General features: G+C 72.1%; 59 protein-coding genes, 2 tRNA genes, 1 other RNA gene and 2 pseudogenes (2 of these 64 only partly in view). 33 read left to right on the top strand and 31 right to left on the bottom strand.

All coding sequences use genetic code 11. From position 1 onward, the window contains the following. The 6 genes from Nocox_RS42360 to upp all read right to left on the bottom strand — a co-directional run. Window positions 1-276, bottom strand: partial view of a FadR/GntR family transcriptional regulator gene (locus Nocox_RS42360; protein WP_020543028.1) — the start only. Its footprint begins 408 nt before the window's first position; only the first 276 of its 684 coding nucleotides appear in the window; its start codon is at window positions 274-276; its stop codon lies beyond the left edge, outside the window. Window positions 277-378: 102 nt separating this feature from the next. Beyond that, window positions 379-1,665, bottom strand: coding sequence for a helix-turn-helix domain-containing protein (locus Nocox_RS42355; RefSeq protein ID WP_020543027.1), 1,287 nt, complete (start codon window positions 1,663-1,665; stop codon window positions 379-381). Between the two features lie 153 nt (window positions 1,666-1,818). Then, window positions 1,819-2,352 (bottom strand): PH domain-containing protein, encoded by a 534-nt coding sequence (locus tag Nocox_RS42350; RefSeq protein ID WP_026214310.1) that lies wholly within the window; start codon window positions 2,350-2,352, stop codon window positions 1,819-1,821. Continuing rightward, complete coding sequence (locus Nocox_RS42345) at window positions 2,349-2,507, bottom strand: hypothetical protein (protein ID WP_169577030.1); 159 nt, start codon at window positions 2,505-2,507, stop codon at window positions 2,349-2,351. Before Nocox_RS42345 ends, Nocox_RS42350 begins: the two co-directional genes overlap by 4 nt. Window positions 2,508-2,605: 98 nt before the next feature. Further along, window positions 2,606-2,830 carry a hypothetical protein gene (locus tag Nocox_RS42340; protein WP_020543025.1) on the bottom strand — a complete coding sequence of 75 codons (225 nt, stop codon included), beginning with the start codon at window positions 2,828-2,830 and terminating at the stop codon, window positions 2,606-2,608. 179 nt (window positions 2,831-3,009) lie between these two features. Next, window positions 3,010-3,648 (bottom strand): uracil phosphoribosyltransferase, encoded by a 639-nt coding sequence (upp, locus tag Nocox_RS42335; protein WP_020543024.1) that lies wholly within the window; start codon window positions 3,646-3,648, stop codon window positions 3,010-3,012. A 147-nt stretch (window positions 3,649-3,795) separates the two neighbouring features. On the opposite strand from upp, the gene Nocox_RS42330 reads away from it, so the two are divergent. From Nocox_RS42330 to Nocox_RS42315, 4 genes are all read left to right on the top strand, one after another. Continuing rightward, window positions 3,796-4,311: a tRNA adenosine deaminase-associated protein gene (locus Nocox_RS42330; RefSeq protein ID WP_020543023.1), complete on the top strand. Its 516-nt coding sequence runs from the start codon at window positions 3,796-3,798 to the stop codon at window positions 4,309-4,311. Window positions 4,312-4,359: 48 nt separating this feature from the next. Continuing rightward, entirely contained in the window at window positions 4,360-4,806 is a 447-nt protein-coding gene (locus Nocox_RS42325) for a tRNA adenosine deaminase-associated protein (RefSeq protein ID WP_246649701.1), read from the top strand. A 44-nt stretch (window positions 4,807-4,850) separates the two neighbouring features. Further along, the gene (gene tadA / locus Nocox_RS42320; RefSeq protein ID WP_026214308.1) at window positions 4,851-5,288 is read left to right on the top strand and encodes a tRNA adenosine(34) deaminase TadA; all 438 of its coding nucleotides are present in this window, start codon (window positions 4,851-4,853) and stop codon (window positions 5,286-5,288) included. Window positions 5,289-5,298: 10 nt separating this feature from the next. Further along, window positions 5,299-5,385, top strand: a tRNA-Ser gene (locus tag Nocox_RS42315). A gap of 63 nt (window positions 5,386-5,448) precedes the next feature. Here the strand turns inward: Nocox_RS42315 and Nocox_RS42310 are convergent. From Nocox_RS42310 to Nocox_RS42295, 4 genes are all read right to left on the bottom strand, one after another. Then, window positions 5,449-6,189 carry a DUF4352 domain-containing protein gene (locus tag Nocox_RS42310; RefSeq protein WP_020543020.1) on the bottom strand — a complete coding sequence of 247 codons (741 nt, stop codon included), beginning with the start codon at window positions 6,187-6,189 and terminating at the stop codon, window positions 5,449-5,451. Window positions 6,190-6,306: 117 nt separating this feature from the next. Continuing rightward, window positions 6,307-6,603: a type II toxin-antitoxin system VapB family antitoxin gene (locus tag Nocox_RS42305; RefSeq protein ID WP_020543019.1), complete on the bottom strand. Its 297-nt coding sequence runs from the start codon at window positions 6,601-6,603 to the stop codon at window positions 6,307-6,309. A 48-nt stretch (window positions 6,604-6,651) separates the two neighbouring features. Further along, window positions 6,652-7,503 carry a KPN_02809 family neutral zinc metallopeptidase gene (gene ypfJ, locus Nocox_RS42300; protein ID WP_020543018.1) on the bottom strand — a complete coding sequence of 284 codons (852 nt, stop codon included), beginning with the start codon at window positions 7,501-7,503 and terminating at the stop codon, window positions 6,652-6,654. A 96-nt stretch (window positions 7,504-7,599) separates the two neighbouring features. After that, entirely contained in the window at window positions 7,600-7,992 is a 393-nt protein-coding gene (locus tag Nocox_RS42295; RefSeq protein WP_020543017.1) for a hypothetical protein, read from the bottom strand. 280 nt (window positions 7,993-8,272) lie between these two features. On the opposite strand from Nocox_RS42295, the pseudogene Nocox_RS44370 reads away from it, so the two are divergent. Beyond that, a pseudogene (locus Nocox_RS44370) lies at window positions 8,273-8,476 on the top strand (alcohol dehydrogenase catalytic domain-containing protein); the annotation flags it as partial. Window positions 8,477-8,588: 112 nt separating this feature from the next. Beyond that, window positions 8,589-8,840, top strand: a complete 252-nt coding sequence (locus tag Nocox_RS42285) for a zinc-binding dehydrogenase (RefSeq protein WP_020543016.1) — start codon at window positions 8,589-8,591, stop codon at window positions 8,838-8,840. An 18-nt stretch (window positions 8,841-8,858) separates the two neighbouring features. Here the strand turns inward: Nocox_RS42285 and Nocox_RS42280 are convergent, their stop codons facing one another. After that, window positions 8,859-9,647, bottom strand: a complete 789-nt coding sequence (locus tag Nocox_RS42280; RefSeq protein ID WP_020543015.1) for an ArsR/SmtB family transcription factor — start codon at window positions 9,645-9,647, stop codon at window positions 8,859-8,861. Window positions 9,648-9,746: 99 nt separating this feature from the next. Between Nocox_RS42280 and Nocox_RS42275 the strand changes: the two genes are divergently transcribed. The 3 genes from Nocox_RS42275 (at window position 9,747) to Nocox_RS42265 (ending at window position 11,910) form a co-directional block, all read left to right on the top strand. Then, a complete protein-coding gene (locus tag Nocox_RS42275; RefSeq protein WP_026214307.1) occupies window positions 9,747-10,205 on the top strand; it encodes a GNAT family N-acetyltransferase in 459 nt (152 codons plus the stop codon). Between the two features lie 113 nt (window positions 10,206-10,318). Further along, complete coding sequence (locus Nocox_RS42270; RefSeq protein WP_033408941.1) at window positions 10,319-11,173, top strand: TrmH family RNA methyltransferase; 855 nt, start codon at window positions 10,319-10,321, stop codon at window positions 11,171-11,173. Continuing rightward, window positions 11,170-11,910, top strand: coding sequence for a hypothetical protein (locus tag Nocox_RS42265; protein ID WP_020543012.1), 741 nt, complete (start codon window positions 11,170-11,172; stop codon window positions 11,908-11,910). Before Nocox_RS42270 ends, Nocox_RS42265 begins: the two co-directional genes overlap by 4 nt. A gap of 118 nt (window positions 11,911-12,028) precedes the next feature. On the opposite strand, the gene Nocox_RS42260 is transcribed toward Nocox_RS42265, so the two are convergent. Further along, window positions 12,029-12,113, bottom strand: a tRNA-Ser gene (locus Nocox_RS42260). A gap of 96 nt (window positions 12,114-12,209) precedes the next feature. Between Nocox_RS42260 and ffs the strand changes: the two genes are divergently transcribed. Both ffs and Nocox_RS42250 read left to right on the top strand, forming a co-directional pair. Continuing rightward, an RNA gene (ffs, locus tag Nocox_RS42255) (signal recognition particle sRNA small type) lies at window positions 12,210-12,305 on the top strand. A 31-nt stretch (window positions 12,306-12,336) separates the two neighbouring features. Further along, the gene (locus Nocox_RS42250; RefSeq protein ID WP_020543011.1) at window positions 12,337-14,814 is read left to right on the top strand and encodes a DNA polymerase III subunit gamma and tau; all 2,478 of its coding nucleotides are present in this window, start codon (window positions 12,337-12,339) and stop codon (window positions 14,812-14,814) included. A gap of 16 nt (window positions 14,815-14,830) precedes the next feature. Here the strand turns inward: Nocox_RS42250 and Nocox_RS42245 are convergent, their stop codons facing one another. After that, a complete protein-coding gene (locus Nocox_RS42245; protein ID WP_020543010.1) occupies window positions 14,831-16,417 on the bottom strand; it encodes a GAF domain-containing protein in 1,587 nt (528 codons plus the stop codon). Window positions 16,418-16,834: 417 nt separating this feature from the next. Between Nocox_RS42245 and Nocox_RS42240 the strand changes: the two genes are divergently transcribed. The 5 genes from Nocox_RS42240 (at window position 16,835) to Nocox_RS42220 (ending at window position 20,771) form a co-directional block, all read left to right on the top strand. Next, on the top strand, window positions 16,835-17,185 hold the full coding sequence (locus tag Nocox_RS42240; protein ID WP_020543009.1) for a YbaB/EbfC family nucleoid-associated protein: 351 nt from the start codon (window positions 16,835-16,837) through the stop codon (window positions 17,183-17,185). Window positions 17,186-17,187: 2 nt separating this feature from the next. Beyond that, entirely contained in the window at window positions 17,188-17,787 is a 600-nt protein-coding gene (gene recR, locus Nocox_RS42235) for a recombination mediator RecR (RefSeq protein ID WP_020543008.1), read from the top strand. Continuing rightward, window positions 17,780-18,334 carry a DUF5063 domain-containing protein gene (locus tag Nocox_RS42230; RefSeq protein WP_020543007.1) on the top strand — a complete coding sequence of 185 codons (555 nt, stop codon included), beginning with the start codon at window positions 17,780-17,782 and terminating at the stop codon, window positions 18,332-18,334. The genes recR and Nocox_RS42230 overlap by 8 nt, the downstream gene beginning before the upstream one ends. A gap of 107 nt (window positions 18,335-18,441) precedes the next feature. After that, entirely contained in the window at window positions 18,442-19,716 is a 1,275-nt protein-coding gene (locus Nocox_RS42225; protein ID WP_020543006.1) for an aspartate kinase, read from the top strand. Next, window positions 19,713-20,771 carry an aspartate-semialdehyde dehydrogenase gene (locus Nocox_RS42220; protein ID WP_020543005.1) on the top strand — a complete coding sequence of 353 codons (1,059 nt, stop codon included), beginning with the start codon at window positions 19,713-19,715 and terminating at the stop codon, window positions 20,769-20,771. The genes Nocox_RS42225 and Nocox_RS42220 overlap by 4 nt, the downstream gene beginning before the upstream one ends. Window positions 20,772-20,879: 108 nt before the next feature. Here Nocox_RS42220 and Nocox_RS42215 read toward each other — a convergent pair whose 3' ends face one another. Beyond that, window positions 20,880-21,914: a hypothetical protein gene (locus Nocox_RS42215; protein WP_020543004.1), complete on the bottom strand. Its 1,035-nt coding sequence runs from the start codon at window positions 21,912-21,914 to the stop codon at window positions 20,880-20,882. Between the two features lie 226 nt (window positions 21,915-22,140). Here Nocox_RS42215 and Nocox_RS42210 point away from each other — a divergent pair, with 226 nt between their 5' ends. The 4 genes from Nocox_RS42210 (at window position 22,141) to Nocox_RS42195 (ending at window position 25,673) form a co-directional block, all read left to right on the top strand. After that, the gene (locus Nocox_RS42210; RefSeq protein ID WP_026214305.1) at window positions 22,141-22,809 is read left to right on the top strand and encodes a TetR/AcrR family transcriptional regulator; all 669 of its coding nucleotides are present in this window, start codon (window positions 22,141-22,143) and stop codon (window positions 22,807-22,809) included. A gap of 60 nt (window positions 22,810-22,869) precedes the next feature. Continuing rightward, entirely contained in the window at window positions 22,870-23,847 is a 978-nt protein-coding gene (locus Nocox_RS42205) for an LLM class F420-dependent oxidoreductase (protein ID WP_020543002.1), read from the top strand. Further along, window positions 23,840-25,258, top strand: a complete 1,419-nt coding sequence (locus Nocox_RS42200) for an amidase (RefSeq protein ID WP_020543001.1) — start codon at window positions 23,840-23,842, stop codon at window positions 25,256-25,258. Before Nocox_RS42205 ends, Nocox_RS42200 begins: the two co-directional genes overlap by 8 nt. 64 nt (window positions 25,259-25,322) lie before the next feature. Next, the gene (locus Nocox_RS42195; RefSeq protein WP_246649700.1) at window positions 25,323-25,673 is read left to right on the top strand and encodes a YkvA family protein; all 351 of its coding nucleotides are present in this window, start codon (window positions 25,323-25,325) and stop codon (window positions 25,671-25,673) included. On the opposite strand, the gene Nocox_RS42190 is transcribed toward Nocox_RS42195, so the two are convergent. The 4 genes from Nocox_RS42190 to Nocox_RS42175 all read right to left on the bottom strand — a co-directional run bounded on the left by Nocox_RS42190 (window position 25,670) and on the right by Nocox_RS42175 (window position 29,135). After that, window positions 25,670-26,866 (bottom strand): amidohydrolase family protein, encoded by a 1,197-nt coding sequence (locus Nocox_RS42190; protein WP_026214303.1) that lies wholly within the window; start codon window positions 26,864-26,866, stop codon window positions 25,670-25,672. The genes Nocox_RS42195 and Nocox_RS42190 overlap by 4 nt on opposite strands. A 192-nt stretch (window positions 26,867-27,058) precedes the next feature. Continuing rightward, entirely contained in the window at window positions 27,059-27,802 is a 744-nt protein-coding gene (locus Nocox_RS42185) for a tyrosine-protein phosphatase (RefSeq protein ID WP_020542998.1), read from the bottom strand. Between the two features lie 9 nt (window positions 27,803-27,811). Beyond that, the gene (locus tag Nocox_RS42180; RefSeq protein WP_020542997.1) at window positions 27,812-28,615 is read right to left on the bottom strand and encodes an SURF1 family cytochrome oxidase biogenesis protein; all 804 of its coding nucleotides are present in this window, start codon (window positions 28,613-28,615) and stop codon (window positions 27,812-27,814) included. 52 nt (window positions 28,616-28,667) lie between these two features. Further along, the gene (locus Nocox_RS42175) at window positions 28,668-29,135 is read right to left on the bottom strand and encodes a winged helix-turn-helix transcriptional regulator (RefSeq protein ID WP_020542996.1); all 468 of its coding nucleotides are present in this window, start codon (window positions 29,133-29,135) and stop codon (window positions 28,668-28,670) included. 59 nt (window positions 29,136-29,194) lie between these two features. Between Nocox_RS42175 and Nocox_RS42170 the strand changes: the two genes are divergently transcribed. From Nocox_RS42170 to Nocox_RS42160, 3 genes are all read left to right on the top strand, one after another. Next, window positions 29,195-29,710 (top strand): GNAT family N-acetyltransferase, encoded by a 516-nt coding sequence (locus tag Nocox_RS42170; RefSeq protein WP_020542995.1) that lies wholly within the window; start codon window positions 29,195-29,197, stop codon window positions 29,708-29,710. Beyond that, entirely contained in the window at window positions 29,707-30,303 is a 597-nt protein-coding gene (locus tag Nocox_RS42165) for a TetR/AcrR family transcriptional regulator (RefSeq protein WP_020542994.1), read from the top strand. Before Nocox_RS42170 ends, Nocox_RS42165 begins: the two co-directional genes overlap by 4 nt. 61 nt (window positions 30,304-30,364) lie before the next feature. Beyond that, entirely contained in the window at window positions 30,365-31,321 is a 957-nt protein-coding gene (locus tag Nocox_RS42160) for a 2-hydroxyacid dehydrogenase (protein ID WP_033408939.1), read from the top strand. A 7-nt stretch (window positions 31,322-31,328) separates the two neighbouring features. On the opposite strand, the gene Nocox_RS42155 is transcribed toward Nocox_RS42160, so the two are convergent. Next, entirely contained in the window at window positions 31,329-31,631 is a 303-nt protein-coding gene (locus tag Nocox_RS42155; RefSeq protein WP_026214301.1) for a hypothetical protein, read from the bottom strand. A 152-nt stretch (window positions 31,632-31,783) separates the two neighbouring features. On the opposite strand from Nocox_RS42155, the gene Nocox_RS42150 reads away from it, so the two are divergent. Next, window positions 31,784-33,190: a DUF7059 domain-containing protein gene (locus tag Nocox_RS42150; protein WP_020542991.1), complete on the top strand. Its 1,407-nt coding sequence runs from the start codon at window positions 31,784-31,786 to the stop codon at window positions 33,188-33,190. Window positions 33,191-33,467: 277 nt separating this feature from the next. Here the strand turns inward: Nocox_RS42150 and Nocox_RS42145 are convergent, their stop codons facing one another. The 3 genes from Nocox_RS42145 to Nocox_RS42135 all read right to left on the bottom strand — a co-directional run bounded on the left by Nocox_RS42145 (window position 33,468) and on the right by Nocox_RS42135 (window position 38,712). Beyond that, a complete protein-coding gene (locus Nocox_RS42145) occupies window positions 33,468-36,491 on the bottom strand; it encodes an AfsR/SARP family transcriptional regulator (protein ID WP_020542990.1) in 3,024 nt (1,007 codons plus the stop codon). A 159-nt stretch (window positions 36,492-36,650) separates the two neighbouring features. Then, the gene (locus Nocox_RS42140; protein ID WP_020542989.1) at window positions 36,651-37,295 is read right to left on the bottom strand and encodes a GNAT family N-acetyltransferase; all 645 of its coding nucleotides are present in this window, start codon (window positions 37,293-37,295) and stop codon (window positions 36,651-36,653) included. Between the two features lie 181 nt (window positions 37,296-37,476). After that, window positions 37,477-38,712 (bottom strand): pyridoxal phosphate-dependent aminotransferase, encoded by a 1,236-nt coding sequence (locus tag Nocox_RS42135; RefSeq protein ID WP_020542988.1) that lies wholly within the window; start codon window positions 38,710-38,712, stop codon window positions 37,477-37,479. A gap of 79 nt (window positions 38,713-38,791) precedes the next feature. Between Nocox_RS42135 and Nocox_RS42130 the strand changes: the two genes are divergently transcribed. From Nocox_RS42130 to Nocox_RS42120, 3 genes are read left to right on the top strand one after another with little or no spacing between them, the layout of a single operon-like run. Beyond that, window positions 38,792-39,793: a LysR family transcriptional regulator gene (locus Nocox_RS42130; protein WP_033408936.1), complete on the top strand. Its 1,002-nt coding sequence runs from the start codon at window positions 38,792-38,794 to the stop codon at window positions 39,791-39,793. Between the two features lie 18 nt (window positions 39,794-39,811). Next, entirely contained in the window at window positions 39,812-40,483 is a 672-nt protein-coding gene (locus Nocox_RS42125) for a ribonuclease HII (RefSeq protein WP_020542986.1), read from the top strand. 43 nt (window positions 40,484-40,526) lie between these two features. Then, window positions 40,527-41,609, top strand: a complete 1,083-nt coding sequence (locus Nocox_RS42120) for an LLM class flavin-dependent oxidoreductase (protein ID WP_020542985.1) — start codon at window positions 40,527-40,529, stop codon at window positions 41,607-41,609. Here the strand turns inward: Nocox_RS42120 and Nocox_RS42115 are convergent. The 7 genes from Nocox_RS42115 to Nocox_RS42085 all read right to left on the bottom strand — a co-directional run bounded on the left by Nocox_RS42115 (window position 41,578) and on the right by Nocox_RS42085 (window position 47,611). After that, complete coding sequence (locus Nocox_RS42115; protein WP_020542984.1) at window positions 41,578-41,964, bottom strand: SCO5389 family protein; 387 nt, start codon at window positions 41,962-41,964, stop codon at window positions 41,578-41,580. The genes Nocox_RS42120 and Nocox_RS42115 overlap by 32 nt on opposite strands. 91 nt (window positions 41,965-42,055) lie before the next feature. Further along, a complete protein-coding gene (locus tag Nocox_RS42110) occupies window positions 42,056-42,985 on the bottom strand; it encodes an ATP-binding protein (protein WP_026214300.1) in 930 nt (309 codons plus the stop codon). A 94-nt stretch (window positions 42,986-43,079) separates the two neighbouring features. Beyond that, window positions 43,080-43,466, bottom strand: coding sequence for an RrF2 family transcriptional regulator (locus Nocox_RS42105; RefSeq protein ID WP_020542982.1), 387 nt, complete (start codon window positions 43,464-43,466; stop codon window positions 43,080-43,082). Next, the gene (locus tag Nocox_RS42100) at window positions 43,466-44,323 is read right to left on the bottom strand and encodes an ABC transporter permease (RefSeq protein WP_020542981.1); all 858 of its coding nucleotides are present in this window, start codon (window positions 44,321-44,323) and stop codon (window positions 43,466-43,468) included. The genes Nocox_RS42105 and Nocox_RS42100 overlap by 1 nt, the downstream gene beginning before the upstream one ends. Next, entirely contained in the window at window positions 44,313-45,110 is a 798-nt protein-coding gene (locus Nocox_RS42095) for an ABC transporter ATP-binding protein (RefSeq protein ID WP_020542980.1), read from the bottom strand. Before Nocox_RS42095 ends, Nocox_RS42100 begins: the two co-directional genes overlap by 11 nt. A gap of 6 nt (window positions 45,111-45,116) precedes the next feature. Continuing rightward, a complete protein-coding gene (locus Nocox_RS42090; RefSeq protein ID WP_026214299.1) occupies window positions 45,117-46,160 on the bottom strand; it encodes an ABC transporter substrate-binding protein in 1,044 nt (347 codons plus the stop codon). 86 nt (window positions 46,161-46,246) lie between these two features. Further along, the gene (locus Nocox_RS42085; RefSeq protein WP_063711626.1) at window positions 46,247-47,611 is read right to left on the bottom strand and encodes an LCP family glycopolymer transferase; all 1,365 of its coding nucleotides are present in this window, start codon (window positions 47,609-47,611) and stop codon (window positions 46,247-46,249) included. Between the two features lie 100 nt (window positions 47,612-47,711). On the opposite strand from Nocox_RS42085, the gene Nocox_RS42080 reads away from it, so the two are divergent. From Nocox_RS42080 to Nocox_RS42070, 4 genes and pseudogenes are all read left to right on the top strand, one after another. Then, on the top strand, window positions 47,712-48,437 hold the full coding sequence (locus Nocox_RS42080; protein ID WP_020542977.1) for a class I SAM-dependent methyltransferase: 726 nt from the start codon (window positions 47,712-47,714) through the stop codon (window positions 48,435-48,437). Between the two features lie 111 nt (window positions 48,438-48,548). After that, window positions 48,549-48,935, top strand: a pseudogene (locus Nocox_RS43580) (MFS transporter); the annotation flags it as partial. 121 nt (window positions 48,936-49,056) lie between these two features. Next, window positions 49,057-49,752 carry an MFS transporter gene (locus Nocox_RS43575; RefSeq protein ID WP_020542974.1) on the top strand — a complete coding sequence of 232 codons (696 nt, stop codon included), beginning with the start codon at window positions 49,057-49,059 and terminating at the stop codon, window positions 49,750-49,752. A gap of 27 nt (window positions 49,753-49,779) precedes the next feature. Beyond that, window positions 49,780-50,286 carry a flavoprotein gene (locus Nocox_RS42070; protein WP_020542973.1) on the top strand — a complete coding sequence of 169 codons (507 nt, stop codon included), beginning with the start codon at window positions 49,780-49,782 and terminating at the stop codon, window positions 50,284-50,286. Here Nocox_RS42070 and Nocox_RS42065 read toward each other — a convergent pair. Then, window positions 50,283-51,719: an ATP-binding protein gene (locus tag Nocox_RS42065; protein WP_026214297.1), complete on the bottom strand. Its 1,437-nt coding sequence runs from the start codon at window positions 51,717-51,719 to the stop codon at window positions 50,283-50,285. The genes Nocox_RS42070 and Nocox_RS42065 overlap by 4 nt on opposite strands. A gap of 51 nt (window positions 51,720-51,770) precedes the next feature. Between Nocox_RS42065 and Nocox_RS42060 the strand changes: the two genes are divergently transcribed. Further along, entirely contained in the window at window positions 51,771-52,721 is a 951-nt protein-coding gene (locus tag Nocox_RS42060) for a serine hydrolase domain-containing protein (protein ID WP_020542971.1), read from the top strand. 9 nt (window positions 52,722-52,730) lie between these two features. On the opposite strand, the gene Nocox_RS42055 is transcribed toward Nocox_RS42060, so the two are convergent. Next, window positions 52,731-53,606, bottom strand: coding sequence for a LysR family transcriptional regulator (locus tag Nocox_RS42055; protein WP_020542970.1), 876 nt, complete (start codon window positions 53,604-53,606; stop codon window positions 52,731-52,733). Between the two features lie 72 nt (window positions 53,607-53,678). On the opposite strand from Nocox_RS42055, the gene Nocox_RS42050 reads away from it, so the two are divergent. After that, on the top strand, window positions 53,679-54,305 hold the 5' portion of the coding sequence (locus Nocox_RS42050; RefSeq protein ID WP_026214296.1) for a dihydrodipicolinate synthase family protein. Its footprint extends 228 nt past the window's final position; only the first 627 of its 855 coding nucleotides appear in the window; the start codon lies at window positions 53,679-53,681; its stop codon lies beyond the right edge, outside the window.

Genomic DNA, 54,305 nt, shown 5'->3' with positions numbered 1-54,305 from the left:
CTCGGCCTGCCGGAGCCGGCGCAGCATGGCGCCGGACAGCTCGCTGGTGGCCCGGACGTAGGTGCCGTCGCCCTGACGGCACTCCAGCAGCCCGGCGTGCGTGAGCGCGCGCACGGCCTCGCGAACGGTGTTGCGCCCGACCCCGAGCTGCTCGGCCAGCACGGTCTCGGTCGGAATCTTGCCGTTCATCGGCCACGACCCTGAGGTGATCTGCTCCTTGAGCTGATCGATCACCTGGTCGACGAGCGAAGCCCGCTGCGCCGTACGCAGACTCACAGTCCGCCTCCTCCGGGGAAACCAGTCATCCCATGAGTCAATGACTGGTAGACCCTAATTATTCCAGACTCGGAACGCCAAATCTGGAGCTCCCGGAGGAATTCAGCGGGCCACGGTCGACTCGGCCACCACCTCTGCCATGGCCGACCGCACTCCGGCGGCTTCGAGTGCCTTACGGTACGCGGCGCTCTGCTGCGCGACGGCACCCACCCGGCCGTGCAGGTCGCCCAGCTCCCGCCAGCACCGCGCGGCCTGCCGGTCGGTGCCGAACACCGGCCGGTCGAGCGCGCTCAGCAGCCGGTGAGCGGTGGCGAGGTCGGCCTCGGCGCTGCCGCCCAGCTCCAGCGCCACGGTGGCGAGCACCAGACGCGCCTCGGCGGCCGCCGTGCCGGACTCCTCGCCCGTCAGGCCCAGCGCCTGACCGGCCAGCTCCGCCGCGCGCACCGTGTCACCGGAACGCAGCCGCACCCGGGCGTGCACGACCAGGCTCTCGGCGTAGGCGGCGGTCGCCGACGGGAAGGCGGCGAAGACCGCGGACGCGGCCGACACCAGCCGCTCGGCCTCCTCCGGCGGAGCCGTGGCCATCCTGGCCCAGTGGGTGGCGGCCCGCGCCAGCTGCAGCGCCAGCCGCGTCTCGCGGCCGGCCATGATCGCGTCGTCGGCCAGCCGCACCGCCAGCGCGGAGTCCTCGCCCCCCGCCGCGGCCGTGCTCGCCTCCCACAGCGACCGGATCTCGCCGGAACGGTCCACAACCGGGGAAACGCCGGTCGCGTCGAGGACCTTCTTGACGTAGGCCAGCTCGGGGGAGTCGCTGTCGTTCTCGCCGCGCGCCTCGACCAGCGCCGCCGCCAGGTCGACCGCGATCTCGCCCTCGGCCACGTTGAGGCGCTCGGCCTGCTCAAGGGCGTGCGCGGCCAGGTCGCGGGCGCGCAGCCGGTCGCCGGCCCGCTGGTAGCAGCGGCTCAGCGCGATGGTCAGCGGCAGGTCGGCCAGCCGCTCGGGGTGCGCCGCGGCCTCCCTGCGCAGCCGCTCGAACGCCTCCACCGCCTGGCCGAGACGGCCCTGCGCCTCCAACGCCCGCGCCCGCCCGAACCGGGCCTGCGCCGTCAGCATGGCGTTCTCCTCGTCGGCCGCCTTCACGATCTCGGTGAAGCGGTCGGCGGCGACGGCGGGATCGCCGTGCTGGAGCTCAAGCTCGGCGTGCCGCAGCCCGAGCTCGGTGTCGATGCGCTGCCGAGGCTCGATCCCGTGAAGGAGGAACTCGGTGGTGCATCCGAGCCGCTCGGCCAGCAGCCGGGCCACGACAGGAGTCGGCGTGCGCTTGCCCGACTCGATGAGCGAGACATAACTGTCAGACAGGTCGGGTCCGGCCAGCTGGGCCTGCGACATCCGCCTGTTCAGCCGCAATCCACGGACGCGGTCACCGATGGTTCCCTGACTCGGCATCTCATCTCTCAAGGCGGGGAAGGGTCAACAACACGCAATGATTGCATGAAGTAGCCGAATCTGGTATCCCCGCGTGAAGAATTTGCCGTGCGGAGATTAATCGTCGCTGTCGTCCTTGCTGGGGAAAAGCATCTGGCAGACCTCGAGGTAGAGGGTCTCCGGATACGGAATGTACTCGACCGTTGACAGAGCCTGGTCCTGACCTGCGGACTCCAGGATGAACTCGCCGTAACCGAGCATGCGCCCGAGCAGCGAGCGCTGGAAGCTCATGTCGGTGACCTTGCCCAGCGGCATCATCGCGACCTTGCGGGTGATGAGCCCGGTGGTGAGCAGCATCCGCTTGGAGGTCACCACGAAGTAGTCGACCGACCACTCCGCGACCTTCCATACGAAACGGACCAGCAGCAGGAGCCACAGCCACCACACGACGACCAGCGCCGTGCCACCCGCCGAGGTGCCGCCGAAGAACTTGCTGAGCAACCCGGCGACGACCAGGCCGCCGAAGACCTCGGCGACCGGGCGGAGCAGGATGGCGGGGTGACGCCGCACCATGAGGACTTGCTGTTCCTGGGGGAGGAGGTAACGGTTGACCGACGCCGGGGCGGAGTCCCCGTGGGTCACCAGTCTCATGAGAGGCTGTTCACGAACTGCGCCAGTGAGTCGGCTGCGTTGAACACCGTGTCGAACGCCCCCTTCACCGCGTCAGCGGCATCAGCTGGTCGGGCCAACAGGTAGTAAGCGACAAAACCGATGCCGCTGTATGTGAGGACTTTTTTGACCTGCACCGTCGTCGCCTCCGAGCCACTTACCCACTCCCGCCGTATACATTACCCACCCGGGTGCCCGGGTAAAGGTGACTTGGCGGGTTAGTTTTGATCTTGGTTCAACCACGCTCGCTGGCCACCAGAGCCAGCACGTGAAGATGCTTGCGCGCGATGCGCTCGACGAGGCTGGGATGGGCGTAGCCGGTGACCTCCAGCGCGCCGTAGTGCGCCGCCTCGACGCAGCGCGTTACCGTGGCCGAGGAGTGGACGCCCGCGAACTCGTCGCGCAGCACCGCCTCGACCTCGGCGTACGGCATCGGATCGGCCTCGGTGTGCTCGTTCACGAGGACACCTCGCCGGCCAGCATGTCGCTCATCATGCTCCCCCACGCGCATGCGGAAGTTGCCTTCGCGTCTCTTCGTACCCACCTAACCACAGTATGTAACGAAGTGACGACCGGGCGTGACGAAAACCGGCCTCGCGAACGGGACGCGGGACCGGTCCAAAAGCGCGGCGGGAAGGGTCAGACGACGCCGTAGAGGCGGTCGCCCGCGTCCCCGAGGCCGGGCACGATGTAGCCGTTCTCGTTGAGCCGCTCGTCGAGGGCCGCGGTCACGACGCGGATGGGCTTGCCGGAGTTGGCGAACACCTTGTCCATGTAGGCGAGGCCCTCGGGGGCGGCCAGCAGGCAGATGGCGGTGACGTCGACGGCGCCCCGGTCGAAGAGGAACTGCACGGCCGCCGCCAGCGTGCCGCCGGTGGCGAGCATCGGGTCGACCACGAAGCACTGCCGGCCGGACAGGTCGTCGGGCAGGCGCGTGGCGTACGTCTCCGCCTGGAGGGTGGACTCGTTGCGGATCATCCCGAGGAACCCGACCTCGGCCGTCGGCAGCAGCCGGGTCATGCCGTCGAGCATGCCGAGCCCGGCCCGCAGGATCGGCACGACCAGGGGATAGGGCTTGGCCAGCCGCACGCCGTGGGCGGTGGCGACGGGGGTCCGGACGGTGACGTCGGTGATCCGCACGTCGCGCGTGGCCTCGTAGGCCAGCAGGGTCACCAGCTCGTCGGCGAGCCTGCGGAACGTCGGCGAGTCGGTGCCGGCATCGCGCAGCGCGGTGAGCTTGTGGGCCACGAGCGGATGGTCGACGACGAGGGTTTCCATGGGGCCCAACGGTATCCCCTGGGAGACGCCGCGGCACCTCGCGGTTTTGGTTTTGATCACAATTTGGTCGGAGAGGCACGCGCGGGGTGCCCGGTTCTGGAACGATTGGGTGCTGGTGAAATCTGTCGTGTCAGAAATCGGGTGGGGATGGCGATGACGGACGAAGATGCGCTCGACTTCGCCATCGTGGTCTATCGCGAGGACGAACGGTGGCATGCCGAGCTGCTGCCCGTCGCCCTCACCTCCGACCTGCACGGCCTGATCCAGGTGCTGAAGCAGCAGCCGAGCGAGAGCGGCACGATCGCGCTGGTCGCCGTGGGCGACGAGTTCTTCGTGGCGCTGCGGGGCCTCGGCGACCGGGTGGACGTCTTCCTGTCCGACATCGCCGCCTCCTGGGACTTCCCGCTGGCCCGCCAGGTGCTCGAATATCTGGACGTACCGGTGCCCGACGAGGAGGAGCTCGACGAGATCCTCCAGGACGAGGAGACCGTGCTCCCCGCCGGGGATCTGTCGATCTTCGCCGATCTCGGGTTGGACGAGATGGAGCTGGGCATCCTCTCCGGCGACATCGACCTGTTGCCCGAAGACGTGCTGTCCAGCATCGCCGCGCGGCTCGGCTTCTCCGAGCCGTTCGAGCGTGCCATCGAATCGGTCTTCGGCTGACCCCCCTGGAGCGCGGACATGGCGGCCAACACCTTCTCTGCGGCCTTTGTGCGGACCTCTGACGGCTGGAGCGGTGCCGAGGTCGATCTGAGCGAAGCCGAGATCGTCGACGACTTCGGCGACGCCGTGACGGAGAGCCTGGGGCTGACCGGCGACGAGCTGGCCCTCCTGTGCGTCGAGGTCGAGGACGAATGGTTCGCCCTCGTGCGCTACCGCGGGGACGACGAGCCGCGGGTCTTCCTGTCCGACGCGCACGCCATCGTCTCCGACCGGCTGGGCGAGCTGTTCGCCGAGTTCGCCGGCGTCGCGCCCGACAAGGAGGGCAACGGGCTCGGCGTGCGCCCGGCGGGCGACTTCGAGCTGCTGAGCGACCTCGGCGTGAGCTCGGAGGAACTGCTGGAGCTCAGCATGGAGGAGGGCCTGCTGCCGGCCGACATCCTGTCGGTGATCGCCGAGCGGCTGTCCTTCGCCGACGAGCTCGACCGGCTGCGCTGAGCCGCGCCGTCCCGGGGTCCTGGCGGGTGACGTACGAGGAGGCCATGCGCCTGGCCCTGGCCGAGGCCGCCGCGGCCGCGGACAGAGGCGAGATCCCCGTGGGCGCGGTCGTCCTCGACGAGCGCGGCGAGCCGCTGGCCGCGGCCGGCAACGACCGCGAGTCCGCCGCCGACCCCACCGCCCACGCCGAGGTGCTCGCGCTGCGCAGGGCCGCCGCGGCGCGCGGGGAGTGGCGGCTGACCGGCTGCACGCTCGTGGTGACCCTGGAGCCGTGCACGATGTGCGCGGGAGCCGCCGTGCTGGCCCGGGTCGAGCGTGTGGTGTACGGGGCCGTGGACGAGAAGGGCGGGGCCGTGGGCTCGCTCTGGGACGTCGTACGCGACCGCAGGCTCAACCATCGGCCCGAGGTCGTCATGGGCGTTCTGGCGGAGGAGTCTTCCGCCCTTCTCAAGAGGTTCTTTGCCACTCGCAGAATCCGGTAAGCTCTGTCGCGGTGGTGTCGCCTAGTGGCCGAGGGCGCACGCCTCGAAAGCGTGTGATGGGGCAACTCATCCGTGGGTTCAAATCCCACCACCACCGCGCATCGCCGAAGGGCCTCCGGACCACCGGGGGCCCTTCTGCGTTCCCCGGACCGCCCTGCCTTCAGCCGAGCCGCCACTCGCCCTTCTGCGGGGCGAGGCCGCCGTCCAGCGCGAACCTGAACGTCGCCGGAGTGGCCGTCTCCGGGATCTCGAACACGAGCGCGCCCCTCCTGCTCTCGCCCGCGCCGACCGTGACCGTCCCGGCGCCGTCGAACGGCTGGGCCTCGCGCACCCGCGCGGTCGCGTTCGCCCGGTACTCCTGGCCCGAGGCGTCCACGAGCAGCGCGCCGACGCCGAGCGTGTCGCTGTAGGCGGACTGGCCCTGGTTGACCAGGGCGAGCTGGACGGCCACGAAGCGGTTGCCCGTCGCCGGCTTGAACAGCTCGTCCGCCGGGGTGGCGGGGGAGACGAGCTGCTCGACGGTGACGGCGACGCTCACCCCGGGATCGGTGCCGGTCAGGGTGAGCGGCTGTCCGAGCGCGGCGGCGGCGGGGGACGTGCCCGACGGGACAGGCGACGACGACGGCGACGGTGACTGGCTCGGGTCCTGGTCGAACAGGACGTCCGGGGAGTCGTCGCCGCTCCCCGACTCCGTCGCCTGCCGGGCGGCCACGCTCGCCTCGCCGGCGGTGAGCACGAAGTAGACCGATCCCGCGCCGCTCAGCACGAGCAGCGGCAGCCCGATCGCGAGCAGCACGACCAGCGCGAGATTGCCCCGGTCGGGCGGCAGGGGCTCCTGTGGATGCCCGTAGCCGTACCCATGTCCGTACCCGTAGGTCGGCGGTGGCGGTGGGTAGGACACGGCGCTCCCTCAAATGATGGTGAAAGGCTCTGCTTCGACGCCCGGGACTCCCTCATGGTTGGCATAACAAAAGAGAGCCGCGTTTCGCGACTCCCTTTCTTCATTGCCCGCCGGTGCTCAGTCGGCCAGTTCGAAAACCCTCGCGTGCAGGATGGTCCGCTGGTGCAGGGCCGCCCGCAGGGCGCGGTGCAGACCGTCCTCCAGATAGAGCTCGCCCTGCCACTGCACCACGTGCGGGAAGAGGTCCCCGTAGAAAGTGGAGTCGGCGGCGAGCAGCGAGTGCAGGTCCAGCATGGCCTTCGTGGTGATCAACGAGTCGAGCCGGACCTGCCGTGGAGGGATCTGCGCCCACTCCCGGTTGGTCAGACCGTGGTCGGGATATGGGCGTCCGTCGCCGACTTGCTTGAAGATCACCCTGCTGATTTTAGGGTGAAATCCCATTCCTCGCGCTGGCGGCCGGCATCACCCCAGGCTGGACTGCGCGCAATCGCTGGGCCCGCCGTTCTGGTAACCGCGCTGGAAGGCCGCCACGCGCTGCTGCGAGGAGCCGTGCGTGAACGATTCAGGATCGACCCTGCCCTGCGAACGCTGCTGAATTCTGTCGTCGCCCACGGCCGCCGCCGCGTCGAGCGCCTCGGCGATGTCGGCGTCCGTGAACGGCTTCTCGTAGAAGCCGGTCTCGACCGCGTTGCGCGCCCAGACGCCGGCGTAGCAGTCGGCCTGCAGCTCGACGGGGACCGAGCTGTTGCCGTTGTCGAGCTGGCCGAGCAGGTTCTGGACGTGGTGGCCGTACTCGTGGGCGATCACGTACGCCTGCGCGAACGGCCCGCCCTTGGCCCCGAACTGGCTGTGGAGCTGGTCGAAGAAGCTGAGGTCGAGGTAGACGCGCCGGTCGTTCGGGCAGTAGAAGGGGCCGACGGCCGAGTCGGCGGTGCCGCAGCCGGTGTTGACCCGCTCGGTGAACAGCACGGTCTTGGCCTGGCTGTAGTCGCCGGACAGCTCGCCCTTCCAGTAGCCCTGGATGCTGTTGACGACGCCGACGACCCGGCAGCGTTCGTTCTGGTCGGCGTCCTTGCCGGTCCTGCACTGCTCGGACAGGTCGGCGGCGGGCTGGCGCTGCGAGGGCTGGCCCTCGCCGCCGCCTCCGCCGACGTTGTTCAGCACGAACACCAGCACCAGCACGATCAGGCTGACGATGCCGCCGCCACCGATCACCATGCCGCCGGGGAAACCGCCGGCGGAGAAGCCGCCTCCGCCCCTGCCCGCGTCCTCGACCTGGGAGGCGTCGAGGTCAACCTGGTCCTTGAAGTCCATCGCCCAAAGTCCTTCCGGGGGTGCCCGACGAACACACTTCCCAGAAGTGGACGTGAGATTCCACCGGAGAAGCGGGCGCGGCGTGCCCGGCCGCGGCTACCGGTCGAACCAGGCCGCCGACTGGCGGGTGAACAGCAGCCACACCACCGCCGCGGCCAGCGCCATGTTCGCCAGCGTGCCGACGCTGACCTCGTCGAGCAGCGACCAGAGCCCGTTGAGCACCAGCACCGACTCGACGACCAGCCCCGCCACGCGCACCCAGCGGCGCCGCGAGGTCATCCGGTAGGCGGCGAGCCCGAGCAGCAGGATCGCGCCCAGCGGAACGGCGAACAGCAGCAGCGCCGCCCCCGCCGCGTTCCCCTCCATCCCGCCCACCAGCATGAGCAGCAGGAGCAGCCCGACCATGCCCAGCCCCGCCTGCACCCACATGCAGATCCGCGCGAGGGACACCGGCTGCGGGATCGCCTCGACCCGGTACGACTCGGCCATACGCGTTCATCCTCCGGGAGGGGGTGGGCCGGACGTCTCGATCGTAGGTCGCCCGGTCGCCCGCGCGATCGTGAGGCGACGAAGACGGCATAACGCCTGGGACGCGGTGTCAGAGGCCCTGTGACGTGAGCTGTGCGGTACGTGGCCGCATCGTCCACGACAAGGATCGTGACGGCGCCGCCGCCGCACCTTGGTTCAGCGGGCGGCCGGTCATGGCCGCGCGCCGGTGCGTTAGCTTGCCAGGCACGCGGCGACGACGACTGAGAGGCGGGAGCCGGCCATGCGCGCTCTGCTCTGCACCGAAACCGGCGATCTGACGAGTCTGGCCGTCCAGGAGGTGCCCGACCCGGCGCCGGGTCCCGGCCAGGTGCTCGTCGAGGTGAAGGCGGCGTCGGTGGACTTCGTCGACACCCTCATCGCGAAGGGCGTCTACCAGATCCCGGTGCCGGTGCCGTACATTCCGGGCAACAACGTGGCCGGCGTCGTGGCGGCGGTGGGGCCGGGCTGCTCCCGGTTCGCGGTGGGGGACCGCGTGCACGGGATGGCGTTCGTCGGCGCGTACGCCGAGCGGGATCGGCAAGTCCCTCGGCGCCCGGGTGATCGCCTGCGCGTCGAGCGCCGCGAAGCTGGAGTTCTGCCGGGACCTGGGCGCCGACGAACTGGTCGACTACAGCGCCGGCGATCTCAAGCGCGCGCTCAGGGAGCTGTGCCCGAAGGGCGCCGGGGTCGTGCTGGACATGGTCGGGGGCCCGTTCTCGGAGCCGGCGCTGCGCGCCACCGGGTACGGCGGCCGGTTCGTGGTCGTCGGGCGCGCGAAGCTCGGCATGACGGTCCTCGACCTGTCCTGAACGAGGCCGTGGCCGCTGTCAGCCCGGCAGCGGGGCGCCGGTCTCCAGGAGGGTCTTGAGCCCGGCGACCACCTCGGGCCACCCCTCGCTGACCATCTGCGCCACGGTGCTGCCGGGGTCGAAGCCGTCGTGGATGACGGTCAGCTTGACCTTGTCGCCGACCGGCTCGATCTCGAACGTGACCTTCGACCGCCGCTCACCGGCCAGCTTGGCGCGGAACTCCTCGTCCCACTCGAACCGCCGCGCGATCTCCGGCGTGAAGGTGTGCCAGGTGTACGACAGCCGGCGGCAGGGCTCGGACTCCAGGACGACCTGCTCGGGATCGCTGATCACCACCCCGTGGTTGTCCCAGGTCATCTCGGACCCGGGCGCCCAGTCGGTCTTGAACGTCGTCGCCCAGTAGCGCTCGGTGAAGGCGGGGTCGGTCAGCGCCTGCCACAGTCGCTCGGGCGTGGTGCCGATGTAGGTCGTGTACACGAACTCGGGCTTGTCCATCGGGGTCGTCTCCTCCAGAACTCTCTTCAGATCAGCCAGGGCGTCGACCCGGGCCTGGTCGTAACGGCTGATCCAGCGTTCGGCGATCTCGTTGATGGGCGCGGCGTTGAGATAGTGCAGCTTCTCCCGGCCCCGCCACACGGTGGTCACGAGGTTGGCCGCCTCCAGCACCGCCAGATGCTTGCTCACCGACTGCCGCGCCATGTCCAGCCCGGCGCACAGCTCCCGCAGGGTCTGCCCGTTGCGGGCGTTGAGGCTGTCGAGCAGCCGCCGGCGACTGGCGTCGGCCAGCGCCTTGAATACCTCGTCCATCTCTGTCACTCCAGACATGCAGCCAACCGGCTGCATTTTCACCATAGGCAGCCGCTTGGCTGCGTGTCAACGGGCGCCAGGAGTGCGAGAGTGGGCACCATGATCGAAATCGGCTTCCTGACCGAGTCCGACCGCGCCCGCTGGGAATCACTGGCCCGCGGCAAGGACGCGTACTTCAAGGTCGAACGCGGCGACGACGACTACGCGCGAACCTGGCGACGCCTGCTCGACGACGAGCAGATACGCGGGATCGCGGCCCGGCTGGACGGCAGGATGGTCGGCATCGCGCACTACCTGTTCCACGCCGGCGTCTGGCAAGCCGGGAGATGCTATCTGGCGGACCTGTTCGTGGACGCGGAAGCCAGGCGGCGCGGCATCGCGACGGCGATGATCGACTGGACGGCGCGGGACGCCAAGGAACGCGGCTTCCCAGGTCTCTACTGGAACACGCTGGAAGACGCCCCGGCTCGCGCGCTGTACGACAAGGTCGGCAGGCTCCACAAGGGGCTCATCCTCTACACCTACCGGCGTGACGCACCCGGCGGAGGCCCGGCATAGCGAAAGGGGCCTAGGCCAGGAACAGTTGTGTCGCATGGGACGGCCCGAAGCGCTTCGCGAGCGTCACCAGATCTGTCATCGCCCGGGGAACTGATCATATTCTGTAGAGCGTGATGCATCGGGGGCGATCGGTATCGGGGGAACTGCACATCACGCGTGCGAACGCGCGGTTTCAGCAGTGGCAGGCGCTGCTGGGAAACCGGGCCAAGCGGCAGCGGGCCGGGGAGTTCCTTATTCAGGGTGTGCGCCCGATCACCCTCGCGGTCGAGTTCGGCTGGCCGGTGCATGCGCTCATCTATGCCGCCGAGCGGCCGCTGTCGAACTGGGCGAAGCAGATGCTGAAGGCGGCCGGCGGCGAGCGGGTGGCCATGGCCGCCGACCTGTTACGGGAGCTGGGCGGCAAGGACGAGGACGTACCCGAGCTGGTGGCGGTGGCCGAGCTGCCGGACGATGAGCTGTCCCGTATCCCGGTGGGGCCGGCCTTCCTGGGCGCGGTGTTCGACCGGCCGAACAGCCCCGGCAACATCGGGACGATGGCACGCTCGCTGGACGCGTTCGGCGGCGCGGGTCTGATCGTCACCGGCCACGCCGCCGACCCCTACGATCCCCGATCCGTGCGGGCTTCCACCGGGTCGCTGCTGGCACTGCCGGTGGTGCGGTCCCACTCGCACCGGGAGGTGCTGGCGTGGGTCGCAGAGCTACGCGCCCGGGGGCTGCCGCTGACGGTGGTGGGCACCGATGAGAACGGCACCCTCGACGTCGCCGACCTGGACCTGACCGCCCCCACCCTGCTGGTCATCGGGAACGAGACGAGCGGGCTGAGCGCGGGATGGCGGCAGGCGTGCGACACGATGGCGCGCATCCCGATGGCCGGCTCGGCCAGCTCCCTGAACGCCGCCAGCGCGGCGACCGTCGTGTTGTACGAGGCCGCCCGCCAACGCAACCACGGAACGAGCCGCACCCGATGAGCTATCGCCACGCAACCGTCCGGACCGACTATCGGGATCTGGCCAGCGGCTCGGTGCTGCACTCCGCCGCAGGGTTTCCCGCATTCCCTGTCCGGCTGGCCAGCGAGATCTTCCAGCGCGCGCTGGTCCTGCGTGGCGACGACCGGCCCGCCGTGGTTTGGGACCCGTGCTGCGGCAGTGGTTACCTGCTGACCGTTCTGGCGTTGTTGCACCGGGACCGGATCGCCTCTGTGCTGGCCTCCGACCTCGACCCCGAGGCGCTGAGCCTGGCCGAACGCAATCTCGCCCTGCTGAGCCGGGCCGGCCTGGAGACCCGCGCCGCCGATCTCGAGGCGCGCTCCGCGCGCTTCGACAAGGCGGCGTACGGCTCGGCGGCGCAGGCTGCCCGCCGTCTCGCCGTCGAGCTCGACGCCGCCGGAGGGGATGTGCCGCACGCGGTGCGCCAAGCCGACGTGTTCGACACCGACCAGCTCCAGCGGGCACTCGGACACCGTGCACCCGACATCGTGATCACCGACGTACCCTATGGCGAACAGACCCAATGGCGCGGCCGCGGGGCGACGGCAGGAGTCACCGGCATGGTCGACGCTCTGACGGCTGTGCTCCCGCACGGCAGCGTGATTGCCGTGACAGCGCGGGGCCGCAAGATTCCCTTGGACCACGGGCCACGTCCCCAAGGATCCTTCAAGATCGGCACCCGAGCCGTCGCGCTGTTCCGGTGCGGTATCAGCACGTGACAGACGGTGTCATTCAGGAGGCGGCAAGGAGCCCCGAAGAGGCCGACTGAGACCCAGATAGCGAAGGGGCCGACTTGGATGGGGTCGGCCCCTTCGCGTTTACTGCCTCAACCAGGCGCGGAGGATAGGGGATTTGAACCCCTGATAGGTTGCCCTATACACGCTTTCCAAGCGTGCGCCCTCGGCCACTAGGCGAATCCTCCGCCGACGAGCTTACCGGACTTCTCGCGGTGTCCAGACCACCTTTTACGAGAGGGCCGGAGATGGAGCGAGCACTGCCGGGTCGGGCTAGACTGTCGTAGGACCCCTCGCGCGGCGTCATCCTGTGAACCTCCCCAGGGCCGGAAGGCAGCAAGGATAAGCGGGCTCTGGCGGGTGTGCGGGGGGTCTCTTCGTTGAGAGCCCCCTCGCAGGCGGGATGGTCGCATGAGCCTTGCGCTTTATCGCAAGTACCGGCCCGGGACCTTCGCGGAGGTCAAGGGGCAGGAACACGTCACCGACCCCCTGCGGCAGGCACTCCGTACCGGCCGCGTCAACCACGCCTACCTGTTCAGCGGCCCGCGCGGCTGCGGCAAGACCTCCAGCGCCCGCATCCTGGCGCGTTCGCTCAACTGCGAGAAGGGCCCGACCCCCGACCCGTGCGGCGTCTGCGACTCCTGCGTCGCCCTCGCCCCCACCGGCCCCGGCCACCTCGACGTCATCGAGATCGACGCCGCCTCCCACGGCGGTGTGGACGACGCGCGCGACCTGCGCGAGCGGGCGTTCTTCGCCCCCGTCTCGGCGCGGTTCAAGATCTACATCATCGACGAGGCGCACATGGTGACCCGCGAGGGGTTCAACGCGCTGCTCAAGCTCGTCGAGGAGCCTCCGCCGCACCTGAAGTTCATCTTCGCGACGACCGAGCCCGAGAAGGTCATCGGCACGATCAAGTCGCGTACGCACCACTACCCGTTCCGGCTCATGCCGCCCGCGACGCTGCGCGGGCTGCTGGAGGAGATCCTCACCTCCGAGAACGTCCCCTTCGAGCCGGCCGCGCTGCCGCTCGTCGTGCGGGTGGGAGCCGGGTCCGCGCGCGACTCGCTGTCCATCCTCGACCAGCTCCTCGCCGGGGCCGAGGAGGACGGCATCACGTACGCCAAGGCCGTCTCCCTGCTCGGCTACACCGACGGCGACCTGCTCGACGAGGTCGTCCACGCGTTCGCGGCCCGTGACGGCGGAAAGGTGTTCCAGGCGGTCAACCGGGTCATCGAGGGCGGCCACGACCCGCGCCGCTTCGCCGCCGACCTGCTCGAACGCTTCCGCGACCTGGTGATCCTGGCGAACGTCCCCGAGGCGGCCACCAGCGGCCTGCTCGACCGGCCCGCCGACGAGCTGGAGCGGCTCGTGCAGCAGGCCGCGTCCATGGGGCCCGCCGAGCTGACCAGGGCCGCCGAGGTGTTCAACGCCGGGCTGACCGAGATGCGCGGCGCCACCTCGCCGCGGCTGCTGCTGGAGCTGATGTGCGCCCGGGTGCTGCTGCCGGGGGCCGCGCAGGGGGAGGCGGCGCTGCTGGCCCGCCTCGAACGGCTTGAGCGCGGCGGCACCGTCGCGGCCATGGCCGCCCGGGCCACCACCGCCCCCGCCGCGCCTGCGGCCTCCGGGGTCGCCGGTGCTGGTGGGGTGGTGATTCCGCGGCCCGGGGCGGCTTCGGCGCGCCTCGCGACCGCGGGGCCCTCGGCGGGCGGTGGCCCCGGCGCTCCGGCCCAGGGCATGGCTCAGGGTGACGCCTCGCCGGCCCAGGCCGGCGGGTCCGCGCCGGGCCAGGGCGGGATCAACCAAGGTCAGGCCGGCGGGACCACCCAGGGTCAGGCGGGCGGGACCACCCAGGGTCAGGGCGGCGGAACCTCGCCGTACGGGAGTGGCGGGTCTTCTGGGCAGGGGGCTTCGGCTGGGGACCAGGGTCCCGCCGCTGCCCCGGCCGCGGCGGACGACTGGCCTGAGCCGGCCCGTCCAGGCGCTCCGGCGGCTCCGGCTGCCGCCGCGTCCGCCCCACCCGTTCAAGCGGCACCCGCAGGAGGCGGGCAGGCCGGGGCGGCGGTCATGCAGCAGCAGTGGCCCGCCGTGCTGGCGGCGCTCAAGCAGCGCAGCATCGTGGTCTGGGCCAACGTGAGCACCAACGCCCAGGTGGTGGGCGTGGAAGGCAACGTGGTCACCCTGGGGTTCGGCCAGGTCGGCGCGATGAAGAACTTCACGGGCGGAGGCAAGGACGCCGTCGTGGCCAGCGCGCTGAGCGACGTGCTCGGCGGGACCTGGCGGGTGGAGGCGGTCGTCGGGAACGGGCCGCCACCGCCGTCGTCGTCGGCCGGGCGTGGTGGCGGGCGTCCGCCCGCGCAGCCGGCGTACAACCCGCCGCCCGCGCCCGACGTCCCGAGCCCGGCTCCCTCCGCTCAGGGCGGGTCGGGGCACCAGGGCCGTACGTCCTCGCACGCCGGCTCCCACGACGGCCAGGGCGACCAGGGCGCTCAGGACCCCGGGCAGCCTCCGGCGGCGGCCGTCGCGGTCGCCGCTCCCGCGCGTCCCACCACGGACGAGTCCTGGCCCGACGCCCCGGACGACCCCGGCCCGAGCCTGCCGCCGTCGCCCGACCCGACCCGTACGATGCCGGCCGGCGCCACGCCGAGCGCCGGTCTGGCCGCGGCCCGTTCCGCGGCCAAGGCGGCGGCCCAGGCCGGTCCCCGGTCCTCGGGCGGCCGCGGCGGAGCGGCCGCCTGGCCGGACGTCGTCCCTGGACGCGCCAAGGGGCCGGACTCGGACGAGGTCGACCCGCTGAACGACGCGGACGCCGACGTGGACGCGGTCTCGGGCATGGCGCTGCTGGAACGCGAACTCGGCGCCCGCGTGATCGGCGAGATCGACCACACCTGACGGGCTTCGCCCCCGCTCAGGGGAGGAGGCGGGTGCGGGCGGCGGCGGCGCGGGTGTCGGTGGGGTGGAGGGCGGCGAGGCGTTCGAGGATCTCGTAGTCGTCGCGGCCGTTGGACGTCTGCGCGTACGCCCACAGGTGCTCCGGCGAGCCGTGGCGGAGAAGGCAGGCGCGGACCTGGGCTTCCAGCTCGTCCCGTTCGCGGCGGATCTCGGGTGATTCCGAGCGCGGCAGGAGGGGCCCTTTGTAGGCGCGGGCCAGGGCGGAGGCGTCCTTGGCGGCCAGGCTGCGGCGCAGGGTGAGGAAGTCGGCCTCCACCGGGCAGGCCAGCCGGTACGGCTTCGCGGAGATGGCCTTGCCGAGCTGCGTCCGCAGCCGGTGGATCTCGGCCCGGATGGTGACGGGGTTGCCCGCGTCGCCGTACACGTGGAACGACAGTTGCTCGGCCGTCAGCCCGTGGGGGTGGAGCGCGAGGAGGGCGAGGATCTCGGCGTGGCGGAGCGACAGGGGGCGTTCGTGGTCGCCGAACGTGACGGACGGCACGCTCTCGCCGAGGAACGACAGGGTGAGCGTGGCCGGCGCGGTGGCCGGGACGGCGCGGAGGAGGTAGCCCTCGGAGAAGGGCTCCAGCATGGCCACGCTGCCGTCGCGCAGGATCATGCGCTGCCCGGACAGCCGCGGGCGCCCGGCGTGGGTGGGCGGGCGGAGGAGGCCGACCCCGGACGCGGAGCCAGGGACGGATGCGGAGCCGAGCCGGCCTCCGGGGAGGCGGGCCGAGGGGGCCGGCCCCCAGGGCGGCGCGGCGGCGGGCAGCGCGGTGTCGTCGGCGGGGTCGTCCCAGAGGGGGACGCGCTCGCCGAGGCGCCCGCCGGGGTCGCCGCAGATGACCCGGCCGGTGGGGGAGAGCAGGACGCCGGGCCGCACCCGCAGCGACTCGTAGCGCCGCCGCAGACGTTCGTCGCGCTCGTGCATGCGCAGCGCGAGCTGGCTCTCGGCGAGCTTGGCCGCGGCCCCGACGAGGGCGACCGTGGCGGGGTGGAGCGAGCGGGAGACGCCGCTGACGTCGACGCAGCCGATGACGAGGCCGGAGTCGGGGTCGGTGATCGGGGCGCCGCTGCACGACCAGACGCGCAGCACCCGCATCAGGTGTTCCTCGGAGTAGACGTGCACGGGACGGCCGGCGGCGAGCGCGGTGCCGATGCCGTTGGTGCCGACCGCCGGCTCGCCCCACTCGTGCCCGCCGGACAGCCCGATCTGGTCGGCGCGGCGCAGGACCGCGGCGTCGCCGTCGCGCCACAGCACCCGGCCATGCCCGTCACTGATGATCATGATGTGGCCGGTACGGGTGGTCAGGTCGGCGAGGGTGGCGGCGAGCAGCGGCACCAGGGGGCGCAGCGGGTGGGCGCGGCGGACGTCGTCGAGGTGCTCGGCGTCGTAGACGAGGGGCGCGCCGCTGGCCTCGGGGTCGATCCCGGCGGCCAGCGAGCGGCGCCAGGAGTCCTGGATGAGGCGGCGGGGCGGGTCCCGCCGGACCCCGCCGGTGGCCGCGGCTTCATGGCCCCCGGGGAGAAGGCAGGAGCAGGCGTCGAGAGGGCCGTAGCTCATCGGTCACTCCAAGTAGTCGTATAGAGCATCCGCCTTGCGACCGATCCGCGCAACCCGTTCGAGGGATCGCGGAGGGTGTCTGAACGAGCGCAACCTGTGTGCAACGTTGGCTCGCCTAGCGTTTCGTTCCGACGCGTCGGCGTGGTGCGGCCGCTCCGCCGGCGTGATGGCCGGGTCTCGGACACTGGAGGGGGGCCGGGATCCGGCCATAACACCACGCGGACCACAGGCATGGCAGGTACGACATCGCTTCCACGACAGGGCGGGCGGCACGGGCAACAGGCCGTCCACGCGCCCCGGTCACGGCCCGAGGGCGGTCGATGGCGAAACATGGGGTGTCCCCGCAGTACATGTCGCCGCCCAAACACCGTAGGCTCGTGGCAGTCACGAACGCGGAGCCACGAGGAGCGCACGACGGTGAACCCAGGGGATGTCAACCTGCAGCAGCTGCTGGAGCAGGCCCAGCTCATGCAGCAGCAGCTCGTGAGCGCCCAGCAGGAGCTCAACGACGCGCAGATCGAGGGCTCATCCGGCGGTGGCCTGGTGACGGCCGTCGTCAACGGGTCGGGCGAGCTGCTGGAGCTGAAGATCGACCCGAGCGTGATCGACGCCGCCGATCCGCAGGACACGGCCGACACGATCGCCGACCTGGTGATCGCGGCGGTCCGCGACGCCGTGCGCGCGGCGGCCGACCTGCAGCAGGAGAAGCTCGGTCCGCTGGCCCAGGGGCTCGGCGGCGGCGGCCTCGGACAGTTGCCAGGGTTCTAGGCATGTACGAAGGGGTCGTCCAAAACCTGATCGACGAGCTGGGCCTGCTGCCCGGCGTCGGTCCCAAGAGCGCGCAGCGGATCGCGTTCCACCTGCTCGCGGCCGATCCAGCCGACGTCAAGCGGCTGGCGCACGCGCTGCTGGAGGTCAAGGAGAAGACCCGCTTCTGCCGGGTGTGCGGCAACGTGGCCTCCGAGGAGGAGTGCCGCATCTGCCGTGACGCGCGGCGCGACACGCACGTGATCTGCGTGGTCGAGGAGTCGAAGGACGTCGTGGCGATCGAGAAGACCCGCGAGTTCCGCGGCACCTACCACGTGCTCGGCGGCGCGATCAGCCCGATCGACGGCATCGGCCCCGACGACCTGCGCATCCGCGAGCTCATGACCCGTCTGGCCGACGGCCGGGTGACCGAGCTCATCCTCGCCACCGACCCCAATCTCGAGGGTGAGGCGACGGCGACCTACCTCGCCCGTCTGGTCAAGCCGATGGGCATCAAAGTGACACGACTGGCCAGCGGGCTGCCCGTCGGCGGCGATCTGGAGTACGCCGACGAGGTGACCTTGGGCCGCGCGTTCGAAGGACGGAGGCTGCTGGATGTCTGACGAGTGGAGCGCGCTCGCCGAGGAGATCTCCAGGCACGCGCAGGACTACGTGGACGGGCTGACCAGGGTCGCCGGCGGGGAGGCCGGCGACGCGATCTGGTCGCTGCTGCTGGTCGAGGTCGCTCAGGTGAGCCTCGCGGGCGCCAAGCTCGGCGCCAGCCGTGACGTCATCCTCTCCGGCAACTACGAGCCGGCGATGAGCGAGGACCCCGACATCGACGGCGTGCGCACGGCGCTGGCCGAGCGGCTCGGGCCGGTGGACGACTACGCGGAGGTGTTCGACCCGTACAAGGACACGGGCGTCACCCCCTACCGGCTGTCCGACGACCTGACCGCGGTCGCCGCCGACCTCATCCACGGCCTGCGGCACTTCCGCGCCGGGCGGCCGCACGAGGCGCTGTGGTGGTGGCAGTACTCCTACTTCAACACCTGGGGCAACCACGCGGGCGCCGCGATGCGGGCGCTGCAGGCGCTGGCCGCGCACTCGCGCCTCGACGTGGCGGAGGAGTCCACCCTTGACGCCGCGGGAGAGGCGACCACGGTCTGAAAGTCCCGCAGCACAAGACATATCGGTCCACATAGTGATATGACGCAGCGGGCGCATGAGACGACCCAAGTAGACTGGCAGCTCACAGTCCGAACCGGGAGACTCTCGTGGCGCTCGTTGTGCAAAAGTACGGTGGTTCGTCCGTCGCCGACGCGTCCTGCATCAAGCGGGTCGCGCAGCGGATCGTCGCGACGAAAAAAGCCGGCAACGACGTGGTCGTGATCGTCTCCGCGATGGGTGACACGACGGACGAGCTGCTCGACCTGGCCGAGCAGGTGTCGCCGCTGCCTCCGGGCCGCGAGCTCGACATGCTGCTGACCTCGGGCGAGCGCATCTCGATGGCCCTGCTGGCGATGGCGATCGCCAACCTCGGCCACGAGGCCCGCTCGTTCACCGGCTCGCAGGCCGGTGTGATCACCGACTCCACGCACGGCAAGGCGCGCATCATCGACGTGACGCCCGGCCGCATACAGGAGGCGATCGCCCAGGGCCACATCGCGATCGTGGCCGGGTTCCAGGGCGTGTCGCAGAACACCAAGGACATCACCACGCTGGGCCGCGGCGGCTCGGACACCACGGCGGTGGCGCTCGCGGCGGCGCTCGACGCCGACGTGTGCGAGATCTACACCGACGTGGACGGCATCTTCACCGCCGACCCCCGCATCGTGCCCCCGGCCCGCAAGATCCCCAGGATCTCGTACGACGAGATGATGGAGATGGCCGCCTGCGGCGCGAAGATCCTGCACCTGCGGTGCGTCGAGTACGCCCGCCGCTTCGACCTGCCGATCCACGTCCGGAGCTCTTTCAGCACGAAGGAAGGGACGTGGGTCGTCTCCGACCCTTACACCGAAGGAACCGAGATGGAGCAGCCGATCATCTCCGGCGTCGCGCACGACCGGAGCGAGGCCAAGATCACTGTTGTCGGGGTGCCCGACAAGGTCGGTGAGGCTGCCTTCATCTTCAAAACGCTGGCCGACGCCGAGATCAACATCGACATGATCGTGCAGAACGTCTCGGCCGCGGCCACGGGCCGTACGGACATCTCGTTCACGCTGCCCGCCGCCGACGCCCAGACGGCGCTGAGCGCGCTGAAGAAGATCCAGGAGCGCATCGGGTTCGAGTCGCTGCTCTTCGATGACCAGATCGGGAAGGTGTCGCTGATCGGCGCGGGCATGCGCTCGCACCCCGGCGTCACGGCGACGTTCTTCGCGGCCATCGCCGACGCGGGGGTCAACATCGAGATGATCTCGACGTCCGAGATCCGCATCTCAGTGGTCGTCGAGCAGGACGGCGTCGACGCGGCCGTGGCGGCCGCGCACCGCGCCTTCGACCTCGACGCCGACCAGGTCGAAGCAACGGTGTACGGAGGTACTGGACGATGAGCAGGCCCAATCTCGCGCTGATCGGCGCCACCGGCGCCGTGGGCACCGTCATGCGTGACATCGTGTCGACGCGCGAGGACATCTGGGGCGAGATCCGCCTCGTCGCCTCCCCGCGCTCGGCCGGCAAGGTGCTCAGGGTGCGTGGCGAGGACGTCGTGGTGCAGGCGCTCGCGCCCGAGGTGTTCGACGGCATCGACATCGCGATCTTCGACGTGCCCGACGAGGTGTCGGCCGTGTGGGTGCCGATCGCGGCCGAGCGCGGCGCGATCGCCATCGACAAGTCCGGCACGTTCCGGATGGACCCCGACGTGCCGCTGGTGGTGCCCGAGGTCAACCCGCTCGACGCGCGCGAGCGCCCGCGGGGCATCATCTCCACGCCCAACTGCACGACGCTGTCGATGATGGCGGCGATGGGCGCGCTGCACGCCGAGTACACCCTGACCGAGCTGGTCGTGGCCTCCTACCAGGCGGTCTCGGGCGCGGGCGTGGCCGGCTCGGCCCGCCTGTACGACGAGGTCGAGGCGCTGGCCGGCGACCGCGCGATCGGCCAGGCGGCCGGCGACGTGCGCAAGGCGCTGGCCAACAAGCTGCCCGCGGACTCGCCGTTCCCGGCGCCGATCGCGTTCAACGTGGTGCCGTGGGCCGGCTCGCTCAAGGACGACGGCTGGGCCTCCGAGGAGCTCAAGCTCCGCAACGAGTCCCGCAAGATCCTCGGCATCCCCGACCTCAAGGTCTCGGCGACCTGCGTCAGGGTGCCGGTGATCACCACGCACTCGCTGGCCGTGCACGCGCGCTTCGAGCGCCCGATCACGGTCGCCGACGCGCACCGGGTGCTGGAGGCGGCGCCGACGGTGGTCCTCATGGACGACCCGGCCAACGGCGTCTACCCGACGCCGCTCGACGTGGTGGGCAACGACCCGACCTACGTCGGCCGCATCCGCCAGGCGATCGACTTCCCCAACACGCTCGACCTGTTCGTGTGCGGTGACAACCTGCGCAAGGGCGCCGCGCTCAACGCGGCGGAGATCGCCGAGCTGGTCGCGGGCGAGCTGTAGCCGGGCCGGTCGCACTTCGGGGGTGGGCGTCGCACGACCGGTGCGGCGTCCACGTCCGTTTCCGTCCACTTCCGTGCCGTCCACGTCCGTTGCCGTCCGGGTGTCCTGTCACCGGAACAGGATGTCCCAGTGGTCGGACTCGTCGGCGAACGTCGTGCCCGAGGACGAGCGGTAGAGGCGGGCGCCGTCGCCGCGCACTCCCGACTTCTTGTGTTTCGTCGTGATGTAGCGGTCGATGCAGGAGTTGTGGCTGATGTCGAGCTTGTAGCCGTTGCCGTGGCTGAACTGGCCGGGCGCGTGGCCGTCCTCCGTGCCGCCGGTGACCTGGATGGGGCAGCGGCTCTCCTGCTTGAGCTGGATGATCCGGGCGACCGTGCCGGTCCGCACCCTGTCCAGCGAGGTGCAGTGGTGGCGGTGCTTGTCGGTGCAGTTGCCGGTCGACCTCATGCGCAGCCCGGCGCTCCTGAGCCAGCCGTCCGCCGTCGCGTGCGACATGCGGATCGCCGCCTGGCGGGGCAGCACGCGCGTGAGGTCCACGCGGCCCTGCTTGCCGAGCACCCGGGAGCGGTTGTGGACGACGTGCGGGCGGGCCCGCGGCATCCGTACCACGCCGGTGCGGACAGGGCTGCGCGGAGCCTCGGCCGACGGGCGGCCGGACCGCTCGCGCGCGCGGGTGTTCGCCTGCTCGCCGGACGGCTCGCGGTTCTCGTACACGGAGAACGGTGGCCGCGCGGGGCCCTCGGCGGTGCCCCGCGGGTGGGTGAGGTCGCCCCGCGGGACGCGGACGTCGCCGAACGGGGCGAGCATGTCGCCGACCGTGTCCCACTGGTCGCCGTGCCAGGCCCACACGTCGCCGTGCGGGACCCACACGTCGCCCCGCGGGGCCCACACGTCGCCCCGCGGGAGGCGGGCGTCGTGGCGCGGTGGCCGGCCGGGACCGTCGAGCGCCTCCAGACGCCGCTGGAGAAGCGCGACGCGGTCGAAGGCCGCGCGGTCCGCGCGGGGCCCCAGCACATCCGTGAGCGCCGTCAGGAAGACGGGCTGCTCCGGCTGCGGTGTCCCGTCGCGGGCGCCGGTGTCGGTCGTGCCGCTCGCGGTCCGCGTCCCTCCGGGGTGGGACGCGGCGGCGGCGGCCGAGGCCAATGCGATTATGGTGATCTCAATGCCGAGGAGCGCGACCACGGTGAGTCGTGCTGTTCCACGTATCCACATGTCGATGCCTTTTTCGCGGAAATAGCCCTTCCGCCACAAACGACAATCCCACCATTCCCATGAGATAACTCGCGCCGCGGAGGCAACTTTGCCTTGTGGCGGTGATCACCGTGCGGCTTCATGACTGAACCGCGTTTCACGACGTACAGTGACGAACGTGTCCGAAGCCCGAAACCGAGGATCGGAGAGCACCCGAGAGGTCATCGTCGAGACGGCCTTGCGACTGTTCAGGGAGCGTGGCTTCGACAGGACCACGATGCGCGCCATCGCCGCCGAGGCCGGGGTGTCCGTGGGCAACGCCTACTACTACTTCGACAGCAAGGAGGCGTTGATCCAGGCGTATTACGACCGCGCCCAGGCCGAGCACGAGGCGGCCTGCGGGGAGTTCCTGGCCACCGAGACGTCGTTCGCGGCCAGGCTGAGCGGGGTGCTGCGCGAGTGGGTCCGCGTTTCCGAGCCGTACCACGAGTTCGCCGTGAAGTTCTTCAAGCACGCGGCCGAGCCGACCAACCCGCTGAGCCCGTTCAGCAAGCAGTCGTCGCCGGCGCGTGAGGCGTCCATCGCGCTCTACCGCGAGGTCGTCGAGGGGTCGGCCGACCGGATGAACGCCGAGCTGCGCGAGGAGCTGCCGGAGCTGCTGTGGCTGCTGTCGATGGGGATGGTGCTGTTCTGGGTGCACGACACCTCGCCGGGGTGCGCGCGGACGTACCGGCTGATCGAGGTGACGGTGCCGCTGGTGGACCGGCTGGTCGGGCTGTCGCACCTGCCGGGGCTGCGCGGCATCACGCAGGACTTCATCGCGGCCGTGCACGAGCTGCGGGCCTAGGGGGCATACCAAACGGTTGGTATGGTCGGCTCGTCGGAACATCATTCTGGAGGCGCGCCGATGACCCGGAACTGGGGCATGACCATCCCCTTCTACGACCGCTCGCTCGCGAGGTCGCGGGAGCTGATCGCCGAGCTGCCCGGACTCGGCTACACGGACGCCTGGTCGGCCGAGGTCAACGGCGTGGACGGGTTCACGCCGCTCGCCCTCGCCGCCGAGTGGGCGCCCGGGATCCGGCTGGGCAGCGCCATCGTCCCCGTCTCCACGCGCGGCCCGGGGCTGCTGGCCATGTCCGCGGCCACGGTCGCCGACCTCGCGCCCGGCCGGTTCGTGCTGGGCATCGGCGCCTCCTCCCCGGCGATCGTCGAACGCTGGAACGCCGGCTCCTTCACCAAGCCCTACGCCCGCACCCGCGACACCCTGCGCTTCCTCAAGAAGGCGCTGGCGGGGGAGAAGGTGACGGAGGCGTACGAGACGTTCGAGATCAAGGGCTTCAAGCTGGAGCGGGCCCCGAAGACGCCGCCGAAGATCGTGCTGGCCGCGCTGCGCCCCCGCATGCTGCGCCTGGCCGCCGAGGAGGCCGACGGCGCGATCACCAACTGGCTCTCGCCCGCCGACGTACGCAAGGTGCGCGCCGAGGCCGGCCCCGGCACCGAGCTGATCGCCCGGCTGTTCGTGTGCGTGAGCGAGGACACCGACAAGGTCCGCGAGCTGGCCCGCTGGATGCTGGCGAGCTACCTGACCGTCCCCGTGTACGCCGCCTTCCACGACTGGCTCGGCCGCGGCGAGATCCTGCGCCCGATGCACGAGGCGTGGGCGGCCGGCGACCGCCAGGCGGCGCTCAAGGCCATCCCCGACGAGGTGGTGGACGACCTCATCGTGCACGGCGACGCCGCCACCTGCCGGGCCAGGATCCGCGAGTACGTCGCCAACGGCCTCGACACCCCCATCCTCGCCCCCATCCCGGGCGGCGAGATCCCCATCGACCAGGCCGTACGCGACCTGTCGCCCAAGGCGGCGGAGGCGGACCGTGCATGACGCGCTGAGGCTGGACGCGGTCGGGCAGGCCGCGGCGATCAGGACCGGCGAGCTGTCGCCCCGCGAGCTGGCCGAGGCCGCCATCGCCGCGATCGAGGCCCGCGACGGCGAGCTCAACGCGGTGATCTTCCCCCGGTTCGAGCGGGCGCTCGCCGAGCTGGAGCGCCTGCCGCGCGAGGCGCCCTTCGCCGGGGTGCCGATCCTGCTGAAGGACCTCGGCTGGCGGCAGGCGGGCGAGCCGTACGCGGCGGGCTCCGCGGTCCGCGACGGCGTCGAGGACGCCGGGGACGGCTACGGCGTGACGCGGCTGCGCGAGGCCGGGTTCGTCATCCTCGGGCGGACGAACACGCCCGAGTTCGGCAGCACGATCACCACCGAGCCGGCGGCGTTCGGGCCGACCCGCAACCCGTACGATCCGGCGTACTCGGCGGGCGGCTCCAGCGGCGGCTCGGCGGCGGCCGTGGCGGCCGGCATGGTGGCGCTGGCCACGGCGAGCGACGGCGGCGGCTCCATCCGCATCCCCGCGTCCCTGTGCGGCCTCGTGGGGCTCAAACCGTCGCGGGGGCGGGTCAGCCTCGGGCCGGCGCTCGGAGAGGGCTGGAGCGGCTTCTCCTGCCCCGGATTCGTCACCAGGACCGTGCGCGACACCGCCGCGGCGCTCGACGTGGTCGCCGGGCTCCACGCGGGCGACCCGTACGACGCGCCCGCGCTGCCCGGCCCGCTCGCCGCCGAGGCCGGACGCGACCCCGGCCGGCTGCGCGTCGGCTACCTCACCGCCCACCCCAGGGCCGGCGTCCCTGAGGCGCGGGAGCCGGCGGAGGCGGTCGCCGCGGCGGCGGCCCTGCTGGAGTCGCTGGGCCACGACGTGACGCCCGGCGGCCCTGAAGCGCTCGCCGACCCGGACTTCCCCGGCCACTTCGGCGCGATCGTGGCCGAGAACCTGGCCGCCACGGTCGACGGTCTCGGCGAGCTGCGCGGCAAGCCGGTCGGGCCGGAGGAGCTGGAGCCGCGCAACGCCGCCATGGTGGCCGCCGCGCGCGACCGCACCGCCGCCCAGCACCTCCGCTCCACGCAGTGGACGGACGCCTTCCGGCGCCGCATGGCCGCCTGGTGGAGCGCCGGCCACGACCTGCTGCTGATGCCGTCGCTCGGCGTCGCGCCGTTCCCGCTCGGCTGGATCCCGGCCGACGACCTCACCCTCGCGCTCGGCAGGACGGCGCACGCGGTGGCGTTCACCTCGCCGGTCAACGCCACCGGCCAGCCGGCGATCTCCCTGCCGCTGCACAGGACGGCCGCGGGGCTGCCCGTCGGCGTGCAGCTCGTGGCGGCGTACGGGAGGGAGGACCTGCTCGTCCGGGTGGCGGCCCAGATCGAGCGGGCCCGGCCCTTCACGCACGACGCCATGGGCTGATCGTCAGGAACCTCTCACCTCCGCGTCGCGTTATATCGTGAAAAACCGGGGGTAGGGGGTTGGCATGATGGCTAAGGCAGCACGGGCAGCGGCGGCGTGGCGCACGTACCGCGAGGTGACCAAGCCTGGATCGCCCGCTCTGATGACCAGGGTGCGCGCCATCCCGCGCATGGTGCGCGCGGTGATGCGCGGAGAGTACGGCGGCATGGGCAAGGGCCGGCTCGGCCTCATCGCCCTCGGCGTGGTCTACATCATCTCGCCGATCGACATCGTCCCCGACTTCCTCACGCTGATCGGCGTCGCCGACGACTTCGGCGTGTTCCTGTGGCTGGCGACCGCCCTCCTCGGCGAGAGCGGCCGCTACGTCGAGCACGAGCGCCGGATCATCCTCGGCAGGGTGGAGGGGGAGGTCTAGATCTCCTCCATGCGCAGCCAGGCCCGCGACGGCAGCGGGTGCCCGAACAGGCGGGCCGCGTTGCCGTACGCCACCCGGGCGATGTCCGCGGGCGGCAGCGGGCCGAGGTTGCGCGCGACGGCCTTCTGCGTGTCGGGCCAGGTCGAGTCGGAGTGCGGATAGCCGCTCTCCTGCAGCACGTGGTCGAGCCCGACCGCGAGCCGCACCCCCGACAGCGCGTGGTCGTCGCGCGTGCCGAAGAAGAAGTTGCGGCGCAGCACCTCGCTCGGCTTGAGCCCGCCGTCCCAGGACGCCTCGCCCGCCACCGGGTGGTCGAGGGCGTAGTCGGCGCGCTCGGCCAGCAGCGGCAGCCAGCCCACGCCGCCCTCCACGATGAGGACGCGCAGCGAGGGGAAGCGCAGCGGCACTCCCGACCACAGCCAGTCGGCGCAGGCGAACATGGCGGTGGTGGGCATCAGCGTGGTGATGGCCTCGATGGGCGTGTCGGGGGAGGGCACGGGCGACCACGAGGAGTCGCTGGTGTGCAGGCACACGACGGTGCCCGTCTCCTCGCAGGCGGCGAAGAACGGGTCCCAGTGGCCGGTGTGGATCGACGGCAGCCGCATCCGGTTGGGGAACTCGGGGAAGACCACGGCCTTGAAGCCGCGCGCGGCGTTGGCCCGGATCTCCTTGGCGGCCACGTCGGGGTCGGGCAGCCACGGGAGCTGCAGGCCGATGATCCGCTCGGGGTAGGTGCCCGCCCACACGTCGATGTGCCAGTCGTTCCACGCGCGCACCAGCGCGAGGCCGAGCTCCTGGTCGCGGGTCCTCGCGAACGGCATGCCGGCCTGCTGGGCGAGCATGCCGGGGAAGCACAGCGCGGCCCAGATGCCGGCCACGTCCATGTCCTGGACGCGGGCCTCGATGTCGTGACAACCGGGGCGCATGTTCTCGAAACGGACCGGATCGAGCGTCCACTGCTCACGGGGCAGGCCGGCGCCGACGTCGATGCCGGCGCACGGGTAGGTGGCGCCGCCGTAACGCCAGACCTGGTGACCCGCCTCCGTCTCCACGACCTTGGGCGCGACGTCGGCGTATTTCTCCGGCAGTCGGTCGTCGAAGAGGTCGGGCGGCTCGATCAGGTGATCGTCGGCTGAGATGATCACATAGTCGCGCCGCCGGGGTTCAGGGTCGGGGAGCAGCGGCGTAGTCACGCAGGTAACCGTACGACGACGGGATAACGTCGAACAAGCTGCGACGTATCCGTTGGGTCTCCGAACCCGCCGGACAGCCGGGGTCTCGCCGGGCCCGGGATCGCCGGGGAGGGGGATCGCCGGACGATCCCGGGCGGGTCGGGTCCGCCCGTTCCGGCGAGGATGCTGCTCGCGCGGACCCTGCGGCGCCCTCTACCCTCGCGGCCGGGTTTCAGTCAGCAGGTGCCGGCGCAGCTCGCCGACCGCGTCGGGGGAGAGGCCCACGACCTGCGAGACGTACCGCTCGGGCGAGCCGTGCCTGGCCGCCAGATCGGTCAGGAAGAAGCGCATCGCCTCGGCCGGGGCGAGCCCGAAGCCCGGCCAGAGCGCCGCGTCGGGGTGCCGCCGCCGCCAGTCGGCGATGAAGCGCTCGGTGACCAGGCCGGTGAGCGCGTAGTCCGCCACGATGTCGTCCTCGCTCACCCCTATGAGCGAGAGCACCAGCGCGGCCAGCACGCCGGTGCGGTCCTTGCCGGCCGCGCAGTGGATCACCACGGGCGCGTTGCCGGCGTCGGCGATCGTCTCCAGGGCCGTGCGCAGGTTGGCGACGCCGTCCTCGGTGACCTCCAGGTAGCGGTCGGCGAGGTAGCGGGCCACGCCGAGCGCCTCGTCGTAGGCGTTGACGTCCCAGCGGCGGCCCTCGATGGGCAGGTTGTGGTAGCGCTGCCCCTCGCTCTCGGGGACCCGCCCCATCCTTTCGATCTCGAACGGGTGGCGCAGGTCGATGACCGTACGCACGCGCAGCGCGCGGAAGACGGCCAGGTCGTCCCGGTCGAGCCAGCCGAGCGAGTCGGCCCGGTAGAGCCGCTGCCACTGGACGGCGCGGCCGTCGGCGGTGGGGTATCCACCCATGTCACGGAAGTTGCAGAGGTTGGCGAACTCGATGTGGCGGATCACCCCATCACCTTACGTCGCCGGGGTCCGCGCCTCCTCGGGCTCGGCGGGCGTGCCGGGCCGCTGCCCGTCGCGCTGTTCGGCCAGCTCGCGGCGCAGGAGCAGGATCCAGCCGCCGATCGCCACGCCGATGAACAGCCACCACTGGAAGGCGTAGGCGAGGTTGAGCCCGCCGCCGGCGCCCACGTCGGGCGCGGGGACCGGCTCGGGCGCCGGCGTGCCGGCCGGCTCCTGGGAGATGAGCTCGACGTAGCCGTCCAGCAGCCGGTACGGCACCTGCCGGCCGATCGACCCCGCGTTGATCAGCAGCACCTGCCCGGCCGGCAGGCCGGAGACCTCGCGGATGCCGGACGACGCCGTGGTCTCGCTCTGCCGTAGCCGGCCGGTGACAGTTACCTGTCCGGCGGGCGGCGGGGGCACGGCCGGTGGGGTGTCGGCGGTCGCGCCGGCCGGGACCCAGCCCCGGTTGACCAGCACGCCCGTGCCGTCGGCGGTGACGAGCGGGGTCAGGACGTAGAAGCCGGGGCGGCCGTTCTGCGGCCGGCGGCGTGCGACGAGCGCGTGCGCGGGGTCGTAGGAGCCGGCCACGCTCACCCGCCGGAACCGGTCGGCGGCGTCGACCCGCCCGCCGGGGGCGGCCAGCCGCTCCAGCGGCACCGGGGCGGCCTCGATGTTGGCGGTGACCCGCTCGCTGTTGGCCGACCGCTCCTCGAAGCGCCCGTACTGCCAGCGCCCGAGGAAGACGAAGGCGGGGATGACGAGCAGCACCACCAGGGTGAGCCCGAGCCATCGGCGCGTCAGCAGGATCCGGTACACGCTCTCCAGGGTAGGCAAAGCTGCCGGTGCCCTCGTACGCGCCTCGCCCTGATCAGGCGGTTCTGGCCCGCGCGCCGGCGCCGGGCACCGGGGTGACCTCGCGCGGCCCGGTCACCTCGTGGCCGTCGGTACAGCGGAAGTGCAGTTCGATGGGCGCGCCGCAGTCGCGGTGGGTGAGCAGCACGGGCGGGCCGTCGTCGTCCGCCAGGTATCTGTCTCCCCAGTGCATGAGCGCGACCAGCAGCGGGTAGAGGTCGCGGCCCTTGTCGGTGAGGCGGTATTCGTCGCGCTGCCGCTGGCCGGGCTCGCGGTAGGGCTCCTTGCGCAGCAGCCCCTCCTCCACCAGACGGGCCAGGCGGGCGCTGAGGACCTGGCGGGGGGCCCCGGTGATGGCCTGCATGTCGGCGAAGCGCCGCACGCCGCTGAACGCCTCGCGCAGCACCAGGAAGGTCCATTTCTCCCCGACGATGTCCAGGGTGCGCTCGATCGAGCAGTTGTCCACCCGGAAGGGAACGTTCATCTTTTCATTATATCTGAGTTCGATTGACAGACTCAGGTCCGACCGGGCAGGCTGGGTCCATGTTGGGAACTCAGATCCGGCCCGCCGGGCCCGACGACGAGGAACGGGTCCGCCGCTTCGTGACCGGGCTGTCGCTGCACACGCAGACCCTGCGCTTCTTCACCGGCTGCGCCTCGCCCGCCGCGAGCCTCATCCGCGCCCTGGTCGCGGTGAACGAGCGGCGCGACGTGCTGGTGGCGACCACGCCGGACGGCGAGATCGTCGGGCACGCCATGAGCTACCGGGGCGAGGCCGCCGACGTGGAGATCGCGGTCGTCGTCACCGACGACTGGCAGGGGCGTGGGCTCGGTCCCCGGCTGGTCCGTACGCTCCTGCTCAGGGCCTTCGTCCTGGGCGCGCGGACCGTCGCCATGGACGTCATGGGGGAGAACCGCCGGGCGCTGCGGCTGGTCCGCAGGGTGTGGCCGGACGCCCGGATGAGGGTGTGCTCCGGTTCGGTCGAAGTGACCGCTATGATCGATCCGGCCGTCCTATTTGCGGAACAAGGTTCTGTTGCCACACCATTGACAGTGTGAAGAGTGTCAAGAACGGACGCGACGGCCGGACCCGCATCATCGAGGGCGCCCTCCGCCGCTTCAGCCAGGACGGGGTGTCGGCCACGACGCTGGCCAGCCTCCGCGAGGAGAGCGGTGTCAGCGTCGGCAGCTTCTACCACCACTTCGCCAGCAAAGAGCACGTCTTCGGCGTCCTCTACGCCGAGATCCTCGACGCCTACCAGGCGGCCTTCCTCTCGGAGCTGACCGAGCACGAGGACGCGCGCGCCGGCATCGAGGCCGTCGTCGCCTTCCACATGCGCTGGGCCGGCGAACATCCCGAGCGGGCCCGGCTGCTCATCAGCGAGCGGCCCCCGCGCAAGCAGGAGCCGGGCGGGGCGGAGGTCGCCGAGGCCCGGCGGGCGTTCTTCCGCCAGGTGTCCGACTGGTGGCGGCCGCACATGAAGAACGGGCTGCTCCAGCCGGTGCACCCGACCATGTGCTACGTCCTGTGGCTGGGCCCGGCGCAGGAGATGTGCCGGCTGTGGTTCGCGGGGGCGCACACGCCGACCGAGGAGGAGATCAAGGGGCTGGGCGAGGCCGCCTGGCACAGCCTCCGCCAGCCCCCCGGGTGACGCTCCCCGGAATACGGGGAGCGAGGGAGCGAGCACGATTCGTGGTGTTATCGTGCTGCTTGTGAGACGACCTCGGGCTCTGGTCCTGCCCGCCTTGCCGGAGCGCGCGCTCGCCCGCCTGGCCGAGGTGGCCGAGCTGACCGAGGTTCCCGAGCGCCCGGACCTCGGCTTCACCGACGAGCGGCTGGCCGATCTGGTCGTCGCGACCGGCGCCACCGTGCTCGTCACCGACGGGGACCAGGTCCGTGCCTCGGTCCTCGACCTCGACCTCGACGTCGTGGCGGTCATGGGCCCGCCCACGAGCGTCGACCTCGACCTCGCCGCCGAGCGCGGCGTCCCCGTCCTGCACGCCGGCGACCGCGACGCCGACGCGGTGGCCGAGCTGACGCTGGCGCTGCTCTTCGCGGTCAGCAGGCACATCGTCACCGCCGACGGCGAGATGCGCGGAGGCCGCGCCCACCGCGGCAAGGTGCCCCCCTCCCAGCGCCATCGCGGACGCCGGCTCGCCGGCCGCACGCTCGGCATCATCGGGCTCGGCCGGGTCGGCGAGGCCATGCGCTGGCGGTGCGAGGGGCTCGGCATGCGGGTGATCGCCTGCGACCCCGGCGTCGCCGCGGCCACCCACACCTTCGCCGCGCTGCTCGCCGAGTCCGACGTGGTCTCGCTGCACGTGCCGCTGACCGCCGAGACGCGCGGCATGTTCGGCTACGCCGAGTTCGGCGCGATGCGGCCGGGCGCGATCTACCTCAACACCTCGCGCGGCGCGCTGCACGACCTGACCGCCCTGGTGGAGGCGCTGCGCCTGGGGCAGGTGGGCGGCGCCGGCCTCGACCATTTTGAGGGTGAGTGGCTGGATCCGTCGCATCCGCTGATCAAGCTGCCGAACGTGGTGCTGACGCCCCGGCTCGGCGAGGCCACCGGGGAGACGCGCGAGGAGCTGGCCGAGGCGCTGGTGGCCGACATCGAGCGGGTGCTGAGCGGCGAGGCGCCGGGCGTGCCGTTCGCCCGGCCGGCCTGAGCCCCCGTCAGACGGGCTGGCGCAACCGGGTGTGGACGCGCCAGCTGGAGCGCTCCAAAGAGATGTCCAGCCGCAGCTCGCCCCGCTGGCGGCGCAGCCCGGGCACCCGCACCCGGTCGTGCACGTCGAACCGCCCGCGGTGCGGATAGCCGAAGCCCAGCTCGCCGGGCAGCACCCGCAGGTCGTCGTGGTTGCCGCAGCGAGGGCACGTCCAGGACACCAGGTCGAGGCCGCGGTTGTAGTCGGAGCAGGCGTTGAAGTACTCGTCGGGCGCGAAGCGGGACTCGCAGGCCAAACAAGGGATCAGCATGAGACCCACTCCTAAGGGAGTCGTACCGTGCACCCTAGAGATACCGCGCCCCGCTTGCCCATCGCTTGCAGTTCGGTTGGGTACTTGTGTAACAGTATGGGCACTGACGGTGTCGGATCATGCCCATGCGCCCACGGTGAAAGGATGGGCGGGTGGAACGACTGCGCCAACTCCTCCTCGACACCGGCTACACGATCGACGGCGTACGCGAACGGCTCGGCAGCATGGCCGCCTCGGCCCTGGCCCGCGAGGAGCTGGTGCCCGCCCTGCGCGCGACCGCCGGCGGCGACCCCCTGGCGACGCTGATCAGGCTGTGGTGGCTCGGGGTCCCCGTCCCCGCCGCGGCGCTCGGCCCGGAGGTCCTGGACTCTGGCCTGGTCGAGGAGGCCGGCGACGGCGAGGTGCGGGCGACGGTCCACCTGCAGCCCTGGGAGACCGGCGGCTACCTCGTCTCCGACCGCAAGGTGCGGCCCGGCGACCCGCCGCTGCGGCCCGACCACGTCGTGGGGGCCGGCGGGGCCTCGGCCAACCTGGCCCAGCTCGCCACCCGCCGCCCGGTGGGCAGCGCGCTCGACCTCGGCACCGGCTGCGGCGTCCAGGTGCTGCACCTCGCCGGGCGGGCCGAGCGGGTCGTCGCCACCGACCTCAACCCGCGCGCCCTGGAGCTGGCCCGGCTGAGCTGGGCGCTGTCCGGCGTCGAGGGCGTGGAGGCGCGGACGGGCTCCCTGTACGACCCGGTCGAGGACGAGCGGTTCGACCTGATCGTGAGCAATCCGCCGTTCGTCATCGCGCCCGGCGGCGAGGGGAAGCTGACCTACCGCGAGTCGGGCGAGGCCGGCGACGCCTTCTGCCGCGAGCTGGTCCGCCGCACGCCCCGCCACCTCAACCCCGGTGGCCAGGCTCACTTCCTGGCCAACTGGCTGCACGTCGAGGGCGAGGACTGGCACGACCGGGTGGGCGGCTGGCTGCGCGAGACCGGCTGCGACGGCTGGGTGGTGCAGCGCGACGTCCAGGACCCGGCCGAATACGTCGAGCTGTGGCTGCGTGACGCCGCCCGGCAGGGCACCCCCCGCTACACCGAGCTCTACGACCAATGGCTGTCCTGGTTCGACGAGCACAAGGTCGAGGGCATCGGCTTCGGCTGGATCACCATGCGCGCGTCCGGCAGCCTCGATCCGGTCGTCCGCGTGGAGCACCTCGACCACCAGGTCGTGCTCCCGGTCGGTGACTACGTCGACGACGTGCTCGACGCGATCGCCGCCGCCCACCGCACGCCCGCCCTCGACTCGGCCCGGCTGCGCACCGCCGTCGGCCTGCTCGACGAGCGCGTCGGCCTGCCCGGCGCGGAGGACCCGATCCGCATCGTGCTGCGCCAGACGCAGGGTCTGCGGCGCAGCAGGGAGGTCGGCACCGTGGAGGCCGCGCTGGCGGGCGTGTGCGACGGCGAGCTGGCCCTCGGCCCGCTGCTCAACGTGATCGCCGAGCTGGTCGGACAGGGTGAGATGCCGGACGCCGACGCCATCAGGCCGCTCATCGCGGAGGGCTATTTCCTGCTTTGATCCGGCATTGATCGGACGTTGACTCCCCGAGTGAAGACTGTGACCTACGACACGGACCTGGGGGGTTCGAGGGCCGTGTCGGGTCCGGCCGGTCGTCTGACAGTGAGGCGGCTGGCCGTCGCGTGGAGCATCCGGATGACCGGGCCCCCTAGCGAAGCGCGGCGGTGAGGATGACCGGCCGGGCTGCTCATCAGCCGATCACGAGCGCCGATCGTGAATGCCGAGGACAGCCTTGATCAACCATGTGTGGATGACACGTCTGGACGACGAGCTGTACTCAGGTCTCGACGACGGCGCCGTGGGGCACGCCGTCCAGCAGGACCTTGAGATCGCCGGCCTCGGGGGCGCCGAGCCGGGAGAAGACGTCGTACGCCTGCCGCAGGCAGGCGAGGCTCCTGGAGAGGTCGCCGAGCCCGCGCAGGGCCTTGCCGAGCACGGTCAGCGACAGCGCCTCGCCGTAGGGGTGGCCGATGTCGCGGGAGACGACGAGGGCCTGCTCGGCGTGGCGGACGGCCTCCGGATAGCGTTCGGCGGTGATGAACGTCTCGGCCAGGCGTGAGCACACCCGCTGCTCCCAGACCCGCTGCTTGCTGGCCCGGAAGAAGGCCAGGCACTCGGCGTGGTGGTGGACGGCCTCGGTGAGGCGGCCCACCCGCGACAGCACGATGCCGAGGTGGTAGCGGGCGCGGGCGGTGCCGGCGCCGCTGCCCATCTCGGTGAAGATCGCCAGGCCCTTCTCGGCCGCCGCGATGGCGTCGTCGGGCCGGCCGAGGCCCAGGTGGTCGCGGGCGGAGTAGCTGAGCACCAGCGCCTCGCCGGCGGGCACGCCGTTCTCGCGATACCAGGTCATGGCCGCCTCGAACAGCGCCAGCGCCTCGGCGTGCCTGCGCTGCCGGCCGACGACCACGGCCAGGGCGTTGAGCACCTCGCCGGTGACGACCTTCTCGGCGCGCTCGGCCGACAGCTCGCGCACCCGCCGGAACTGCTCCTCGGCCTCGCGCAGCCGGTTGGCGGCGAACAGCACCCGGCCCAGCACGTAGCGGGAGCGCAGCTCGCTGCCGGGGTCGCCGATCCGCAGCGCGGCCGCCAGCACCGCCCTGGTGCCCTGGTCGAACTCGCGGGTGTGGGTGCCGGACTCCAGCAGCGGCTCCATCGCCACCAGCAGGTCGCCGGCGGGCAGCAACTGCTCGCCCGCGCGGGCGGAGGCGGCGGTCTGGCCGATGGCGGCGAACAGCGAGTCGCCCTCGGCGATCAGCCACGCCACGGCCTCGTCGACCGTGGTGAACGTACGGCCGGTGCCGGTCACCGCCAGGTTGTCGGCGATGGCGCTGCCCTCGTAGGCCAGCCGGTGCGCCGACTGGGCGGAGGCCAGGTAGAAGCCGAGCAGCCGGCCCAGCGCGAGGGCCAGCGCCTCGGGCCGCTCGGCCTTGTCCAGCTCGCGGCGGGCGAACAGCCTCAGCAGGTCGTGGTAGCGGTAGCGGCCGGGGCCGGGGGCCTCCAGGAGGCTGGCGTCCACCAGCGACTCCAGCAGCGCCTCGGTCTCGTACGCGGGCAGCGCCAGCACCGCCGCCGCGGCCTCCGAGGAGATGTCGGGCCCGCTCGGCAGCGACAGCAGCCGGAACGCGCGGGCCTGCGCGGGCGCGAGCTGGCCGTAGCCGAGCGCGAAGGTGGCCTCGACGGCCAGGTTGCCGACCCGCATCTCGTCGAGGCGGCGCTGCTCGTCGGCCAGGCGGGGCGCCAGCGAGGCGACCGTCCAGGACGGGCGGGCGGCCAGGCGGGCGGCCACGATGCGCACCGCGAGCGGCAGGAACCCGCAGGCGGCGACGACGTCCATGGCGGCGCCGTGCTCGGCCGCGACGCGCTCGGGCCCCGCGACGGCGGCGAACAGCGACAGGGCCTCGTCCGGCTCCATCACGTCGAGGTCCACGAGCCGGGCGGCGGGCAGGTCGGCCAGCTTGACCCGGCTGGTCACGATCGCGGCGCAGCCGGGGGAGCCCGGCAGCAGCGGGCTGACCTGGTCGGCGTCGTGGGCGTTGTCGAGCAGCACCAGGACGCGCCGCTCGGCGAGGAGCGAGCGGTAGAGGGCCGAGCGCTCGGCGAGGCCGTCGGGGATGACGTCCGGCGGGATGCCGAGCGCGCGCAGGAAGCCGCCGAGGGCGGACTCCGGCGCGGTCGCGCCGTCGCCGTAGCCGCGCAGGTCGGCGTAGAGCTGGCCGTCGGGGAAGATCTCGTCCACCTGGTGGGCGACGTGCACGGCGAGCGTGGTCTTGCCGACGCCGCCGATGCCGGAGATCGCCACCAGGGGCAGGCCCTCGGCGGAGGCGGTGGACAGCAGCGAGCGCAGCCGGGTGGCCTGCTCCTTGCGGCCGGTGAAGTCGGTGACCGCGGCGGGGAGCTGGGCGGGCCTCGGCAGCTCGGGGGCCGCGGGCGGCTCCTCCTCGCCGGGCTGGGGCTCCTCGCCGGCCCCGTCGGCGGACCTCGCGGACCCGGGCTCCTCGGCGGGGACCGGGGGCAGGGCGAGGGCGGGGTCGGCGGTCAGGATGCGCTGGTGGAGCGCGGCCAGCTCGGGGCCGGGCTCGATGCCCAGCTCGTCGATCAGCGCCTCGCGGGTCTCGGTGAAGACGTTGAGCGCGTCGCCCTGCCGGCCGCACCGGTAGAGGGCCAGCATGAGCTGGGCGCGCAGCCGCTCGCGCAGCGGGTGGTCGGCGGTGAGCGCGATCAGCTCGGAGACGACCGAGGCGTGGTCGCCGAGCTCCAGGTCGACGTCCATGAGGGTCTCGACGACGCTGAGGCGGCGCTCGGCCAGGCGGTCGCGCTGGTGCTCGGCGTACGGGCCGACGGTGCCGGCCAGCGGCTCGCCCTCGAACAGGGCGAGCGCGGCGCGCAGGCCGTCGGCGGCCTCGCGCGGGCGGCCGGCCCTGCGCGCGGTCTCGGCCTCGGCGATGCGCCGCTCGAAGCGGGTCAGGTCGAGGGCGTCGTCGGGCAGGCGCAGCGCGTAGCCGCGGCCGATGGAGGTCAGCAGTTCGGGTCGGGAGCGGGCGACCCGGTCGGGTTCGAGCACGGTGCGGAGCCTGGAGACGTAGGTGCGCAGCGCGCCGAGGGCCCGCGGCGGCGCGTCCTCGCCCCACACGGCGTCGATCATCTCGTTGGGAGTGACCGCGCGGCCCTCGCGCAGCAGCAGCATCCCGAGGATGGACCGCTGGAGCGGGGTGCCCAGGTCGAGCTCCTGGCCGTCCCGCCACGCGCGGACAGGACCGAGGACGGCGAACCACAGGCCGCCTTCACCGCTCTGACCAGCCATGCCGTCTGTCTCCCAGCCAATGGAACGTTTTGTTACCAAATGATAGATCGATGTTCGGTCGTCACCTAGATCGAGTACGCCCTCATGCAGAGCGCGGGCGGGGCCGAAAAAATACAGGCCCCGCCCGGTCGTGTGGGCGGGGCCGCGGTGAACGGAGACTCAGGCTGCCTCGAACAGTCCCATCCGGCTGAGCAGACGCTCGCGGACGAGCGGCCATTCGGAGTTCAGTATCGAGTAGAACGCGGTATCTCGGACCGTGTTGTCGGCGCCTCGGCTGTCCGCTCGCCGCACCCCGTCGAAGTGTGCGCCGAGGGCCTCGATGGCGGCCCGGGACTTGGTGTTGCGTACGTCTGCTTTGAGAGTGATGCGGTGGACGTCCCAGGTCTCGAAGGCGTGCGAGAGCATGAGGAACTTGCTCTCCCGGTTGACACCCGTGCCCTGGGCGCTCGCGCCCAGCCAGGTGTAACCGATGTCCGCCACGGACGGGATGTCGCCCACCGCGCCGCGCGTACCCGGAGGCCAGGGCATGGGGCCCTGCCAATACTCCAGGTGCATGAGACGGGTGGCACCGACCACGCGGTCGGTGTTCAGCCACCGGATGGCGAAGGGCAGCGTGCGGCCCTCCGCCTGCTCAGCCATGGCGGCCTCCACATAGGAGACCATCTCGTCCCGGCCGTCCGGGACGCGAGTGAAGGCGTACGTGGCACGGTCTTCACTCGCCGCGGCGACGAGGTCATCGACCGCCGCGAGGCTGAGAGGCTCCAGGCGCACGAGGCGCCCGGACAAGGTGACAAGAGCGGGCATGTGCACATGATGAGGGGTGCGCGGGGTGCGTGTGACCATGCCCTTGGGAAGATCTTTCCCGGGTTTCCGTGAGTGGACTGTTTTCCCAGGTCAGAGGCCCCTTTTGGGGGACGTTCAACCCGCTCTTGGGGAGAAATTCGCCTAACCGTGACATGGTGGCGGGCCGGTGGCCCGGCCCGGTTCACGCGCGGGCGAGGGCGAGGTCCGCCAGGCCGCGGGAAAGGTGGTCGAGGCTGTCCGCGATCCAGGGGAGCCGGAGCGGGTCGTCGCTGGTCAGAGCGGTCATCCGCTGCTCGGGCGAGGAGCCGTAGAGCAGGCTGACGGCCACCCGTACGCGGGCCGCGGCCGGGTCGTCGCCGAAGGCGTGCCCCGGCAGCACGCCGATGCCGTGCTCCTCCAGCAGCAGCTTGGTCACCTCGGCCGAGCCGCCCGGCCCGAGGGGGCCGAGGTCGGGGTAGAGGTAGAAGCCGCCCTGCGGCTCCGGCACCAGGGCCCCGGCGGCGGCGAAGCGCTCGTGCACCGCGCGCGCGAGCGTGCCGTGCAGCCGGCGGCTGAGCGTCACCCGTTCCACCAGTTCCTCCGGCTCGCCGAAGGCGTAGGCCGCGGCCTCCTGCACGGGAGCGGCCGGCGCGGACCAGATCTCGCTCGCCACGGCCAGCAGCTTGCCGCGCAGCGCGTGCGTGCCCGTGGGCAGCCGGGCCACCCCGATCCGCCAGCCGCCGAGCGCCAGGCTCTTGCTCAGCCCCGTGGTGATCACCGTGCGTTCGGGCGCGAGGTCGGCCGGCGAGGCGTAGGGGAGCGCGGGGTCGTGCACCAGGTCGCGGTAGATCTCGTCCGAGATGATCGTCAGGTCGAGCTCCCGCGCCACCTCCACCAGGCGGGCGACGCTCTCCGGCGAGGCCAGCCGGCCGGTCGGGTTGTCCGGCAGCGTGACCAGCACGGAGCTGACGGTCCGGCCGGCCGCGCGGGCGGCGCGCACCTCGGCGGCGACCCGCTCGGGGTCGGGCACGCCGCCCTCTCCCGGCGGTGCGGGCACCAGGATGGGACGGGACCCGACGAGGTCGGCCTGCGCGGCGTAGCTGACCCAGCTCGGCATGGGCAGCACGATGTCGCCGCCGATCGCGAGCAGCAGGCCGTAGAGCAGGGACTTGCTGCCCGGCCCGCAGACGACCAGCTCGGGGTCGGTACGGAGCCCGCGCCGCGCCCAGTAGCCCGCCGCCGACTCCCGCAGCGCGGCCGCGCCGGCGACCGGCCCGTAGCCGTTGTGCTCGGAGGCGGCGGCCAGCCGGTCGCGCAGCGCCGGGTGGACGGGCAGCCCCGCCTCGCCGAAGGCCAGGTGGAGCACGCGCTCCCCGGCGCGCCGTCTTCGCTCGATGTCCTCGTTGGCCGCCAGGGTGGCGGACAGGGTAACCGTCATGGCTGTCACGTTCCCAGCGTGATTGGATGAAGGCATCACCACAAGCGAGGCTTTTCGTGGGTGGGCGTAAGGAAGTCTGATGCTCGAATTGCGGCGATTGGCCCTGATTTGCGAGTTCGCTCGCCGGGGCAGCATCGCGGCGGCCGCCGCCGCGCTCGGCTACAGCCCCTCAGCCGTCTCGCAGCAGCTCCAGGCGCTCGAACGCGAGGCCGGCACCGCGCTCATCGACCGCACCGCGCGCAGCGCCGAGCTGACCGACGCCGGCCGCCGGCTGGTCACGCACGCCGAGCGCATCCTGTCCATGGTCGAGGAGGCCGAGTCCGACCTGTCGGCGCACGCCGGCACCCCGTCAGGGCGGGTCGTGGTGACCGCCTTCCCCACGGCGGCGGTGGCCTTCGCGCCCGCGCTGGCCCGCTCGCTGCGCCGCCACACCGGCCTCACCCTGCGGCTCGGCCAGGCCCGCTCCGGGCGCGGCATGCGCGAGGTGCGCTCAGGCGAGGTGGACATCGCCCTCGTCGACGACTGGTACGGCCGGGTCCGCGACAGCGACAGCCTGCGCGTCTTCCCGCTGCTGCGCGACCCGCTGGTGCTGGTCGTGCCGCGCCGGCACCGCCTGGCCGACCCCGACGTGCCGCTCGACCTGCGGGAGCTGCGCGACGAGCCGTGGATGGCGACGCCCGACGGCGAGCCGTCGCGCCTCGCGGTGGACCGGCTGCTGGTGGACGTGGGCGGCATCCGGCCCACGCCGTGGGAGTTCGAAGGGCTGACCACCATCCTGTCGCTCGTCGCCAAGGGCATCGGCATCGCCGCCGTGCCCGCGCTCGCGCTCGCGGCCGGCGTGCGCGGGCTCGCCGTACGGCCGATCCCCGGCAACCCCGTCGGCCGCGACGTGCACGCGGTCGCCCGGGGTTCCAGCGTGCACCGGCCGTCGGTGTCGGTGACGTTGCGCGCGATCCACGTGGCCGCCCGCTACATCGCCGCCGACCTGGACCCGGTGCGGGCCGCCGAACGGCAGAGGCCGGGCGACGCGCCGGACGGCGGCTCCTTCGACAGCCATCTCGGCAGCCCGCTCGGGGAATGAGCGGTAGCGTCTGCTGCCATGGCGCCGACGTACGACATCGAGCAGCTCCTGCTCGCCCAGCCCAGCGTCCGCACGGTCGCGGGCGTGGACGAGGTGGGCCGGGGCGCGTGGGCCGGCCCGGTCACCGTCTGCGCGGTCGTCACCGACCTGTCCGAGCCCCCGGCGGGGCTGACCGACTCCAAGCAGCTCACCCCCGCCCGGCGCGGGCCGCTCGCCGCCGAGGTGGCCGCCTGGGCGGCCGGCATCGGCTTCGGCGAGGCCACGCACGAGGAGATCGACACGCTCGGCATGACCGAGGCGCTGCGCAGGGCCGCCCGCCGCGCCCTGGAGGCGCTGCCGGTCCGCCCCGACGCGGTGATCCTCGACGGCAAGCACGACTACATCGGCGCTCCCTGGCCGGTGCGGCTGGAGGTCAGGGGCGACGCGGCCAGCGTGTCGGTGGCGGCGGCGTCGGTGCTGGCCAAGGTGCGGCGCGACGCCCACATGGCGGCGCTCGGCTGCGACGACTACGGCTTCGCCGACAACGCCGGCTACCCCTCGCCGCTCCACCAGGAGGCCCTCGCCCGCCTCGGCCCCACCGTCCACCACCGGCTGTCGTGGTCCTACCTGGACGACCTGCCGCAGTGGCGGCACCTCAAGCGGCATCGCGACCCGCTGGCCGGCGAGGGCCAGGCCGCGCTCTTCGGCTGAACGAGGCTGGGCGGGCCCCGGCTGATCGGTCATCATCGGGGGCGTGCGCACAGGCATCTTCGTCGTCGCCGCGCAGTTCCCCGGCCGGGAGGCCGGGCGGGTGCTGGCCGACGCGGTCGAGCTGGTCGTCGCGGCCGAGGAGGCGGGCTTCGACGACGCCTGGGTGGCCGAGCACCACTTCATGTCGTACGGGGTGTGCCCGTCGGCGACCACGCTGATGGCCGTCGCGGCGGGCCGTACCACGCGCATCGGCCTCGGCACGGCGGTGAGCGTGCTGTCCACGCAGCACCCGGTGGCGCTGGCCGAGCAGGCCGCGATGCTGCACCACCTGTCCGGCGGGCGGTTCACGCTGGGCGTGGGCCGGGGCGGGCCGTGGGTGGACCTGGAGGTGTTCGGCACGGGGCTGGAGCGTTACGAGCGCGGCTTCGCGGAGTCGCTGGACCTGCTGCTCGCCGCGCTCTCGGGCGAACGGGTGGCCGCCGACGGGGAGTTCTTCCGCTTCCGCGAGGTGCGCGTCGTGCCGCGCGCCCCCCTGCGCCCGGTGGTCGCCTGCACGTCGCCGGCGAGCGTGGCGCTGGCCGCGGCGCGCGGCCTGCCGATGCTGCTCGGGCTGCACGTCGGCGACGAGGAGAAGGCCGCGGCGGTCGCCGCGTACGAGAAGCACGCGGCCGCAGGCGGGGAGCGGGCCCGTAGGGTCCGGCACGTGGCGGCGGCCGTCGGGCACGTCGCCGACTCCACCGCGCGGGCGGTGCGCGAGCTGAAGGAGTCGATGCCCCGCTGGCTCGGCCCCGGCCTGGCGGGTTACCGGCCGGTGGACGGCCGGCCGCGCCCGTCGCGGGACGTCGGCGCGTATGTGGACCTGCTCACCCGCATCCACCCGGTGGGCTCGCCCGAGCACTGCGCCGAGACGATCCTGCGCACTGCGGAACGCACCGGGATCGGGCACGTCATCCTGCTGGTGGAGGGCATCGGTGAGCACCGGCGGACGCTGGAGAACATCCGCAGGTTCGGGGCCGAGGTGCTGCCGCTGCTGCGCGGCGGCACGCCGGAGGGCTCCGGCGAGCCGGGCGGGGCCGGCTCGCCGTCCGGGGACCTCAGCAGTCCACCAGCTCCGGTTTCTGGTTGAGGATCTGTGCCCTCGGGGTGACGAACTCGGCCAGCGCCTTCGTGGCCGCGGGGTCGAAGACGGCGACCCGGTGGCAGTTCTGGAAGGCCAGCCGCACCCCGAAGTGACGCTCCAGCGCGCCGCGCATGGAATCGCTCGCCAGGCAGCGCAGGAGCTGGCCGCGGGCCTCCTCGGACGGCGGCGGCACCTGGTTGTCGGCGAAGTCGGCCCCGCTGTGCTCACGCTCCTTGACCAGCTCGCTGATCAGCGACCACGCGTAGGGCAGGGAGTCGCGTACGCACGCGACGAACGCGGCGTCGTCGATCTCACCGGTCCTGGCCTGGTCGAGCAGATCGTTCGGAACGGTCAGCGACATGCTGCTTTCTCCTCTCGAAGGGGGTCATCAATGACGCTAGGTTGAAAAATGGTGACTCTCCAGATGCCTGACGGGCACAGCTTCATGGTCGTCACGGGCCATAGACGAAGCCGGGATCGACCTGATCGGCGAGGTCACGCCCGAGCCGCTCGTTGGCCCAGGCCCGCGCGTTGCGCAGGTGGAACTCGACCGCCTGGCGGCCGAAGCGCGCCCAGTCCTTGTCGCGCTCGTCCACGCTCTTGCGCAGCAGGCTGAGCGTGTCGGCGTTGGCCGGCTCCAGGTCGTCGAGCGCGACGTGGCGGCCCTGCTCCATCGCGCGGACGGCGGGGGAGTGCTCCATCCAGCCGAGCAGGTCGTCGCCCGCGTGCGCGCGCAGGAACTCGACGTCGTCGGGCCCGTGGACCTTGTTGCCGACGACCGCGACGGCGACGTCGTGGGCGGCGGCGTGCTCACGGTATTGGCGGTAGACGCTCACGCCCTGGCGGGTGGGCTCGGCGACGAGGAAGGTCAGGTCGAAGCGGGTGAACAGGCCCGAGGCGAAGGAGTCGGCGCCGGCGGTCATGTCGACGACGACGTATTCGCCAGGGCCGTCGACCAGGTGGTTGAGCAGCAGCTCCACCGCGCCGATCTTGGAGTGGTAGCAGGCCACGCCGAGGTCGTCGGCGTTGAACGCGCCGGCGGCGAGCAGCCGGACGCCGTCGGGCGTGGTCAGCCCGTAGGGGTCGGCGGCGAGGTCGTCGAAGCTCAGCAGGCGGGAGCCGCGGCCGGGCGGAGTGGTCTTGATCATGTCGGCCGCGGACGGGATGCGCGGGTTGTCGCCGCGCAGGCGCTCCTTGATCTCGGTGAGGTGCTCGCCGAGGGGCTCGGGCTGCCGGTCGAGGCCGAGGACGAGAGCCAGGTGCTGGTTGATGTCGGCGTCGATGGCGACCACCGGCGCGCCCTGGGCGGCGAGGTGCCTGGCGAACAGCGCCGACATCGTCGTCTTGCCGCTGCCGCCCTTGCCGACGAAGGCCACTCTCACGGGACCTCCAGAGTGAGGATGAAAATCGTTGTCGTTCTGTCGACAGCATCATGCCACACCTGAGCCCCGTGAGCAGGGAGTTCGGAAGAGCGCGTCAGCGGGCGGCCACGATCTGCGCGAACGTGGTCTCGGCGAGCAGCCGTTCCTCGTGCTCGCGCAGGGCCGCCCACACGGCGGCCAGCGGCCCGGCCGCCCCGGGATACCCGCCGTGCCCCTGGAACTCCGGGCGTCCCTCGATCACCACGATCACGTCGGCCAGCGTGATCTCCTCGGCCGGGCGGGCCAGCCAGTAGCCGCCCTCGGGGCCGCGCATGCTGTGGATGAGCCCGGCCCGCCGGAGCTGGAGCAGGATGTTGTCCAGGAACCTGCGGGGGATCCTCTGCGCCGCGGCGATGCGCTCGGCCGGCACCGGCCCGGGAGGCGCGGCGGCCAGCTCGCTGACCGCCCGCAGCGCGTAGTCGGTTCTCGCCGAGAGCCGCATCACCTTTGGTCGAGGCCCCAGCGGCGGCGCAGTGCCCCGTCGGCCGCCTCGAAGAGCAGGTCGATGACGATGCCGATGGACAGGATGATGATCATCGTGCCGATCAGGCCCGGCGAGTCGGACACCTCGCGGGCGTAGGCGAGCTGCTCGCCCAGCGAGGACTGGTAGGCGATGATCACCATGAGCTCGCCCGCCATCAGCGAGCGCCAGGCGAAGGCCCACCCCTGCTTCAGCCCCGCGAGGAACGACGGCAGCGACGCCGGCAGGATCACGTGCCGGTAGAGGCTGAGCCGCCGGAACCCGAGCACGTGCCCGGCCCGCAGCAGCAGCGGCGGCGTGTAGTCCACGCCGGTGATCAGCCCGTTGGCGATGGACGGCGCCGCCCCCAGGATCACCACGAACGTGATCGCGCTCTCCGTCAGCCCGAACAGCAGGATCGCGAACGGGAACCAGGCGATCGACGGCATCGTCTGCAGCCCGGTGATGAGCGCCCCGAACGCCGCCCGCAGCACCTTCACCCGCGACACCGCCGCCCCGACCACCAGGCCGACCAGCACCGCCAGCGCGAACCCGGTGAACGCCCGCCGCATGGTGGTGGCGACGGCCCGGTAGAAGTCGGCCTCGCCGAAGCGTTCCCCCATGGCCTGGAAGGTCTCGACCGGCCCGGCGAAGACGTACTCGGGCCAGCGCCCGCTCATGACGACGAGCTGCCAGGCCACCAGCACCAGCGCGACGGCGGTGAGCATCGGCCAGAGGCGCGCCCACAGCCGGGCGGGAAGCCCGGCCCGCCGCTCGCCGCCCAGCTCCAGCGCGTCGAGCCCGGCGATCCGCCGGGCGTGCTGCGTGTCAACGGCCATGCCGGGCGACCTCTTCCTTCAGCCGGTCGGTGATCCGCGCGGCGAGCGTGGCGACCTCGGCGGAGTCGGTGCGGCGGGGCCGCTCCAGCTCGACGGCGAACTCCTCCTCCACCCGGCCGGGCCGGCTGCTCAGCAGCACGACCCGGTCACCGAGGCGGACGGCCTCGCGCACGTTGTGGGTGACGAACAGCACCGACAGCGACCGCTCCCGCCAGATCCGCTCCAGCTCGTCGTGGAGCAGGTCGCGGGTCATGGCGTCGAGCGCGCCGAACGGCTCGTCCATGAGCAGCACCGCCGAGCCCTCCGAGGAGGACGAGGACTGCGCGAGCGCGCGGGCGAGCGCCACGCGCTGGCGCATGCCGCCCGACAGCTCGTGCGGGCGCTTGCGGCCGAAGCCGCCGAGGTGCACCAGCTCCAGGAACTCCGCGGCCCTGGCCCTGCGCTCGGCCTTGGGGACGCCGTCGGCGCGGAAGGCCAGCTCGACGTTCGCCGCGACGGTCAGCCACGGGAACAGCGCCGGGTCCTGGAACATCATCGCGACCTTGTGGCCGTTCGTGGAGATCTGCCCGGCGCTCGGCCGGTCGAGCCCGGCGACCAGCGACAACATCGTGCTCTTGCCGCAGCCGGAGGCGCCGAGGATGCAGACGAACTCGCCGGGCCGGACGTGGAGGGACACCTGGTCGAGCGCGAGCAGGGCGTTCCTGCCGTGGCCGTAGGTCTTGGAGACGGACTCCAGGCGGACGGCCGCGTCCGTGCCGGGGCCGGCGCCGAGCTGGGTGGTGCTCATCTCACCTCACTTGTCCGCGACGGCCTGCTGGCCGGCCGCCGCCAGGATCTCGTTGAGCGGGCCGAGGTCGTAGATGCCGTTGAGGTCCACCGGTTCGAGCAGCCCGACCTCCTCGGCGTGCTTGGCGCTGAGGGTGAGCGAGGAGGCGATCGGGTCGTTGGTGAAGGTGATGTTCTTGAAGGCGCTCTTCAGCACCTCGGGCTTGAGCGGCTTCTGGGTGAGCTTCTCGATGGCGGCGTTGGCGGTCTGCGCGGCGCCGTCGGGATCGTCGGCGATGATCTTGTTGGCCGCGACGTGCGCTTGGAGCAGCTTCTTCACCAGGTCGGGGTGCTGCTTGGCCCACTCCTGACGGACGATCAGGTGGGTGATCACGAACTGCTTGTCCGGCCAGAGGTCGCGCTCGTCCAGCAGGATCTTGCCGCCGCTCTCCAGGACCAGGCGGCTGGCGAACGGCTCGGGCACCCACGCGCCGTCGATGTCGCCGGTGGCGAAGGTCTGGAGGGTCTGGGAGTTCTCCTGCGGCACGATGTGGACCTCGCCGCCGCCCTTGGTGTCGGTCTTGATCCCCTTGCTGCTGAGCCAGTAGCGCAGGGCCACGTCCTGGGTGTTGCCGAGCTGCGGGGTGGCGATCTTCTTGCCCTTGAGGTCCTCGACGTCGTCGATGCCCGGCTTGACGACCAGGAAGACGCCGCCGGACGCGGCGCCGGCGACGATCTTGATGGCCTGGCCCTTGGACTTCTGCCAGGCGTTGATCGCCGGGTTCGGGCCGATGTAGGTGGCGTCGATGGCGCCGGAGAACAGCGCCTCGATCGCGGCGGGGCCGGCGTTGAACGTGCTGGTCTTGACCGGGACGCCCAGGTCCTTCGCGTAGAGGCCCTTCTCGACGCCCACCAGCGCGGTGGCGTGGGTGATGTTCGGGAAGAAGCCGAGGCGGACCTCGGTGGCGGTCCCGCCGCCGTCGCCGGCGCTCGTGGTGTCGCTCCCGCACGCGGCCGTTCCCCCGGCGAGTGCGATCAGCGCCAGTGCGGCCAGCACCCTGCGAGCGTTCATGCCCAGCCCTCTATTCCTACTTAATAAGTCGGCTATGCCCAGTATCAAAAGGCATAGTTCCCGATACGTCAAGTAGGGATATAGGACTATCGGCAGGCGGCGTCGAGGCTGACCGGGTCGTCGGGGCTCTGCTCGTGCGCGAACACCTGGCCCGACCTGGTCGAACGCGGCTCGTCCAAGGCGTCGGACACCTTGCGGCGGATCAGCGACCAGTCCGGGTAGACGGTGCTGATGAGCGGCGGGACGAAGCTGAGGCTGTGGATCTTCTTGTCCTTGACCTTCTGGGACAGCTCCACGACGGCCGGCAGCAGGTCCTGCGGCAGGTCGGTGGAGATCGCCCGCTTCGTGGCGGCGGCCAGGCGCTCGAAGCTGTTGAGCACGGTCAGCGGATCGGCCTGCTTGGCCACCGCGTTGAGCAGGCACTTCTGGCGGCCCATGCGGACGTAGTCGTCGCTGTCGGTGCGCGAGCGGCCGAACCACAGGGCCTGCTGGCCGGTCAGCCTCCGGGTGCCGGCGGGGAGCAGGCCCTCGCGGTAGCGGCCGTACACGATGGGCTCCTTGACCGTGACCTCGACGCCGCCGATGGCGTCGATCATCTCGGCGAAGCCCTTCATGTCCACCATCGCGTAGTAGGGCACCTGGAGGCCGAGGATGCCGCCGACGGTCTCCTTGATGAGGGCCGGGCCGCGCCTGCCGCGCCCGACGCCCGGCACCATGTCGGGGTGGTCCTCGGCGTACTGGTAGATCTCGTTGAGGAGGCCGGGGGTGTCGGGGCCGGAGCCGGTGAAGCCGAAGGGGAAGCGGTCGCGGGCCGGGCCCTTGGGGAGCGGCACCCGCTGGAGGTTGCGCGGCAGGCCGAACAGCGTGGTCGCGCCGGTCCGCACGTCCACGCTGGCCACGGTCATGCTGTCGGTACGCACCCCCGGCCGCCCCGGCGCCGAGTCCGCGCCGAGCAGCAGGAAGTTGACCCGCTGGGCGCCGTTCCACGGGTCCTGCGAGATGACCGGGGAGCTGCCGGCGACCGGGAACAGGGTGTTCACGACGTCGCGCGAGACGTAGGCGAGGCGGGCGGCGTAGACGGTCGGCCCGAGCACGAGCGCGCAGAGGGCGATGGTCAGCGACGTGGTGAGCACCCGGCCGACGAGGTCCGCGCGCGGCGGGCGGACCAGGACGAACGACCAGACGATCACGAATGTCCAGGCCAGCGCGAGCACCACCAGGCCGGCGGTGAGCCCGATCAGCCAGCGGGGCTGGACGGCCAGCGAGAGCAGGCGCGTGCTGAAGCCGGTGAACACGACGAGGATCGCGGCGAGCGTCAGGACGTGCGCCGCCATGAGCGCGATCCCGGCCCTGCGCCGCTCGGTGGCCAGGTGCGCGACTCCCCACAACACGGCCGAGGCCAGCGTCAACGCGATGCTGGCGCCGAGGCCGAATCCCCGCTGTCTATCCATCCCGGTCACCCTAGTAATGGGATGTGCGTGATTGCCGGTACGAAAGGGAAGGGTCACGTCAAGTCGCCGTCAAATCCCTATCTTGCGATATAACGTGAGTGTGAGCAAGCGACACGGCAGCTATGGCTTCGACGCGCCGTGGGCCCTGACCGGGTTGCTCCTCGGAGCGATCGTGCTGGTGGCTCTCGCGGCGGTCTCGTACGCCCTCGACATCCTCCTCGCGGGCCTCGCCTTCCTCCTCGGCGGGCTCTACACGCTGGCCAGCGCGGCCAGCTACCTCTACACCACCCGGCACGGCAAGTTCGCCGTCTGGGCCGAGGAACTGCGCCGCCTCAAGGGCGACGAGCGGCTGCTCGACCTCGGCTGCGGCCGCGGCGCGGTGCTGCTCATGGCCGCCCAGCGGCTGCCCAGGGGCCGGGCCACGGGCGTCGACCTGTGGCGCTCGGCCGACCAGTCGGGCAACGCCGAGGCGCGCACCCGCGCCAACGCCGAGGCCGAAGGCGTCTCCGACCGCGTCGAGCTGGTCACCGGCGACCTGCGCGACCTGCCCTTCGGCGACGCGGCGTTCGACGTGGTCGTCTCCAGCCAGGCGGTGCACAACATCCCCGGCGCGGAGGGGCGGGCGCGGGCCGTGCGGGAGGCGTACCGGGTGCTGCGGCCCGGCGGGCTGCTGCTCCTCGCCGACTTCCAGCACACGGCCGCGTACGAGGAGACCCTGCGCGAGCTCGGCGTCGTGGACGTGCGCCGCCGCGACGCCGGCTGGCGGTTCTGGTACGGCGGACCGTGGTTCGGCACCGGCCTCGTGGAGGCCAGGAAGCCCGTCTAGACCGGTCTTTCAGGGGTATCGAGATCCCTTGTGAGCGACGTGGAGGTCGGCACCGTCACCACCAAGGTGCCCGCCCGGCTGGACCGGCTCCCCTGGTCCCGCTGGCACTGGATGATCGTCATAGGACTGGGCACCGTCTGGATCCTCGACGGGCTCGAGGTCACCATCGTCGGAAACCTGTCCGCCCAGCTCGCCAAGCCGGGCAGCGGCCTCGACATCACGCAGGCCCAGGTCGCGGGCACCGCCGCCGCGCTCTACGTCGCGGGAGCCTGCTCGGGGGCGCTGTTCTTCGGCTGGCTGACCGACCGGTTCGGCCGCAAGAAGCTGTTCCTCGTCACGCTGCTCGTCTACCTGGCGGCGACGCTGATGACGGCGTTCTCGTTCAGCGCGTGGTGGTTCTTCCTGTGGCGGTTCATGACGGGTTTCGGCATCGGCGGCGAGTACGCGGCCATCAACTCCGCCATCGACGAGCTGATCCCGAGCAGGCACCGGGGCCGCATCGACATCATCATCAACGGCAGCTACTGGCTCGGCGCGGCGGGCGGCGCCCTGCTGACCGTGCCGCTGCTCAACGACCTGCCGGTCAACCGACGGCGACCTGCCGGAGCCCTCCCGGTCGATGACCATCCACCAGCGCAGGTCGATCGGCTTCGTCCGGATCGCGCACACGATGGTCGCGCTCTACCCCAAGCGCACCGTGCTCGGCCTGTCGCTCTTCATCGGCCAGGCGTTCCTCTACAACGCGATCACCTTCGGGTACGCGCAGATCCTGTCCACCTTCTACGGCATCGAGACGCACACCGGCTACTACTTCGCGGTCATCGCGGTCGGCAACTTCCTCGGCCCGCTGCTGCTCGGCCACCTCTTCGACACCGTCGGGCGGGTGCCGATGATCTCGGCCACCTACATCGGCTCCGGGGTGCTGCTGCTCGGCACCGCCTGGCTGTTCGACCAGGGCGCCCTGACCGCGGTGACGCTGACCGCGTGCTGGAGCGTGGTGCTGTTCGTGGCCTCGGCGGGAGCCAGCTCGGCCTATCTGACCGTGAGCGAGATCTTCCCGATGGAGACCAGGGCCATGGCCATCGCGTTCTTCTTCGCGGTCGGCACCGCCGCGGGCGGCATCGCGGGCCCGCTGGTCTTCTCCTCGCTCGTGGAGAGCGGCGTGCCGGGCGACACGGCGCTCGCGTTCGTCATCGGCGGGCTGGTGATGATCGCCGGCGGCCTGGTGGAGGTGTTCCTCGGCGTCAAGGCCGAACGCAAGGGGCTGGAGGACATCGCGGCCCCGCTGTCGGCCGCCGGGGCCCCGTCCACCTGACCGCCGGGGGCGTGCGATGCTGGCGAGGTGATCGAGTCGCCGGGCAAGGTGCTGTACGTCATCGTGTGCGCCGCCTACGCGGCCGGCGACGTCGCCCGGCTCGTCGCCGGCGCGCAGCGACTCGGCTGGACCGTGCAGGTCGTCGCCACGCCGGCGGCCCTGGACTTCCTCGACGTCCCCGCCTTGGAGGCGCGGACCGGGCGGCCGGTACGCAGCCGCTACCGCAAGCCGTCCGAGCCGAAGCCGCCGCGGGCGGACGCCATGATCGTGGCGCCGGCGACGTACAACACGGTCAACAAGCTCGCGCTGGGGGTGGCGGACACGTACGCGCTGGGGGTGCTGGCCGAGGCGCCGGGGCTCGGCATCCCCGTCGTCGTGCTGCCCTTCGTCAACGACGCCCTCGCCTCCCGGCTGCCGTTCCGCCGCGCGGTCGCCGACCTGCGCGCCGACGGCGTCCGCGTCCTGCCCCCGCCGGACGACGCCGACCCCGACCCCTGGCGGGCGGCACTGACCGAACTCGGCCCACCGAGCTAACTCCAGGCGGCTACCAGATCCTCCGGCGACCAGACCCGGTCGAGGGGCAGGCCCGGCTCGGCGCCGGCCCGCGAGACGGCGACGAGAGGCGTGCGGTCGCCCGTCCCCGGCACGAAGGGCTTGCTCCGGACGAGCGCCTCGTGATCGTGCCGGTCGAACGGGCGGTTCTCCAGCCACTTGATCGATCCGACGAAGTGCACCTCGCTCGCGACCGGACCTCTGTCGGCGCCGACCAGGTCCACCTCCGGGTTGTTCTGCCGGTTCCACCAACCGCCGACCTCCTCCGTGCCGGGCCAGTCCTCGTCCGGCAGCGCGCGGGCGAGGGTCTCGCGGATCACCGGCTCGACCGCCCGGCCACGCCAGCTCGTCCACGACCGCCCGATGCGGCGCAGCGCGAGGTCGGGACGGCCACGCTCGCTGTCGGCGATCGCGCGCTGCAGGAAGGTCAGCCAGAAGCGCAGGTAGGGGTCGGCGATCCGGTAGCGCTTGTTCTTGGTGTCCTGCCTGGTGGACAGCGGCAGGTCGGCGGCGACGACCTGCTTGGCGGCAAGTGTGGCGAGGATCGGAGAGAGGGTGCCGGCGGGCAGTGGCGCGGCGCCTCCCGTCCTCGCGGCGATGCCGGCGAAGGTGCGCTCGCCGGTGCCGATCGCCTCCAGGATCGTACGCGCGTGGCCGCCTCCCGGGAACTCGCCGAGCAGCGTGAGCTGACCGGCGGCGAGGAGGGGTGACAGAGGAGAGGCGAGACTCCGCCGCAGGAACTCCTCCCGGGACATGCCCGGCTCCCACGAGCTCACGATCTCGGGAAAGCCGCCGGTCAGGAGGAAGGCGTCGACGGCGTCCGCGGCGGGCAGGCCCGTCATGGCCGCGACGTCGCCCAGGTGGAGCGGCCTGACGGTGGTGTGGCCGGCCCGCCCGAAGAACGGCCGTCCGTACTCCTGCAGTGCCTCCATCGTCGTCAGGTCGCTGCCGACCAAGATCAGCAGGATCGGTCTGGCCGACAGGAACCTGTCCCAGACCGTCTGCAACGCCCCCTCGAACTCGGGGTCCTGCTCCACGAGCCAGGGCACCTCGTCGAGGACGACGACGCAAGGGGTGTCTCCGACCGCGATGGCCAGGGCGCGCAGGGCCGCGTTCCAGTCCTGTGGGCGGTTGCCGCTGATCAGTGCCGCGTCCGGCAGTCCGGCGCACGACACAGCGTCGATGAAGTCACTGCGTTCGGCGGCGGGCGAGCGCCCGCGTGAGGCTTGGAAGACCATGTAAGGCAGGCGGGAACGGTCGCAGAACTCCTGCACCAGACGGGACTTGCCCACGCGCCGACGGCCGGTCACGAGCAGAGCCCTGCCACGCGTGGTCAGCTTTCCGGCGAGAACGAGATGAAGCTGCTCGCGTAGCACCCGCAGCTCGTGCTCGCGTCCGGAGAATTCTGCTGTCATAGTAAGACTCTATCTTAGTAAGAGACGATCATACTTTGTTGAGGAGGAGCCATGGAGGTCGATGAGCGGGTCGAGGCCGTGGTGCGGGACGGGCGGGCGCCTGGGTTGCACGGGCTGGTGGTGATGCGCGGCGGGAAGGTCGTCCTGGAGCGGTACGGCGCGGGGCCGGACCACCGGCTGGGTGAGCCGCTCGGGCACGTCACGTTCGACCGGGACACCCTGCACGACCTGCGGTCGGTCAGCAAGAGCGTGGTGGCGCTGCTGTACGGCATCGCGCTCGGCGACGGCCTCGTGCCCGAGCCGGGGGCGGGGCTGATGGCGCAGTTCCCCGAGCACCGGGACCTGGCGGAGGACCCCGGCAAGGCGCACCTGACGATCGAGCACGCGCTGACCATGACGCTCGGGCTCGACTGGAACGAGGACGCCCCCTACACCAGCCCCGCCAACAGCGAGATCGCCATGGAGCTGGCCCCCGACCGCTACCGGTACGTGCTGGAGCGGCCGGTCGCCGAGGAGCCGGGCAAGCGGTGGCGCTACTGCGGCGGCGCGACCGCCCTGCTCGGCGGGATCATCGCCAGGGGGACGGGGCGGCCGGTCGAGGAGTACGCGGCCGAGGCGCTGTTCGGGCCGCTCGGCATCACGGACTTCGCGTGGACGAAGGGCGGCGACGGGGTGGCGTCGGCCGCCGCCGGGCTGCGGCTGCGGCCGGTGGACCTGGCCGCCCTCGGGCAGCTCGTGCTCGACGGCGGGCGCGGGATCGTCCCGGAGGGCTGGCTGCGGGAGGCGCTGCGGTCGCGGGTGCCGATCGACGGGTCCTTCACCTACGGCTACCACTGGTACGTGGTCGAGGAGGAGCGCCGCAGGATCCAGGGCATCGGGAACGGCGGGCAGCTTCTCGTGGTGGTGCCCGGTGAGGAGCTGGTGATGGCGGTGACCGCCGGTGACTACGACCGGGACTCGGCCGGGTCCCAGGCGATCGCCGAGGCCGTCCTCGACCTCTGAAGGGTCCGGTCACCGGGCTGGCGGCAGGGTGGGGGTGGCGGTGCGGAAGGCGGTGACGGCGGCGCGGATCGCCGGGTGGGCGGCGTGGCCGCGGCGGTAGGCGGCGAGCGTGCGGCGGCTCAGCGGCAGGCGGGTGAGGGTGACGCCGGCCGGGGGCGCGGCGGCGGCCAGATGAGGGACGAGCGCCACGCCCTGCCCGGCCGCCACGAAGGCGAGCACCGCGTCGAAGTCGTCCACGTGGTGCCGCACCCGCGGCTCGAACCCGGCCGCCTGGCAGGCCCGCACCGCCATGGCGTGGCAGAGCGTCCCCGGCTTGCCGGTGATCCACGCCTCCTCGCGCGCCGCGGCCAGCGACGGGTGGTTCGTCAGGTACATGGGCTCGGCGAACAGCGGCTCGGCGCTGACGGAGCCGTCGGTGACGGGCGGGACGAAGTCGTACTCGTGGACGAGCGCCACGTCCAGCTCGCCCGCCCCCAGCGCGGCCGAGACGTCGGCGGGGTCGATCTCGGCCACCATCGGCTCCAGCCCGGGGTGCCCGGCGGCGAGGGCCGCCAGCGCGGCCGGCAGCAGGGCGCGGGCGGCGGTCGGGAACGCGCCGATCCGCAGCGGGCCGGACGGGCCGCCCCGGACGGCGGCGAGCGCGGCCGAGGCGCGGTCGAGCTGTTCGAGCACGGCCTGCGCGTGCTCGACGAGCAGGTGACCGGCGGGGGTGAGGGCGACCCGGCGGCCCGTGCGTTCCAGCAGCGGCACGCCGGCCTCGCGTTCGAGCGCGCTGAGCTGCTGGGAGACGGCCGACGGCGTGAAGGTGACCGCCTCGGCGACCGCGGCGATGGTGCCGCGCCTGGCCAGCTCGCGGAGCAGGTGCAGCTTGCGGGGATCGAGCATAAGACGAGCTTACGTTCCACGTCACGAATCCGAACTGGACCTTAAGGGTCGGCACGGGCCAGGCTCGGAGACATGTTGAGAGGAATCCACGTGCCGCTGGTCACCCCGTTCACGCCGGAGGGCGAGGTGGCCGCCGACGCCGTCGGGAAGCTCGCCCGCCAGGTCCTGGACGACGGCGCGGCCGGGCTGGTCGCGCTCGGCACCACCGGCGAGGCCGCCGCGCTCGACCAGGAGGAGCGGGCCCTGGTGATCGAGACCTGCGCCCGCGCCTGCGCGGAGCGCGGGGCGCTGCTCACGGTGGGGATGAGCGCGAGCGACACCCGGACGACGGCCCGCGCGCTGCGCGCCCTGCCGGAGGGGGCGGGGGCGGCGCTGGTGACCGTCCCGTCGTTCCTGCGGCCCGGCGAGCGCGGCGTCGAGGCGCACTTCACGGCGCTGGCGGAGGAGACGCCGGTGCCGCTGGTGATCTACCACATCCCCTACCGGACCGGGCAGCAGGTGGGGGCGGCGACGCTGCGCCGGCTGGCGGCGCACCCGATGGTCGCCGGGGTCAAGTACGCGACGGGCGGCCTCGACCAGGACGCGCTCGACCTGCTGGGCGACCCGCCCCCCGGGTTCGAGGTGCTGTGCGGCGACGACCTGTACGTCTCGCCGATGCTGGCGCTGGGCGCGGCGGGCGGCATCCTCGCCTCGGCCCAC

Source organism: Nonomuraea coxensis DSM 45129 (assembly GCF_019397265.1).
Taxonomy (GTDB): Bacteria; Actinomycetota; Actinomycetes; order Streptosporangiales; family Streptosporangiaceae; genus Nonomuraea; species Nonomuraea coxensis.
This window is presented reverse-complemented; position numbering and strand designations above follow the sequence as displayed.

Coding starts and splice junctions, on each gene's coding strand:
- Nocox_RS42250 (WP_020543011.1), top strand. CDS start 12,337: ATGAGCCTTGCGCTTTATCGCAAGTACCGGCCCGGGACCTTCGCGGAG.
- Nocox_RS42060 (WP_020542971.1), top strand. CDS start 51,771: ATGGAGGTCGATGAGCGGGTCGAGGCCGTGGTGCGGGACGGGCGGGCG.
- Nocox_RS42355 (WP_020543027.1), bottom strand. CDS start 1,665: ATGTCGCAGGCCCAGCTGGCCGGACCCGACCTGTCTGACAGTTATGTC.
- Nocox_RS42275 (WP_026214307.1), top strand. CDS start 9,747: ATGATCGAAATCGGCTTCCTGACCGAGTCCGACCGCGCCCGCTGGGAA.
- Nocox_RS42105 (WP_020542982.1), bottom strand. CDS start 43,466: ATGCGGCTCTCGGCGAGAACCGACTACGCGCTGCGGGCGGTCAGCGAG.
- Nocox_RS43575 (WP_020542974.1), top strand. CDS start 49,057: ATGACCATCCACCAGCGCAGGTCGATCGGCTTCGTCCGGATCGCGCAC.
- ypfJ (WP_020543018.1), bottom strand. CDS start 7,503: ATGGACTTCAAGGACCAGGTTGACCTCGACGCCTCCCAGGTCGAGGAC.
- Nocox_RS42295 (WP_020543017.1), bottom strand. CDS start 7,992: ATGGCCGAGTCGTACCGGGTCGAGGCGATCCCGCAGCCGGTGTCCCTC.
- Nocox_RS42065 (WP_026214297.1), bottom strand. CDS start 51,719: ATGACAGCAGAATTCTCCGGACGCGAGCACGAGCTGCGGGTGCTACGC.
- Nocox_RS42115 (WP_020542984.1), bottom strand. CDS start 41,964: ATGTCGCTGACCGTTCCGAACGATCTGCTCGACCAGGCCAGGACCGGT.
- Nocox_RS42125 (WP_020542986.1), top strand. CDS start 39,812: ATGGCGCCGACGTACGACATCGAGCAGCTCCTGCTCGCCCAGCCCAGC.
- Nocox_RS42280 (WP_020543015.1), bottom strand. CDS start 9,647: ATGGACGAGGTATTCAAGGCGCTGGCCGACGCCAGTCGCCGGCGGCTG.
- Nocox_RS42265 (WP_020543012.1), top strand. CDS start 11,170: ATGAGCTATCGCCACGCAACCGTCCGGACCGACTATCGGGATCTGGCC.
- tadA (WP_026214308.1), top strand. CDS start 4,851: ATGCGCCTGGCCCTGGCCGAGGCCGCCGCGGCCGCGGACAGAGGCGAG.
- Nocox_RS42195 (WP_246649700.1), top strand. CDS start 25,323: ATGATGGCTAAGGCAGCACGGGCAGCGGCGGCGTGGCGCACGTACCGC.
- Nocox_RS42130 (WP_033408936.1), top strand. CDS start 38,792: ATGCTCGAATTGCGGCGATTGGCCCTGATTTGCGAGTTCGCTCGCCGG.
- upp (WP_020543024.1), bottom strand. CDS start 3,648: ATGGAAACCCTCGTCGTCGACCATCCGCTCGTGGCCCACAAGCTCACC.
- Nocox_RS42170 (WP_020542995.1), top strand. CDS start 29,195: ATGTTGGGAACTCAGATCCGGCCCGCCGGGCCCGACGACGAGGAACGG.
- Nocox_RS42145 (WP_020542990.1), bottom strand. CDS start 36,491: ATGGCTGGTCAGAGCGGTGAAGGCGGCCTGTGGTTCGCCGTCCTCGGT.
- Nocox_RS42175 (WP_020542996.1), bottom strand. CDS start 29,135: ATGAACGTTCCCTTCCGGGTGGACAACTGCTCGATCGAGCGCACCCTG.
- Nocox_RS42090 (WP_026214299.1), bottom strand. CDS start 46,160: ATGAACGCTCGCAGGGTGCTGGCCGCACTGGCGCTGATCGCACTCGCC.
- Nocox_RS42245 (WP_020543010.1), bottom strand. CDS start 16,417: ATGAGCTACGGCCCTCTCGACGCCTGCTCCTGCCTTCTCCCCGGGGGC.
- Nocox_RS42330 (WP_020543023.1), top strand. CDS start 3,796: ATGGCGATGACGGACGAAGATGCGCTCGACTTCGCCATCGTGGTCTAT.
- Nocox_RS42270 (WP_033408941.1), top strand. CDS start 10,319: ATGCATCGGGGGCGATCGGTATCGGGGGAACTGCACATCACGCGTGCG.
- Nocox_RS42155 (WP_026214301.1), bottom strand. CDS start 31,631: ATGCTGATCCCTTGTTTGGCCTGCGAGTCCCGCTTCGCGCCCGACGAG.
- Nocox_RS42205 (WP_020543002.1), top strand. CDS start 22,870: ATGACCCGGAACTGGGGCATGACCATCCCCTTCTACGACCGCTCGCTC.
- Nocox_RS42220 (WP_020543005.1), top strand. CDS start 19,713: ATGAGCAGGCCCAATCTCGCGCTGATCGGCGCCACCGGCGCCGTGGGC.
- Nocox_RS42140 (WP_020542989.1), bottom strand. CDS start 37,295: ATGCCCGCTCTTGTCACCTTGTCCGGGCGCCTCGTGCGCCTGGAGCCT.
- Nocox_RS42230 (WP_020543007.1), top strand. CDS start 17,780: ATGTCTGACGAGTGGAGCGCGCTCGCCGAGGAGATCTCCAGGCACGCG.
- Nocox_RS42085 (WP_063711626.1), bottom strand. CDS start 47,611: ATGGATAGACAGCGGGGATTCGGCCTCGGCGCCAGCATCGCGTTGACG.
- Nocox_RS42100 (WP_020542981.1), bottom strand. CDS start 44,323: ATGGCCGTTGACACGCAGCACGCCCGGCGGATCGCCGGGCTCGACGCG.
- Nocox_RS42135 (WP_020542988.1), bottom strand. CDS start 38,712: ATGACGGTTACCCTGTCCGCCACCCTGGCGGCCAACGAGGACATCGAG.
- recR (WP_020543008.1), top strand. CDS start 17,188: ATGTACGAAGGGGTCGTCCAAAACCTGATCGACGAGCTGGGCCTGCTG.
- Nocox_RS42350 (WP_026214310.1), bottom strand. CDS start 2,352: ATGAGACTGGTGACCCACGGGGACTCCGCCCCGGCGTCGGTCAACCGT.
- Nocox_RS42055 (WP_020542970.1), bottom strand. CDS start 53,606: ATGCTCGATCCCCGCAAGCTGCACCTGCTCCGCGAGCTGGCCAGGCGC.
- Nocox_RS42095 (WP_020542980.1), bottom strand. CDS start 45,110: ATGAGCACCACCCAGCTCGGCGCCGGCCCCGGCACGGACGCGGCCGTC.